Source organism: Niveispirillum sp. KHB5.9, from assembly GCF_048066115.1.
In the GTDB taxonomy this organism is placed as follows: Bacteria; Pseudomonadota; Alphaproteobacteria; order Azospirillales; family Azospirillaceae; genus Niveispirillum.
Map to the genome: position 1 here is coordinate 1 of NZ_JBLTYX010000022.1, position 55,732 is coordinate 55,732.

Annotated in this window: 56 protein-coding genes (1 of these 56 cut by a window edge); 16 read left to right on the plus strand and 40 right to left on the minus strand. The window is 65.9% G+C overall.

Annotated elements, in window-relative coordinates:
- Positions 1–189: 189 nt before the first annotated feature.
- From ACM9HJ_RS25550 to ACM9HJ_RS25560, 3 genes are read right to left on the minus strand one after another with little or no spacing between them, the layout of a single operon-like run.
- Positions 190–738: a gamma carbonic anhydrase family protein gene (locus ACM9HJ_RS25550; RefSeq protein ID WP_416574615.1), complete on the minus strand. Its 549-nt coding sequence runs from the start codon at positions 736–738 to the stop codon at positions 190–192.
- Entirely contained in the window at positions 735–1,796 is a 1,062-nt protein-coding gene (gene argC / locus ACM9HJ_RS25555) for an N-acetyl-gamma-glutamyl-phosphate reductase (protein WP_416574616.1), read from the minus strand. Before argC ends, ACM9HJ_RS25550 begins: the two co-directional genes overlap by 4 nt.
- A 51-nt stretch (positions 1,797–1,847) precedes the next feature.
- Positions 1,848–2,309 carry a GNAT family N-acetyltransferase gene (locus tag ACM9HJ_RS25560; protein WP_416574617.1) on the minus strand — a complete coding sequence of 154 codons (462 nt, stop codon included), beginning with the start codon at positions 2,307–2,309 and terminating at the stop codon, positions 1,848–1,850.
- Positions 2,310–2,493: 184 nt separating this feature from the next.
- Here ACM9HJ_RS25560 and ACM9HJ_RS25565 point away from each other — a divergent pair, with 184 nt between their 5' ends.
- Complete coding sequence (locus ACM9HJ_RS25565) at positions 2,494–2,700, plus strand: (2Fe-2S)-binding protein (protein WP_416574618.1); 207 nt, start codon at positions 2,494–2,496, stop codon at positions 2,698–2,700.
- Between the two features lie 3 nt (positions 2,701–2,703).
- Here ACM9HJ_RS25565 and ACM9HJ_RS25570 read toward each other — a convergent pair whose 3' ends face one another.
- The gene (locus ACM9HJ_RS25570; RefSeq protein ID WP_416574619.1) at positions 2,704–3,285 is read right to left on the minus strand and encodes a tetratricopeptide repeat protein; all 582 of its coding nucleotides are present in this window, start codon (positions 3,283–3,285) and stop codon (positions 2,704–2,706) included.
- 129 nt (positions 3,286–3,414) lie between these two features.
- Between ACM9HJ_RS25570 and ACM9HJ_RS25575 the strand changes: the two genes are divergently transcribed.
- Entirely contained in the window at positions 3,415–3,987 is a 573-nt protein-coding gene (locus tag ACM9HJ_RS25575; RefSeq protein WP_416574620.1) for a PAS domain-containing protein, read from the plus strand.
- Here ACM9HJ_RS25575 and ACM9HJ_RS25580 read toward each other — a convergent pair whose 3' ends face one another.
- Positions 3,988–5,994, minus strand: coding sequence for a cache domain-containing protein (locus tag ACM9HJ_RS25580; RefSeq protein WP_416574621.1), 2,007 nt, complete (start codon positions 5,992–5,994; stop codon positions 3,988–3,990).
- A 279-nt stretch (positions 5,995–6,273) separates the two neighbouring features.
- On the opposite strand from ACM9HJ_RS25580, the gene ACM9HJ_RS25585 reads away from it, so the two are divergent.
- Positions 6,274–6,684 carry a VOC family protein gene (locus tag ACM9HJ_RS25585; protein WP_416574622.1) on the plus strand — a complete coding sequence of 137 codons (411 nt, stop codon included), beginning with the start codon at positions 6,274–6,276 and terminating at the stop codon, positions 6,682–6,684.
- Between the two features lie 3 nt (positions 6,685–6,687).
- Here the strand turns inward: ACM9HJ_RS25585 and thiL are convergent, their stop codons facing one another.
- The 9 genes from thiL to rpiB form a co-directional block, all read right to left on the minus strand.
- The gene (gene thiL / locus ACM9HJ_RS25590) at positions 6,688–7,695 is read right to left on the minus strand and encodes a thiamine-phosphate kinase (protein WP_416574623.1); all 1,008 of its coding nucleotides are present in this window, start codon (positions 7,693–7,695) and stop codon (positions 6,688–6,690) included.
- Between the two features lie 6 nt (positions 7,696–7,701).
- On the minus strand, positions 7,702–8,241 hold the full coding sequence (gene nusB / locus ACM9HJ_RS25595; protein ID WP_416574624.1) for a transcription antitermination factor NusB: 540 nt from the start codon (positions 8,239–8,241) through the stop codon (positions 7,702–7,704).
- A gap of 16 nt (positions 8,242–8,257) precedes the next feature.
- On the minus strand, positions 8,258–8,722 hold the full coding sequence (locus ACM9HJ_RS25600) for a 6,7-dimethyl-8-ribityllumazine synthase (RefSeq protein WP_416574625.1): 465 nt from the start codon (positions 8,720–8,722) through the stop codon (positions 8,258–8,260).
- A gap of 31 nt (positions 8,723–8,753) precedes the next feature.
- Positions 8,754–9,896 (minus strand): 3,4-dihydroxy-2-butanone-4-phosphate synthase, encoded by a 1,143-nt coding sequence (gene ribB / locus ACM9HJ_RS25605; protein WP_416574626.1) that lies wholly within the window; start codon positions 9,894–9,896, stop codon positions 8,754–8,756.
- Between the two features lie 3 nt (positions 9,897–9,899).
- On the minus strand, positions 9,900–10,490 hold the full coding sequence (locus tag ACM9HJ_RS25610; RefSeq protein ID WP_416574627.1) for a riboflavin synthase: 591 nt from the start codon (positions 10,488–10,490) through the stop codon (positions 9,900–9,902).
- Between the two features lie 78 nt (positions 10,491–10,568).
- Entirely contained in the window at positions 10,569–11,672 is a 1,104-nt protein-coding gene (gene ribD, locus ACM9HJ_RS25615) for a bifunctional diaminohydroxyphosphoribosylaminopyrimidine deaminase/5-amino-6-(5-phosphoribosylamino)uracil reductase RibD (protein ID WP_416574628.1), read from the minus strand.
- A 13-nt stretch (positions 11,673–11,685) separates the two neighbouring features.
- A complete protein-coding gene (gene nrdR / locus ACM9HJ_RS25620) occupies positions 11,686–12,147 on the minus strand; it encodes a transcriptional regulator NrdR (protein WP_416574629.1) in 462 nt (153 codons plus the stop codon).
- 223 nt (positions 12,148–12,370) lie between these two features.
- Positions 12,371–13,651 (minus strand): serine hydroxymethyltransferase, encoded by a 1,281-nt coding sequence (glyA, locus tag ACM9HJ_RS25625; protein ID WP_416574630.1) that lies wholly within the window; start codon positions 13,649–13,651, stop codon positions 12,371–12,373.
- Positions 13,652–13,685: 34 nt separating this feature from the next.
- Positions 13,686–14,120: a ribose 5-phosphate isomerase B gene (rpiB, locus tag ACM9HJ_RS25630; protein ID WP_416574631.1), complete on the minus strand. Its 435-nt coding sequence runs from the start codon at positions 14,118–14,120 to the stop codon at positions 13,686–13,688.
- 543 nt (positions 14,121–14,663) lie between these two features.
- Between rpiB and ACM9HJ_RS25635 the strand changes: the two genes are divergently transcribed.
- On the plus strand, positions 14,664–15,101 hold the full coding sequence (locus ACM9HJ_RS25635; protein ID WP_416574711.1) for a MucR family transcriptional regulator: 438 nt from the start codon (positions 14,664–14,666) through the stop codon (positions 15,099–15,101).
- A gap of 49 nt (positions 15,102–15,150) precedes the next feature.
- On the opposite strand, the gene ACM9HJ_RS25640 is transcribed toward ACM9HJ_RS25635, so the two are convergent.
- The 4 genes from ACM9HJ_RS25640 to ACM9HJ_RS25655 form a co-directional block, all read right to left on the minus strand.
- Complete coding sequence (locus ACM9HJ_RS25640; RefSeq protein ID WP_416574632.1) at positions 15,151–15,348, minus strand: DUF6898 family protein; 198 nt, start codon at positions 15,346–15,348, stop codon at positions 15,151–15,153.
- An 18-nt stretch (positions 15,349–15,366) separates the two neighbouring features.
- Positions 15,367–15,840: a MarR family winged helix-turn-helix transcriptional regulator gene (locus tag ACM9HJ_RS25645; RefSeq protein WP_416574712.1), complete on the minus strand. Its 474-nt coding sequence runs from the start codon at positions 15,838–15,840 to the stop codon at positions 15,367–15,369.
- A gap of 177 nt (positions 15,841–16,017) precedes the next feature.
- Positions 16,018–16,518: a hypothetical protein gene (locus tag ACM9HJ_RS25650; RefSeq protein ID WP_416574633.1), complete on the minus strand. Its 501-nt coding sequence runs from the start codon at positions 16,516–16,518 to the stop codon at positions 16,018–16,020.
- 26 nt (positions 16,519–16,544) lie between these two features.
- Positions 16,545–17,222 (minus strand): response regulator, encoded by a 678-nt coding sequence (locus ACM9HJ_RS25655; RefSeq protein ID WP_416574634.1) that lies wholly within the window; start codon positions 17,220–17,222, stop codon positions 16,545–16,547.
- A 249-nt stretch (positions 17,223–17,471) separates the two neighbouring features.
- On the opposite strand from ACM9HJ_RS25655, the gene ACM9HJ_RS25660 reads away from it, so the two are divergent.
- Positions 17,472–18,302, plus strand: a complete 831-nt coding sequence (locus ACM9HJ_RS25660) for a class I SAM-dependent methyltransferase (RefSeq protein WP_416574635.1) — start codon at positions 17,472–17,474, stop codon at positions 18,300–18,302.
- 88 nt (positions 18,303–18,390) lie between these two features.
- Positions 18,391–18,933: a PadR family transcriptional regulator gene (locus tag ACM9HJ_RS25665; RefSeq protein ID WP_416574636.1), complete on the plus strand. Its 543-nt coding sequence runs from the start codon at positions 18,391–18,393 to the stop codon at positions 18,931–18,933.
- A gap of 172 nt (positions 18,934–19,105) precedes the next feature.
- On the opposite strand, the gene ACM9HJ_RS25670 is transcribed toward ACM9HJ_RS25665, so the two are convergent.
- The 13 genes from ACM9HJ_RS25670 to ACM9HJ_RS25730 all read right to left on the minus strand — a co-directional run bounded on the left by ACM9HJ_RS25670 (position 19,106) and on the right by ACM9HJ_RS25730 (position 32,209).
- Positions 19,106–19,348, minus strand: a complete 243-nt coding sequence (locus ACM9HJ_RS25670; protein ID WP_416574637.1) for a hypothetical protein — start codon at positions 19,346–19,348, stop codon at positions 19,106–19,108.
- On the minus strand, positions 19,348–19,746 hold the full coding sequence (locus ACM9HJ_RS25675) for a hypothetical protein (protein WP_416574638.1): 399 nt from the start codon (positions 19,744–19,746) through the stop codon (positions 19,348–19,350). The genes ACM9HJ_RS25670 and ACM9HJ_RS25675 overlap by 1 nt, the downstream gene beginning before the upstream one ends.
- A gap of 75 nt (positions 19,747–19,821) precedes the next feature.
- Positions 19,822–20,736 carry a ribokinase gene (locus tag ACM9HJ_RS25680; protein ID WP_416574639.1) on the minus strand — a complete coding sequence of 305 codons (915 nt, stop codon included), beginning with the start codon at positions 20,734–20,736 and terminating at the stop codon, positions 19,822–19,824.
- 61 nt (positions 20,737–20,797) lie between these two features.
- On the minus strand, positions 20,798–21,382 hold the full coding sequence (locus tag ACM9HJ_RS25685) for a hypothetical protein (RefSeq protein WP_416574640.1): 585 nt from the start codon (positions 21,380–21,382) through the stop codon (positions 20,798–20,800).
- 98 nt (positions 21,383–21,480) lie between these two features.
- On the minus strand, positions 21,481–22,668 hold the full coding sequence (locus ACM9HJ_RS25690; protein WP_416574641.1) for an acetyl-CoA C-acyltransferase family protein: 1,188 nt from the start codon (positions 22,666–22,668) through the stop codon (positions 21,481–21,483).
- Positions 22,669–22,793: 125 nt separating this feature from the next.
- On the minus strand, positions 22,794–23,576 hold the full coding sequence (locus tag ACM9HJ_RS25695; protein WP_416574642.1) for an enoyl-CoA hydratase: 783 nt from the start codon (positions 23,574–23,576) through the stop codon (positions 22,794–22,796).
- A gap of 121 nt (positions 23,577–23,697) precedes the next feature.
- A complete protein-coding gene (locus ACM9HJ_RS25700) occupies positions 23,698–24,840 on the minus strand; it encodes an isobutyryl-CoA dehydrogenase (RefSeq protein ID WP_416574643.1) in 1,143 nt (380 codons plus the stop codon).
- A gap of 153 nt (positions 24,841–24,993) precedes the next feature.
- Positions 24,994–26,493, minus strand: a complete 1,500-nt coding sequence (locus ACM9HJ_RS25705; RefSeq protein WP_416574644.1) for a CoA-acylating methylmalonate-semialdehyde dehydrogenase — start codon at positions 26,491–26,493, stop codon at positions 24,994–24,996.
- A gap of 170 nt (positions 26,494–26,663) precedes the next feature.
- A complete protein-coding gene (locus ACM9HJ_RS25710) occupies positions 26,664–27,740 on the minus strand; it encodes a TylF/MycF/NovP-related O-methyltransferase (protein ID WP_416574645.1) in 1,077 nt (358 codons plus the stop codon).
- A 44-nt stretch (positions 27,741–27,784) separates the two neighbouring features.
- A complete protein-coding gene (locus tag ACM9HJ_RS25715; protein ID WP_416574646.1) occupies positions 27,785–28,726 on the minus strand; it encodes a glycosyltransferase family 25 protein in 942 nt (313 codons plus the stop codon).
- A 31-nt stretch (positions 28,727–28,757) separates the two neighbouring features.
- Positions 28,758–29,906 carry a class I SAM-dependent methyltransferase gene (locus tag ACM9HJ_RS25720; protein ID WP_416574647.1) on the minus strand — a complete coding sequence of 383 codons (1,149 nt, stop codon included), beginning with the start codon at positions 29,904–29,906 and terminating at the stop codon, positions 28,758–28,760.
- 56 nt (positions 29,907–29,962) lie between these two features.
- On the minus strand, positions 29,963–30,619 hold the full coding sequence (locus tag ACM9HJ_RS25725; protein ID WP_416574648.1) for an SAM-dependent methyltransferase: 657 nt from the start codon (positions 30,617–30,619) through the stop codon (positions 29,963–29,965).
- 42 nt (positions 30,620–30,661) lie between these two features.
- The gene (locus ACM9HJ_RS25730) at positions 30,662–32,209 is read right to left on the minus strand and encodes a hypothetical protein (RefSeq protein WP_416574649.1); all 1,548 of its coding nucleotides are present in this window, start codon (positions 32,207–32,209) and stop codon (positions 30,662–30,664) included.
- Between the two features lie 225 nt (positions 32,210–32,434).
- Here ACM9HJ_RS25730 and ACM9HJ_RS25735 point away from each other — a divergent pair, with 225 nt between their 5' ends.
- The 4 genes from ACM9HJ_RS25735 (at position 32,435) to ACM9HJ_RS25750 (ending at position 37,731) form a co-directional block, all read left to right on the plus strand.
- The gene (locus ACM9HJ_RS25735) at positions 32,435–33,040 is read left to right on the plus strand and encodes a helix-turn-helix domain-containing protein (RefSeq protein WP_416574650.1); all 606 of its coding nucleotides are present in this window, start codon (positions 32,435–32,437) and stop codon (positions 33,038–33,040) included.
- A gap of 188 nt (positions 33,041–33,228) precedes the next feature.
- A complete protein-coding gene (locus ACM9HJ_RS25740; protein ID WP_416574651.1) occupies positions 33,229–34,608 on the plus strand; it encodes an aspartate aminotransferase family protein in 1,380 nt (459 codons plus the stop codon).
- A complete protein-coding gene (locus tag ACM9HJ_RS25745) occupies positions 34,605–35,993 on the plus strand; it encodes a glutamine synthetase family protein (protein ID WP_416574652.1) in 1,389 nt (462 codons plus the stop codon). Before ACM9HJ_RS25740 ends, ACM9HJ_RS25745 begins: the two co-directional genes overlap by 4 nt.
- A gap of 52 nt (positions 35,994–36,045) precedes the next feature.
- Positions 36,046–37,731 (plus strand): YjbH domain-containing protein, encoded by a 1,686-nt coding sequence (locus ACM9HJ_RS25750; RefSeq protein WP_416574653.1) that lies wholly within the window; start codon positions 36,046–36,048, stop codon positions 37,729–37,731.
- 3 nt (positions 37,732–37,734) lie between these two features.
- Here ACM9HJ_RS25750 and ACM9HJ_RS25755 read toward each other — a convergent pair whose 3' ends face one another.
- A complete protein-coding gene (locus tag ACM9HJ_RS25755; RefSeq protein ID WP_416574654.1) occupies positions 37,735–39,159 on the minus strand; it encodes an ATP-binding protein in 1,425 nt (474 codons plus the stop codon).
- Positions 39,156–39,887 carry a response regulator gene (locus tag ACM9HJ_RS25760; protein ID WP_416574655.1) on the minus strand — a complete coding sequence of 244 codons (732 nt, stop codon included), beginning with the start codon at positions 39,885–39,887 and terminating at the stop codon, positions 39,156–39,158. The genes ACM9HJ_RS25755 and ACM9HJ_RS25760 overlap by 4 nt, the downstream gene beginning before the upstream one ends.
- Before the next feature lie 217 nt (positions 39,888–40,104).
- On the opposite strand from ACM9HJ_RS25760, the gene ybaK reads away from it, so the two are divergent.
- Positions 40,105–40,593 carry a Cys-tRNA(Pro) deacylase gene (gene ybaK, locus ACM9HJ_RS25765; RefSeq protein WP_416574656.1) on the plus strand — a complete coding sequence of 163 codons (489 nt, stop codon included), beginning with the start codon at positions 40,105–40,107 and terminating at the stop codon, positions 40,591–40,593.
- 163 nt (positions 40,594–40,756) lie between these two features.
- Positions 40,757–41,782: a diguanylate cyclase gene (locus ACM9HJ_RS25770; RefSeq protein WP_416574657.1), complete on the plus strand. Its 1,026-nt coding sequence runs from the start codon at positions 40,757–40,759 to the stop codon at positions 41,780–41,782.
- Positions 41,783–41,833: 51 nt separating this feature from the next.
- Here ACM9HJ_RS25770 and ACM9HJ_RS25775 read toward each other — a convergent pair whose 3' ends face one another.
- From ACM9HJ_RS25775 to ACM9HJ_RS25785, 3 genes are read right to left on the minus strand one after another with little or no spacing between them, the layout of a single operon-like run.
- A complete protein-coding gene (locus ACM9HJ_RS25775; RefSeq protein WP_416574658.1) occupies positions 41,834–43,237 on the minus strand; it encodes an efflux transporter outer membrane subunit in 1,404 nt (467 codons plus the stop codon).
- A gap of 19 nt (positions 43,238–43,256) precedes the next feature.
- Positions 43,257–45,239, minus strand: coding sequence for a MacB family efflux pump subunit (locus ACM9HJ_RS25780; protein WP_416574659.1), 1,983 nt, complete (start codon positions 45,237–45,239; stop codon positions 43,257–43,259).
- Positions 45,236–46,660 (minus strand): efflux RND transporter periplasmic adaptor subunit, encoded by a 1,425-nt coding sequence (locus tag ACM9HJ_RS25785; RefSeq protein ID WP_416574660.1) that lies wholly within the window; start codon positions 46,658–46,660, stop codon positions 45,236–45,238. The genes ACM9HJ_RS25780 and ACM9HJ_RS25785 overlap by 4 nt, the downstream gene beginning before the upstream one ends.
- A 324-nt stretch (positions 46,661–46,984) precedes the next feature.
- On the opposite strand from ACM9HJ_RS25785, the gene ACM9HJ_RS25790 reads away from it, so the two are divergent.
- Both ACM9HJ_RS25790 and ACM9HJ_RS25795 read left to right on the plus strand, forming a co-directional pair.
- Positions 46,985–48,160, plus strand: a complete 1,176-nt coding sequence (locus ACM9HJ_RS25790) for a glycosyltransferase (protein ID WP_416574661.1) — start codon at positions 46,985–46,987, stop codon at positions 48,158–48,160.
- Positions 48,157–49,629, plus strand: a complete 1,473-nt coding sequence (locus tag ACM9HJ_RS25795) for a hypothetical protein (protein ID WP_416574662.1) — start codon at positions 48,157–48,159, stop codon at positions 49,627–49,629. Before ACM9HJ_RS25790 ends, ACM9HJ_RS25795 begins: the two co-directional genes overlap by 4 nt.
- Here the strand turns inward: ACM9HJ_RS25795 and hrpB are convergent.
- A complete protein-coding gene (gene hrpB / locus ACM9HJ_RS25800; protein ID WP_416574663.1) occupies positions 49,626–52,121 on the minus strand; it encodes an ATP-dependent helicase HrpB in 2,496 nt (831 codons plus the stop codon). The two genes, ACM9HJ_RS25795 and hrpB, sit on opposite strands and share 4 nt — an antisense overlap.
- 147 nt (positions 52,122–52,268) lie before the next feature.
- Between hrpB and ACM9HJ_RS25805 the strand changes: the two genes are divergently transcribed.
- Together ACM9HJ_RS25805 and pssA are read left to right on the plus strand one after the other, a co-directional pair.
- Entirely contained in the window at positions 52,269–52,961 is a 693-nt protein-coding gene (locus ACM9HJ_RS25805) for a phosphatidylserine decarboxylase (RefSeq protein WP_416574664.1), read from the plus strand.
- Complete coding sequence (gene pssA / locus ACM9HJ_RS25810; protein WP_416574665.1) at positions 52,961–53,833, plus strand: CDP-diacylglycerol--serine O-phosphatidyltransferase; 873 nt, start codon at positions 52,961–52,963, stop codon at positions 53,831–53,833. Before ACM9HJ_RS25805 ends, pssA begins: the two co-directional genes overlap by 1 nt.
- Here the strand turns inward: pssA and ACM9HJ_RS25815 are convergent.
- The 3 genes in view from ACM9HJ_RS25815 to wrbA are tightly spaced (at most 24 nt apart) and all read right to left on the minus strand, a layout consistent with a single transcriptional unit that may run on beyond the window.
- A complete protein-coding gene (locus tag ACM9HJ_RS25815; RefSeq protein WP_416574666.1) occupies positions 53,826–54,605 on the minus strand; it encodes an alpha/beta fold hydrolase in 780 nt (259 codons plus the stop codon). The genes pssA and ACM9HJ_RS25815 overlap by 8 nt on opposite strands.
- 2 nt (positions 54,606–54,607) lie before the next feature.
- Positions 54,608–55,141 carry a VOC family protein gene (locus tag ACM9HJ_RS25820; RefSeq protein ID WP_416574667.1) on the minus strand — a complete coding sequence of 178 codons (534 nt, stop codon included), beginning with the start codon at positions 55,139–55,141 and terminating at the stop codon, positions 54,608–54,610.
- Between the two features lie 24 nt (positions 55,142–55,165).
- Positions 55,166–55,732: the 3' portion of an NAD(P)H:quinone oxidoreductase gene (gene wrbA, locus ACM9HJ_RS25825; RefSeq protein ID WP_416574668.1), read on the minus strand. The gene runs 36 nt beyond the window's last position; the window shows 567 of its 603 coding nt (coding positions 37–603); the start codon falls outside the window, past its right edge; it ends in the stop codon at positions 55,166–55,168.

Genomic DNA, 55,732 nt, shown 5'->3' on the forward strand with positions numbered 1-55,732 from the left:
GAGCGAAGCGAGCCCTGACACCTCAAAGGCACCGTCGCTTGTCAGGGCTCGCTTTGCTCGACCTGACCTACGGGTTCACTTCAGCAGCATCCACCGTCACCCCGGCGAAGGCCGGGGTGACGGTGGAAGGGGCTTCTAAGTTAGCGCCTATGGGCGCACGCCGGGATGACGGGAGGGGGGCTGGCCGCCTCACACCGGCCCGCCACCCACCTCTTCCAGATAAACCTTGGCCATTTCCGCGTAATGCGGAGCGATGGACATCTGGGATTTGATGTCATCCTCGGTCAGCAGGCGCAGGAATTTCGCCGGGCTTCCGCCCCAAAGCTCGCCGGCCTTCACCCGCTTGCCCGGTGTGACCAGGGCGCCGGCCGCCACCATGGCACCGGCCTCCACCACCACCCCATCCATGATGCAGGCCTTCATGCCGATGAAGGCCCCATCCTCCACCACGCAGCCATGCAGCAGGGCCAGATGGCCGACGGTGACATTGTCGCCGATGGTCGTGCTGAAACGGTTGCGGGTGCAGTGGACGACGCTGCCATCCTGGATGTTGGAGTTCCTGCCGATGCGGATGGAATGCACATCGCCGCGGATGGTGACACCGAACCAGATATTGCTGCCCGCCCCGATCTCCACATCGCCGATGATCGTGGCATTGGCCAGGAACACCGTGGGGTCGATCACGGGCAGCTTGCCCTTGAAGGGCAGGATGGTGGGGATGGGGCGGCTATGGATCATGGGAACACCGGCACCACGTCCAGGCCCAGCGTTTCGGCAAAGCCGTACATGATGTTGAAATTCTGCACGGCCTGGCCCGAGGCGCCCTTCATCAGATTGTCGATGACGGAAACCAGGATGGCGCGGCCGGGGATGCGGTCGGCGAAAACATTGATCAGCGCCAAGTTGGAGCCGGCGACATGCCGCGTCTGCGGGCCGACACCGGGCGCCAGCAGCTTCACGAACGCCTCACCCGCATAGGCCTTTTCCAGGCTGGCGCGCAGGTCGGCGGCGGTGACGCCGTCCTTCAGGCGGACATAGGTCGTGGCCATCATGCCCCGGTTCATCGGGATCAGATGCGGGGTGAAGGCGATGCGGACATCATCGCGGCCGGCGGCCCAGCCCAGGCTCTGTTCGATCTCCGGCGCGTGGCGGTGGGATGCGACGCCATAGGCATGCATGCCTTCCGCCACCTCGCAATAAAGGCTGCCCTGCTTGGCATCGCGGCCGGCACCGGACACGCCGGACTTGGCATCGATGATGATGTCATCGGCCTGGATCAGCCCGTCGCGCAGCAGCGGCAGCAGCGGCAGCAGCGAGGCGGTGGGATAGCAGCCGGGATTGGCCACCAGCCGGGCCGCGGCCACCTGTTCACGCGCCACTTCCGCCAGGCCGTACACGGCGGTTGCCTGCAGGTCGGTGGCCTTGTGGGCGTGGCCATACCATTCGGCGTAGGTATCGACATTGAACAGGCGGAAATCGGCCGACAGGTCGCATATGCGGACATGGGCGGGCAGACCGGCAATCACCTCCTGCGTCGTGCCGTGCGGCAGGCCGCAGAAGACGAAATCGACCTCGTCCCAGTTCACGTCGGCGATCTTGGTCAGGACCGGCAGATCATAGGGGGCCAGGTGCGGGAACACTTCCGACACCGGTTTGCCGGCGGCACGCTCCCCCGTCAGGGCGGTGATGCGGACATTGGGATGGCGCAGCAGCAATCGCATCAGTTCCGCGCCCGTATAGCCGGAAGCGCCCAGAATGGCGACGCGGACGGGGTTGGCGGCGGAAAAGGCGGTCATGTGCTGCAAGCTCCTGATCAACGAAAGGGGCGATACCATCGCACCCGTTCGTTACAAATACAGCTTCATGCCCTCATGCGAAGCATCAAAGCCAAGGCGCTGGTAGAACCTGTGCGCATCGGTCCGCCCCTTGTCGGTGGTCAATTGCACCAGTCCGCAGCCGCGCGCCCGCACCATGTCCAGGCAATTCTCGATCAGGATGGCGCCCAGGCCCTTGTTGCGCAGATTGGACGCCACGCGCACCGCCTCGATCGTGCAGCGGCGCATGCCCTTGCGGCCCAGGCCGCGCGCATAATTCAGCTGGGCCATGCCGACGACGCGGCCATCCAGGTCCAGGACCAGGATCTCCGCACTGGGGTCCAGCATGATCTCGTCCCAGGCCTCGTAATAGGGTTCCAGGTCGGTGGTATCCTCCCGCCCCTGCCCCAGCATGTCATCCACCAGCAGCGCCACCATCTCCGGCACGTCCCGGCGCTGGGCCATGCGCACCACGATATCGTCCTTGATCGTCATCCGGTCCCCCTCGTGATCCCTGCCCCCGGTTATAACAGGGATCGGGGATCGACAGGGGGCCGATATATCGCCCCATCGATACCGCATAGGGCCCTTGCGATGGATTCGCATTTTCACTCTGGCGTATGCGAGTGATTTGCAGTATCCAGACATTCCCAACGCTGACCGGGGTCGCTGTCCGATCATGTATGTCTGCATCTGTAACGCCATCAACTGCAAGACGGTTCGCAAGAGCGTTAATGACGGTGCGGGCAGCGTTGCCAGCGTTTTCAAGTCCTGCGGGAAGACCCCGCAATGCGGTCGTTGCTTCACCACCATCCGTGACATGGTGGGCGAAAGCCGTGCCGCCAACAGCGACGTGTGCATGACGCACGCCATCGCCGCCGAATAAGCGTCAGCAACCCTTCAGATTGGTGGGATTGCAGGGGCCCTTCTTCAGCTCTCCCCGCATGGCCTTGCGCGCCTCGTCCTTGGCCGCTTCCTCGGCCTTGTCGGCTTCGGCTTCCGCCTTCAGCTTGGCTTTCGCCTCCTCGATCTTGCGGGCACGGTCCTCCTTGATCACCCGCAGGTCCGGGTCGTTCTTGGCCAGACGGGCGCCCAGCAGGTTCAGGTTGCGGTCGGCGGCGGCATAAAGCGGTTCGTCACTGATCGACCCGTCGGCCCGCGGCGCGCCCTCCTCGCTGGCCGAGACATAGACGACACGGTAATGACCATAGGCCTCGTCATAGCGGCCCAGTTCCTGGTTGATCAGGGCCAGCTGATAGCGGGCCTGCATGTTTTCCGGGTCCTTGGCGGCCAGCCGGCCGTAGAATTCCAAGGCCATGACATAATCCTTGGCCGCCAGCGCCGCCTTGCCCCGGTCATTGTCGTCATTCATGAAGGGATTGACCGGTTGGGCCCAGCGCGGCGTCAGGCAACCCGGCAATGCGACCAGCAAGGACAGGGCCAGGCAGACGGACGGCAGGCGGCGGATCATGAGGGCCTCGGGCTTCGATGTATCGTCCGCATCCTATCACGGTGGCGGCGGCCGTCACTTGCTACGCGAAAGATAGTTCACCATCCTCACCCCCTCGCTTATGGTGTCAGCAACCATACAGGGGTGGGTATGCAGGCGGAAGAAAGCGGCTGGGCGACGGACCGGATGATCCTGGTGCAGGATCGCGGCATGCTGGCGCTGCTGCTGTTTTGGTGGCGCCTGAAACAGGCCAATGGCGGCACCGTCCTGCCCACCCGCCGGCAGATGGATCCCTGCGCCTTTCCCCGGTCCATCCTGCCCAACATGTTCATCTATGAACGCGACGGCGACCGCCGCCTGCGCTGCCGCCTGTCGGGCACCAGGATGCGCGAGCTGTTCGGGGTGGATGGCACGGGGCTTTATCTGGATCAGATGATGGTGCCGGCCTCCGTACCCGGCCGCAACGCCCTGTTCCATGACAGCCTGGATAACAGAATGCCGATGTTCTATCGCGGCTATCTGGTGCCGGCGGGCCGCGGCTGGCGCGGGTTCAACCGGCTGCTGCTGCCGGTATCGGTGGAACCGGGGGCGCCACCGGCACAGGTGATGGGCATGGTCCGCGTGTTCGATCCCCCGCCCGGCAACCGCGACGCCGCCGATGCCGACGGGCTGGTCAGCGCCCGGCTGCTGGGCGACGGGGAATGCGGGGAGCTGGCGGAGTAGTCACGCCGCCGCCAGCACCGCCTCCACCTGCCGCGTCGTGGCCAGATCCAGGCGGAACTGCAGGCGCAGCACGCCGTCTGTGCAGCTGACGGTGCGGCCGCGCAAGGGGCCGCCGGGCAATCCTGCCAGTTCCACCTCGTCCCCCGGACGCACCGTCAGGCCGGTGCGGATGGCGGCACCGGCGGCGGACAGGTCGATGACCCGGCCGGCCTGCGGGCTGCCGCTGACGCCCCTGGCGCCCTTGACGGACAGTTCCACGGCCATATCCACCTCGCGCCGTTCGAAGGCACGGCGCTCACCGGCATGGTCCATGGCGGTCAGGAAATCCTCCACCTCCTGGCGCAGCTGCTCGGCCTGTTCGGACAGCTCGCCGGCCGCGGCGTGCAGCTGGGCGGATGCCGACATGGTGAACTGGGCGCCCTCGCGCACCGACACGATGCTTTCCGATACCTCGCCGGTGCGATGGGCGGCCTCATGCACGTTGCGGCTGATTTCCGCGGTGGCGGCACCCTGCTGGTTCACCGCACTGGCGATGGTGCTGGAATTCTGGCCGATGCTGTCGATGATGTCGGTGATGGCACCGATCATGCCGGCCGCGTCCTCGGCCGCGTCCTTCACGGCGCGGGCCTGATGGGCGATATCCTCCGTGGCACGCGCGGTCTGGCCGGACAGGTTCTTCACCTCCCCGGCCACCACGGCGAAGCCCTTGCCGGCCTCCCCCGCCCGAGCCGCCTCGATCGTGGCGTTCAGGGCCAGCAGGTTGGTCTGGCTGGCAATGTCGCTGATCAGGCCGACGACGCCCTGGACATTGGCGACCACGCTCGACAGCTCGTCCATGATGCGCCGTGCATTGTGGGCCTTGTCGACGGCATCGGCGGTGATCTGGGCGGTGATGGAGACCTGACGGCCGATCTCCGCACTGGACGCCGACAGTTCCTCCGTCGCGGCAGCCACGGTCTGGGCATTGTCGCGGGCGACCTGGGCGCTGTCGGCGACACTGTCGGACTGGCGGCCGGTCATTTCCGCCTGTTGCTGCAGGCCGCCGGAGGTGGCTTCCAGCTCCGTCGCGGCGGCAGCCACGGTCTTCAGCTTGCCGGCGACGGCCAGCTTGAAGTCGCGGGTCAGCACCTCCAGGGCGGCGCGGCGGCGCTCCTTGGCCTCCTCCTCCTGGGCCTTTTCGGCCTCCAGGGCGCGGGCCCGCAGGGCATTGTCGCGGAAGATGGCAACGGCGCGGGCCATGGCCCCCACCTCGTTGGCAGCCGTCGCCTCCGGCACCTCCACCTCCAGCCTGCCCTGGGCCAGATCGCGCATGGTGGCGGTCAGGGCCGACAGGGGCCGCGCCAGGGTGCGGGCCACCGCGCTGGAGCAGAGCGCCGACAGGCCGCCCAGCACGACCATGGCGATCACCTGGATCAGCAGCATCTGGCGGTGCTTGCGGCCGACATCATCGGTATAGACGCCGGAGCCCACCACCCAGCCCCATTCGGGCACCAGTTCCACATAGGAGATCTTGCTCACCGGCTCGTCATAACCGGCTTTGGGCCATTGATAGGGCACATAGCCGGCCTTGTCCGGCCCCGTGGCCACGCGCACCATGTCGCGGAACATCAGGGTACCGATCGGATCCTTGAAATTGGACATGTCCTGTCCGTCCAGCTCCGGCTTGATCGGATGCATGACCATGCGGTGGCTGGTGTCGTTCACCCAGACATATTCACCGGAGAAGCGCATGGCCTTGATGGCGGCCAGGGCGCGTGCCTGGGCTTCGCCCTTTGTCAGAGTGCCGGCCTTCTCCTGGGCGGCATAGGCATGGGCGACACCGGCCGCCCCCTCCACCGCCGAGCGGGCGCTGGCGCGATAGCGTTCCTGCAACTGGGCATATTGCTGCTCGCTGGTCAGGACCGCGAAGCAGACCAGACCCAGCAGCGAGATCAGCACGATCAGGCCCAGCCGTTTCGAGATAGAACTATTGTGGAACCATTCTGAAATATTCGCCAACCGCATCATTTCGCCACCGTCCTGTTTTTCTCTATTATTGAACGACCATTCAGAACATTTACTGGCGCTTGTATCCGCAAAGCCGGACCGGGCGGCAACCGGCAATTTGGCGAAATCCGGGATCAATCGGTTAAGCTGTCATTGACCGTGCCGCCAAAGCCTTGATCTGCGGTCGTTTCCCGTCCAACTGTATCGGGTTGGAACGGGTATCCGGGCCTTGTTCCGCGTCAAACTGCGGCAATCAGCCACACATCCGGATTACCCCGAGAGAGGGATTGGGAGGGAAAGATGGCCGTTCCGTTCACCCTGCTGGGCCTGGACCATATCGTGCTGCGAGTGCGCGATATCGGGCGGATGATGGGCTTCTATCAAGAGGTCCTGGGTTGCTCTTTGCAAAAAATCCAGGCGGAGATCGGGCTCTACCAGTTGCGCGCCGGGCGCCAGCTGATCGATCTGGTGCCGTTGGATGGCAAGCTGGGTCGGATGGGCGGGGCCGGGCCGGGGGCGGAGGGGCGCAACCTGGAGCATTTCTGCCTGGAGGTGTCGCCGTTCGATGATGCGGCGATCCGTGCGCATCTGGCGGCGCATAGGGTGGAGGTCGGCACCACGGGGATGCGTAATGGCGCGCGTGGTGAGGGGCTGTCGATCTATCTGACCGACCCGGAGGGGAACAATGTGGAGCTGAAGGCGGTGTTGTAGGTTTTAGAAATGCCGCCAGCCGCCGGTGCCCAGGTCGGCCTCGGCCCCCTCCAGACCCAGCACATCCAGGCCGGGTTCGCCTTCGATCACCTTGCCGATGCGGGTGACCTTGATGCCGGCATTGATGCCGGCGGCGGCGATGTCTTCGGCCTTGTCGGCCGGGGCGGTGAAGGCGATTTCGTAATCGTCGCCACCGGTCAGCACCGCCTTGCGCAGGGACGGCGTGTTCAGCAGCAGGCGCAGGGCGGCACCGGACATGGGTACGGCCTGCGCATCCAGCTGCAAGCGCACCTTGCTCGCCAGCGCCAGATGGCGCAGATCGGCGACCAGCCCGTCGGACACGTCCAACGCCGCCGTACCGAACACGCGCAGCGAGGCGACAAGGTCCAGGCGCGGGGTGGGCCGGCGCAGACGGGAGAGCAGATAGGCGCGGTCGGTGTCGCTGACGGGCTGGGTCGGCGCCCCCAGGGCCAGCTTCAGCCCCAGCGCGGCATCGCCGATGGAGCCGGTAACGAACAGGGCGTCGCCCAGCTTGGCGCCCTTGCGGCGGATCATGCGGTTGCGCGGCACCAGGCCGAGCGCGGTGATGGTCAGCGACAGGGGGCCGGAGGTGGAGACGCTGTCACCGCCGGCCAGATTGACCTTGAATTCGCGCTGCGCCTCGCCCAACCCCTTGGCGAACGCTTCAACCCAATCATCGCCGATGCTCTTGGGCAAGGACGTGGTCAGGGAATAGGCCAGCGGTTCGGCACCCTTGGCCGCCAGATCCGACATGTTGACGGCCAGGATCTTGTGGCCCAGGTCGGCGGGATTGTCCTGGGGCAGGAAATGCACGCCGCTGACCATGGCGTCGGTGGTGACCACCAGCTGCTGATCATACGGCACGTCCAGCACGGCGGCATCGTCGGTCAGGTCGAAGGCACCGGGCACGCCCACGGCCAGGGGCCGGAAGAAACGTTCGATCCGGCCGAATTCACCCAAACCAGCGATTGCCACCACAGGCGATGTCACGACGCGTTACCCCTTGGCCTTCGCGTCCATCTCGGCCGCGCGCAGGATGCGGGCCAGCTTGTCCAGCACACCATTGACCATGCCGGGTTCACGGCCGGCGAAGAAGGCGTGGGTGACGTCGATATAATCGTTGATGATGATGTAGGGGGGCACGGAATTGTTGGCCAGCAGTTCCCAGGACCCGGCGCGCAGGATGGCGCGCAGCAGCAGTTCCATGCGCTCCAGCGACCATTGCCGGTCCAGAAGCCCGCCCAGATGCTGGTCCACCTCCGCCAGGCGCCCCTGCACGCCGCGCACGATGTCGGCGAACAGGGTCGGGTCGGCGGTCACGAATTCCTCGCCATCCTGCTCCTGACCGATGCGGTGGCGGGCAAATTCATGGATGACGGTATCGCTGGACGCACCGGCCAGATCGATCTGGTACAGGCCCTGGACGGCGGCCAGACGGGCGGCCGAACGGCGGGCCTTGGCGGACCCGGTGGGCTTGATCTTGGGCGCCGGCTCATTGGCGGCGACCGGGGCGGTGGTCTTCTTGCGGGGGGGCATATTGGAACCTGGAAACTCAGCGGGAATAGAGACGGAACTGCTTCTTCAGCTCGATCATCTGAAGGCAGGCATTGGCGGCGAAACCGCCCTTGTTCTTCTGATCGACAGCGGCCCGGGCCCAGGCCTGCTTGAAATCCTCGGTCGTCAGGATGCCATTGCCGATGGCCAGCGTGTGCTGCAAAGACAGCTGGGCCAGACCATGGGCGCTTTCCTGGCAGACATAGTCGTAATGGGTGGTCTCACCCCGGATCACGCAGCCCAGCGCCACATAGCCGTCGAAACGGCGGCGGCCGGAATAGAAATCCATCGACTTGACGGAGAACTGGATGGCGGCGGGGATTTCCAGGGCGCCAGGCACCTGGAATATCTCGTAGGTGGCACCGACCGCCTCCAGTGCCGCCACTGCACCCTTCACCAGCTCGTCCGCGAGGTCGTCATAGAAACGGGCCTCGACGATCATGATATGGGGTGCGTCAGCCATTTGGGTCATCCAGCCGGTCATGTTGAAAGGATCAGAAGGGGGTGGGTATGGCCCTTTGGCCGACAATGGTCAACCCATAGCCTTCGAGGCCCACCACCGTCTTTTTGGTATTGCTCAACAGCACCATGCGCTTCACGCCCAGGTCGTTCAGGATCTGGGCGCCGATGCCATAGTCGCGCAGCTCGCCATGCGGGTCGGTGGTGCCGTCATCGATGGCGCGCAGCCGGTCGGCCAGCGAGAAGGGCTGGGCATCGCGCATCAGGACGATGACGCCGCGCCCTTCCTCCCCCACCGCCTTCATGGCGACGTCCAGGCCGCCGGCGGGGCCATGGCGGTTGTCGGCCAGCAGGTCCTTGACGATGTTCAGCGAATGCATGCGCACCGGCACCGGCACGCCATCATGGATGTCGCCCTTGACCAGCGCGATATGCTCCGCACCGCTGATGCGGTTGCGATAGACGATCATTTCGAACCGGCCGCCGAAATGGCTGTCCAGCACGGTGCGGTAGGAACGCTCGATGATGGTCTCCGTGCGGCGGCGATAGGCGATCAGGTCGGCGATGGTGCCGATCTTCAGCCCGTGCAGCTGCGCGAACTTCACTAGGTCCGGCATGCGGGCCATGGTGCCGTCATCATTCATGATCTCGCAGATCACGCCCGCTGCCGGCAGACCGGCCAGACGGGAGAAATCCACCGATGCCTCGGTATGGCCCGCGCGGACCAGGGTGCCACCATCGCGCGCCAGCAGCGGGAAGACATGGCCGGGCGTGACGATGTCGCGGCTGTCGACATTCTCGTCGATGGCGACCTGGATGGTGCGCGAGCGATCGGCGGCGGAGATGCCGGTGGTGACGCCGGTGCGGGCCTCAATGGAGACGGTAAAGGCGGTCTGGTGCCGGGTGCCGTTCTGCTGCGCCATCAGCGGCAGGCGCAGACGCTCATTATGCTGGCTGTCGATGGCCAGACAGATCAGGCCACGGCCGAAGCGGGCCATGAAATTGATGGCTTCCGGCGTGGCGGCGGAAGCGGGGATCACCAGATCGCCCTCATTCTCCCGGTCCTCGTCATCGACCAGGATGAACATGCGGCCCTGGCGCGCCTCTTCGATCAATTCCTCGGTGCTCGACAGCACGGGACGATCTTCCTCCGTCAGGCGGGTTTCGGTGATCGACATGGTTTAAGCGTCCTTCCCCACCAGCCGCGCGACATAGCGCGCCAGCATATCCACTTCCAGATTGATCTTCGCTCCCGGCCCGATCAGGCCGAAGGTGGTCTGTTCCGCCGTATGCGGGATGATGTTGACGCCGAACACGTCGTCATCGACCTCGTTCACCGTCAGCGACACGCCATTCAGCGCGACGGAGCCCTTGGCGGCGATGAAGTTCTTCAGCTTCTGCGGCACGCGGAAGCGCCAGCGATGGCTGTCGCCGTCCGGCGTGACGGACACGACCTCCGCCACGGCATCGACATGGCCATAGACCAGATGGCCGCCCAGCTCGTCCCCCAGCTTCAGCGAGCGTTCGAGGTTCAGCGGCGTGCCGACCACCCAGTCGCCGACCGTGGTCTTGGCGATGGTTTCGGCGGACACATCGACCTTGTAGGCATTGGCCAGTTTCTCCACCACGGTCAGGCAGACCCCGTTGGAAGCAATGGACGCGCCCATGGCAACGGTCGACAGGTCGAACCGTGTCTCGATGGTCAGTCTCAGGTCGCCACGGCGCTCGATCTCCACGACGCGGCCGACATCGGTGATGATTCCGGTAAACATGGGCCATAACCTAGGGCTTGGCGCGGATTTGCGCGAGAGGGCGATGGATGCGCGGGGCGCATGGCGGGGGACCGGAGATCAGCCGGATCGGCGGTGATGCTCGGCACTGTCGCGACCGGGGGACAGCCGCAGCGCCCGGTCCAGCACGTCCACCCCCAGCCCACCCACGGCCGGCAGCCCGTCGCCGCCGATCAGCATCGGTGCGCGGAACCATTCCACCCGGTCGACCAACCCGGCTTTCAGGAAGGCTGTGGCCACCGTCGGCCCACCCTCGATCAGCAGGCGGGTGATCCCCTGCCCGGCGATGGCGGTCAGGCTGGCCGCCACGGGCAGGCGGCCAGCCTCGTCGGCATCGACGCGCAGGATGCGGACGCCGTGTGCTTCCAGTGCCGCGGCACGCTCCGGGTCGGCCCCGGCCAAGGTCACGACCCAGGTCGGCGCCACGCTTGCCGCCCCCTGGGCCAGTTTCGATGTGACGGGCAGCCGCAACGCACTGTCCAGGACGATGCGCACCGGGTTGGCGCCTTCCAGGCCGGGCAGCCGGCAGGTCAGTTCCGGGTCGTCGGCCAGAGCCGTGCCGATGCCGACCAGGATGGCGTCGTGGTTGGCACGCAGCAGGTGGCCACGTGCACGGCTTTCCGGGCCGGTGATCCATTGGCTGTGGCCGGTGGAGGTGGCGACCCGCGCATCCAGGCTGGTGGCCAGTTTCAGGGTGACACCGGGGCGGCCGTGCAGGATGCGGGTGATGAAGCCGAAATTGACGTCCAGCGCGTCATCGGCACACAGGCCGACATCGACCCGGATGCCCGCCTCGCGCAGTCGCCTTATGCCGCCGCCGGAGACGCGGGGGTCCGGATCCTCGCACGCGACCACGATGCGATTGAGGCCGGCATCGATCAGCGCCTCTGAACAGGGCGGCGTCTTGCCATGGTGGTTGCAGGGTTCCAGGCTGACATAGGCGGTGGCACCGCGCGCGCCATCGCCGGCCTGGGCCAGGGCCTGGGGTTCGCCATGCGGGCGGCCGCCAGGCGCGGTGACGCCACGACCCAGCACGATCCCGTCCTTGACCACGATGCAGCCCACCGACGGGTTGGGCCAGACACGGCCCAGGTTGCGCCGGGCCAAGCCCAGTGCCGCCTGCATATGGCCGTGATCCGTGTCGCTGAAAACGGGGTCGGTCAAGCCGGGCCCTCCGTCAGTCCTCGGCCTCGGGCCGCAGCTTCTCGACAAATTCGTTGAAATCGGCGGCCTCGCGGAAGTCGCGATAGACCGACGCGTAGCGGATGTACGCCACCTTGTCGATGCCGGCCAACTGGTTCATCACCATCTCGCCGATCTGGGTGGAGGGGATTTCGGTTTCCCCGCTGCTTTCCAGCTGGCGCACGATGGAGTTCACGACGCGGTCCACCCGGTCGGCATCCACGGGCCGCTTGCGCAGCGAGATGCGCATGGAGCGCAGCAGTTTCTCCCGGTCGAAGGGTTCCTTCTGGCCGGACGATTTCACCACATAGAGTTCACGCAGCTGCACCCGTTCGAAGGTGGTGAAGCGGGCACCGCAGGCCGGGCAGAAACGACGGCGGCGGATGGCGGACCCATCGTCGGTGGGGCGACTGTCCTTCACCTGGGTATCGTCATTCCCGCAAAACGGACAGCGCATGAAACCCCTCCGTGATTTGTTTCGTTAATGGTCCCTGATCTGACGATCAGGAACCTCCTCAAACGCCGGGCGCCGCCATCCGGCGGCTTGGCTCACGCGACCATGTGGTCGCGGGCCGGCGGTCGCCGGCCTCCGGGCACATGAGGCATTGCCTCATGTGCCCGGCTTTGCCAAAGCAGAAACCCCGATTCCGGGATGGCCGGAACCGGGGTTCTTGTCAAGCTTACAGCGTCGGGTAGATCGGGAAGCGGCGGCACAGTTCCTGTACCCGCGCCCGCACCCGGCTTTCCGCAGCACTATTGTCACCATTGCTGACCGCCAGCGCGTCCAGCACTTCCACGATCATGTCGCCGACCTGGGCGAATTCGGCGGTGCCGAAGCCGCGGGTGGTGGCGGCAGGCGTGCCCAGGCGGACGCCCGAGGTCACGAACGGCTTTTCCGGGTCGAACGGCACGCCGTTCTTGTTGCAGGTCATGCCGGCATTTTCCAAGGCATGCTCGGCGGCCTTGCCGGTCAGCTTCTTGGGACGCAGGTCGACCAGCACGATATGGCTGTCGGTACCGCCGGACACGATGTCCAGGCCGCCGGCGATCAGGCGCTCGGCCAGGACCTTGGCATTGGCGACGACGTTGGTGGCATAGGTCTTGAACTCCGGCTTCAGCGCCTCGCCGAAGGACACGGCCTTGGCGGCGATGACATGCATCAGCGGGCCGCCCTGCAGGCCGGGGAACACGGCGGAGTTGATCTTCTTGCCCAGGTCCGGGTCGTTGGACAGGATCATGCCGCCACGCGGGCCGCGCAGGGTCTTGTGCGTCGTCGTCGTGGTGATATGGGCGTGCGGGATGGGCGACGGATAGACGCCGGCCGCGACCAGACCCGCGTAATGGGCCATGTCGACCATCAGGTACGCGCCGATCTCGTCCGCGATCTTGCGGAAGCGGGCGAAGTCGATCTGGCGCGGATAGGCGGAACCACCGGCGATGATCAGCTTCGGCTTATGCTCGCGCGCCTTGGCCTCGACATCGTCATAGTCGATCAGGTTGGTGTCGCGGGTCACGCCATAGGACACGACCTTGAACCACTTGCCCGACTGGTTGGCGGGGGAGCCATGGGTCAGGTGGCCGCCGGCGGCCAGGTCCATACCCATGAAGGTGTCGCCGGGCTGAAGCAGCGCCATGAACACGGCCTGGTTGGCCTGCGCGCCGGAATGCGGCTGGACATTCACATACTCACAGCCGAACAGCTTCTTGGCGCGCTCGATGGCCAGCGTCTCGGCCACGTCGACATATTCGCAACCGCCGTAATAGCGCTTGCCTGAGTAACCCTCGGCATACTTGTTGGTCAGGACGGAGCCCTGGGCCTCCAGCACGGCGGTGGAGACGATGTTCTCCGACGCGATCAACTCGATCTGGTCCTGCTGCCGGCCCAGTTCCTGGCGGATGGCGGCGTACAGGTCGGGATCGGCATCGGCCAGGTTATCGGAAAAGAAACCCTGAATGCTCATGTGCGTCTGGTCCTCTGGTACTGTTTTGGGCTGATCAGCCCAACAGGGCGACACGGCGGGCATGACGGCCGCCTTCGAATTCGGTGGAGAAGAAGACGGCCACACAATCCTTGGCCACCTCCACGCCGATGGTGCGCGCACCCAGGCACAGCACGTTGGCGTCATTATGCAGGCGGGTCAGCCGCGCTTCCGTCGGCGTGTGGCACAGGGCGGCGCGGACATGGCGGTGGCGGTTGGCGGCGATGGAGATGCCGATGCCGGTGCCACAGATCAGCACGCCGGACGTGGCGCGGCCATCGGCCAGGGCCGCGGCGACGGCATCGGCGAAGCTGGGATAATCCACCGATTCCGGGCCATTGGTGCCCAGGTCGAGCACGGTATGGCCGGCAGCGCGCAGCTGCTCGGCAAGCACGGCCTTCAGCTCCGGACTGGCATGGTCGCCGGCGATGGCGATGGTCTGGACGCCCATGTTCTCACCCTTTTCCGGGCGAGGCCGCCCGGCACCCTGGAATCCTTATAGACACCCCATCGATAGGGGGTCACCGACGCGGCCGACCCTAGCAGAAGTGTCGTCCCCGCACCAGTTCCCGCCCAGGGCCGTGAAAGCAGCCCCGCCCTGCCGGTGACGCGCGCCTGCCTTCATCGCAAATCTGCAAATAGCGGGAAATAGAAACAATTGAAACATAGCCATGGCAAATTGAAGCACGCCACCTTACGCTATGCCCATGCCCATATTGCGGCCGCGAACGAAGACAATTCGGCAAATATCTAAAATGTTTGTGATAATCGGGCAGAAAGTCGATATCACGCCGCACTATCGTGATTGCGCGGGGATGTCGAACATAGAAGCCATATCAGATAGATGCGCATATTCCGACTGTAACAATTGATATGATGGCATATGGCCAAGTAAAAAAACATACAGATACGTTCCGTTATGCATTGACAGGGAATTGTCCCCGTGCGAAGCGTCCATTCGTTGTTGGTTAACCGTTCAAGAACGTTGAGAGCGATGGAACAGCAGGGCAATGAGGTATTGGCGGGTGATCTGCTGCGAATGACGGCAGAGATTGTTTCCGCTTATGTGGGGCAGAACACGCTTGCGACGCAGCAATTGCCGGACGTGATCAACGCCGTCTACGCGACGCTGACCGGGCTGCAGGGCGCACCCGTGGAAGTGTCGGCCGAGCCGGCCCGTCCGGCCGTGCCGATCAAGAAGTCGGTGACGCCGGAATACATCGTCTGTCTGGAGGACGGCAAGAAGCTGAAGATGCTGAAGCGGCATCTGCGCTCCACCTATGACATGTCGCCCGACGAATACCGCGCGAAGTGGGGCCTGCCGCCGGATTATCCGATGGTTGCACCCAATTACGCGGCACAGCGGTCGGAATTCGCCAAAAAGATCGGCCTGGGCCGCGGCGATACCCGCACCACCCGCCGTCGGGGCTGAAAGGGTTGGTTCATAGAACACGGGGCCGGGGCAGAGCCGGACCCGTGTTCTATGACGATCCCTTGCGCAGCACGTAATTCAGCTTGGCCAGCGCATTTCGGGCCAGCACGGGCTTGCCGGCGCTGGCCGGGCCCTGGATGATGACTTCGGTATTGGTCACCGGGTCGATGGCGCTGACGCGCACGATATTGCCGACCGCGTGGAACTCGATCAGCACGTCGCGTTCATTGAGCGGCGGCCGCGCCATGGTGCCGCTCCCTTCCCCTCAGCCCAGGTTGGACGGCGCATAGGCGCCATAGGACAGCGACGAGGTCCAGAACCGTTCCAGCGTGCGCATCGTCTCGTTGGCGCGGGACAGTTCGTCGGCTGACAGGCCGGACTTGTCCAGCGACTCCACCTGGCGGGCGAACAGCTCCGATATCCGGTCGCGCAGCTTCAGCCCCTTGTCGGAGAGGCGCACGCGCACCGACCGGCGGTCATGCGTGGAACGTTCCTGGGTCAGGTAGCCGTTCTCATGCATCTTTTTCACGTTGTAGGACACGTTGGAGCCCAGATAGTAGCCCCGTGCCGTCAATTCGCCGACCGTCAGCTCGTCATCGCCGATATTGTAGAGGATGAGGCTCTGGACATTGTTGATGTCCTGCATGCCTAAACGGTCGAGTTCGATCTTGAGGACTTCCAGGAAATGACGATGCAGCCGCTCGATGAGCAGAATGCTGTCGTAATAGGGTTGACGCAAGGTCATCTCCATCGATCCCAGGCCGCCGAACGCGTGAAATAGAGCGTCTTTAATGATCGCCTTTTAACACGATCAGGCGTTATGCCTAGACAAAAACCATAACCCGTTCGGAAAGAAACGCCGTAAAAGTGCAAAATTGCACAGAAACAGGGTGTCGAAGCCCGGCGGAGGACCCGCTCAGGCCGGTCGGCGGGCTCCCAGCTTGGCACGCGCCATGTTCAACGACACGGAAAGCGCCTGGCCGATCTGTCCGCCATCACCCTTTATATCGTCGCGGACCAGCACATGCATGGCGTCGATATGCAGGCCGACCACGGCCAGCTGGGCCACCGACGGGTTGGGCAGCGGCACCAGGAAATGGTTCAGCGAGTTGGCAAAGTCCGACAGCAGGTCATAGCCGAAGGTCTTGCCCAGGGTCATGATGCCGTCGCTGATCTTGATCACCCGCTTCAGATGGGCGGGGCGATTCTCCGCATCCGTCATGGCGCGGCGATAGGCTTCCTGCAGATCCGTCAGATCGACGCGGGTCTGGGCGATATGGGCATCCGACATGCGCGAGACATGGGTGCTGGCGCGCGCCAGGGCCGCCGGGTCGATCATGCCCGGCTTGCCATCGGCGGAACCACCGACCTTTTCCCGCAGCTTGTTGGGCCGCTTGATGATTTCAACGCCCGACACTCGGGACTCCGGTTTCAGGTTGTCGTTCATGCGCTCGCTGCCCGCCGCGCGTCGGCTTCCACCGGCGCATCGGCTTGTCCATCGACAGGGTCGGTTTGATTTTCCACCGATCCGGGCTGGCTGTCGATAACCATGTGCGCACCTTCGTCGACGACACGCACATCCTCGGGGCTCATCAGGCGGCGGTCGGAGCCGTCATGCGGCAGGGTCTGGCGGCGACGGTCGGGGCCGAAATAGTTGGGCGCGCGCACAAAGGAACGCGGCTTGTCGATAATCGCCAGCAACCGGCTGGCGACATTGATCACCGACATGGGCTTGGCCAGATATTCGGTGACGCCGCTGTCACGGGCCAGACGCACGGCGGACTCGTCGGCCTCCCCGCTCATCATCACGAAGGGCAGGAAGCGTATCTTGTCGCTTTCATGCTCCCGGACCCATTTCAGCAGGCCGATACCATCCATCGGCTCCATCAGATGGTCGGCGAAGATGATGTCCACGTCGCGGCCGGCGGTGCTGTCCATCTGGGCCGACACGTCCAGGATGGCCATCGCCTCCTCGCCATTGTCGGCCTGCAACACCTTGCCGATTCCCAGCGCCTTCAGGATCGTCACCATGATGGAGCGTACGAAGCGGTTATCGTCCGCGATCAGCACGGACAAGCCATCGAAGCGATAATACTTGTTGTTGTTGGATGGCTTGGACATCGGCGGGAGCAGGTCCGGGCAGCACGGTTCGGGAAGAACCGTTTGTGACAGCTATCGTCATCCGCGCGATGAACGCAAGGTCGGTCAATATCACCCAAAGCATAAGTCGGGGGAAATCCCGCATATCACCATGAAAATCTGTTGATATTTACGCAGGGTTAACATGACCATCCATCCGCACGTAACCACATTGCCCTTTGCCGACGCAACAAAGTAAATAGAGCATTAACGGGGGATAATAGTTCGCACATGATTGGGGCCGGCAACATTGATGAGGCCCGGCGCTGGACCGACAGTGTCCGGGCCTGGGACCTTTGGGCCGAGGGGATGGCCAATCCCGCCGACCGCATCAACCGCCCCCTCCTGGACCTTGCGGCCGCCACCCCCGGCCAGCGCGTGCTGGACCTGGCGGCGGGGGTGGGGGAGCCGGCGCTGAGCCAGGCCAGGCGGTTGGATGGCGACGGGCTGGTGGTGGCCAGCGATCTTGTTCCCGCCATGCTGTCGGGTCTGAGGCGCCGCGCGGCCGGGCTGGCCCATCCGCCTTTGCCGGTCGCCGCCGACATGACCACCCTGCCCTTCGCCACCGCTTGCTTCGACCATGTGCTCTGCCGCTTCGGATTGATGTTCGTGCCGGATGTACCCCTGGCCCTGGCGGAGATGCGGCGGGTGCTGCGTCCCGGCGGAGCGGCGGCGCTGGCCGTGTGGGGTCCGCGCGCGGACAACAACCTGTTCGACCGGCTGGGCCGGTTGCTGGAGCCTGTGCGGGGTGCGGAGGTGGCTGCATTGCTGGCCCCGCTGTTCCGCTTCGCCGACCCGGCGGGGCTTAAGGCCATGGCGCAGGATGCCGGCTTTGCCACAGTGCAGCACGAGGCTTTGAAATTGCGCACGCCGGCCCGGGTGGACCAGCCCTTCTGGCTGCCCACCCTGGAGATGGCCTTCAGCCCGCTGGTGACGTCCCTGTCCCAGGCGGAAAGGGCGGTACTGCATGAGCGGATCGCCACGGATTTCCAGAATGACGCGGATGCCGAACGGCGGTTTTCCGTAACCCTGTCCGTGCATCTGCTGCGCCTTGGAACATGATTAACGAAACGACATATATCGACTCGATGCATCGCTTGACTATGTCACGGCAAGCTCTATCGTGCCGGAATTGTCAGACAGGTGTGTGATGATTGACGTAAAGACCTTGTGCCTGGGTGTGTTGAGTCGGGGCGATGCCTCCGGCTATGAAATTCGCAAGGAATTCGAAGAAGGGCCGCTCAGCCATTTCAGCGATGCCGGCTTCGGTTCCATCTATCCGGCGCTGAAGCGGCTGCTGGATGATGGCCAGATCACCATGCTGCCGCACAATGGCGACGGCCGGCCGGACAAGAAGCTGTATCGGATCACGCCCTCGGGCCGGCACGCGCTGTACCAGTCGCTGACCAAGACTCCGTCGGCAGACAAGCTGCGCTCCGACCTGATGTTCATCCTGAGCTTCGGCCATCTGCTGCCGCCCCGTCATCTGGATCGCATCATCGGTGACCGGATCAGCGATTACCGCCACATGATCGCCACCCTGGAACTGGAGGGCAGCACGGCCCACCGGACACCGGGCGAGCGATTCGTGGAGGGCATGGGCCTGGCCATCTACCGCGCCGTGGCGACGTATCTGGAGGATCACCGGCATGAGCTGGTGGCTGCGGCCTTGATGGAAAGCCAGGTGGCGTAATACCAGCGGCATGAAATCTTGACCTTCGGTCAATCTTTCCTGCCCCTCAGGCGCCGGCGCCCACATCCGTGGGCTTGGGCTTACGCGGCCATGGGGTCACGGGCGCTCAACGCGCCAACCAGCCTACGGCTGGTAAGGGTCCGGCGGAAGGGCGCCAACGCCCCTTCCCCACTCACCGCATCACGGTGCAGGTGCGGTCGCGGCATTGGACCACGACGAAGCCATCCTTCAGGTTGCCACAGCTGATCTTGTAGAGAATCTCGGCCATGCGGCCACTGACCTGCTTCAGCACTTCCAGCTTGGTCGGTTTGCAATTGGCTGCCAGCGCGGTCGCCTTGGCTTCGGCCTGCTGGGCGGCGGCCGGCATCAGGGGCAGCAGCGCCAGGGCCGCCGCCAGGGCCAGGGCCCGTAACATCACGGCTTCTTGCGCTGGGTGAAGGCGGCGGCCAAGGCCTTCAGGTTGTCGGCCTGCTCATGCCCATCGTCGGGCGCCGCCCCGCCACCGCCGGTACCCATGCGGGAAATGATGGCGTCCAGCATCTGTGGCGACAGCTTCTTCGGCCCCGTGCTGGGCCGGGCGGATTTGACCACGCCCTGCCCGGGCGCCGGGGCGGCCGTGGTGATGGACCCGCCGCGGGCGACACGATCCACGGCACTGCCGGCAATGGCCTTCAGGAAGGGCTTGCATAGGCCGCGCAGCAATTGCTCGTCATCCAGCGCCCAGGCGATCAGTACGCGCTGTGCCTGGCTGCGGCTGCCCTGTGCTGCCTTCAATGCCTCACGGATCTTGAGCGTGACATAGGTGTCGCTCATGGCCCCGAGCCCTCCCGGATGGATCAAGACGGATAGATTAGCGAGGCGGACGCTTGTTTCCCAAGCGATTTCGTATCAAAGCGCCGCCCGTACCTCTTCCGCGACGGGCATCGCCGTGCTGGTGCCGACACGCATGCAGGCGATGGACGCGGCGACATTGGCATAGCGCATGGCCGCAGCCAGATCGTCGCCGGCCGCCAGCCGGGCCGACAGGCTGCCCGCGAAACAGTCGCCCGCCCCCGTCGTGTCCACGGCCGTCACCTTGCGGCCGGGCACCAGCGTTTCGGCCTCCGCCGTCACGGCCAGCGCGCCGCGCACGCCCAGGGTGGCGATCAGGGTCTGACCCGGGCGGCGCAGCAGGCGGCGGGCGGCGGCGGCAATGTCCGGTGCCGCGGCGTCGGCGGCCAGATCCACGCCGGCGAAATGCGCCAGTTCCGTCTCGTTCACCACGATGATGTCGGTATCCGCCCACAGGCTTTCGGGCGCATCATCCAGCGCCGGGGCGGCGATCAGCAGGGTACGCGCGCCGGCGGCGCGGCCCTTGGCGAACAGCGCGGCGATGGTGGTACGCGGCACCTCGAACTGGCTGACCAGCAGATCGCCGGCCGCGATCGCCAGCCCGTCGGCATCGGCCGGCCGTATCTCCTTGTTGGCGGCGGGGATGACGACGATGCGGTTCTCGCCCGTGGCTTCCACCAGGATCAGGGCCGATCCCGTCGCCTCGGTATCCGACCGCCCGACATGGGTGGCATCGATGCCCTTCTCGTCGAAGAAAGCCAGGATACGGTCGCCGAACATGTCGCGCCCGACCTTGCCCACGAAGCGTACGGGCACGCCCTGCTGCACGGCGGCGACGGCCAGGTTGAGGCCCTTGCCGCCGGGCATCAGTTGCACCGTTTCCCCGTTCAGCGTCTCCCCGGCCCTGGGCGCACGCTCCATGGTGGACAGGATGTCGTAATTGATGCTGCCGATGACGATGACGCTGGCCATGGAGGGGTACTCTTCTTGTTGGATGGCCCTTCCTAGCGTTTCCGTCATCGGCTGCAAAGCCCTACTGGTGGCCCCACGGCGCCGGCGGCGGGGTCACCGGCCTGTTCAGGTCGAAGCTGACGCGGAACAGCCGGTCGGGACGCGACAGTTCATAGACGAATTCATCGCCCGATCTCACCTCCATGGCCCAGACATTCTGCTGCGCACCAGGGGGCAGCTTCTGTTGGGTGAACATCGCCTTGGAGAAGGCATCGACGGGAAACTCCTGGCGCTCCGCCGTGCCCGGCGTGGCGGTGTCGCCGCCATACTGGGTCACCGCATCCTCCGACCCGTCCTTGTGGCGATGGTCATGTTTCAGGCGCAGCCCGTCGGCCGTGCGGGTGACCACCCAGGTACGCGAGCGGTCGTCGCCGACATGGAAGGGGATTTTCACCTGATCCTTGCCGCATTCGCGCACATGCATGGTCAGTACCTTGCCGGCGAACGGGTCGTTGGCGGCATTGGGGGCGGTATTGTCGACGATCCTGCCCTCGAACGCCTTGCCGCACAGCGCGTTGAGCCGGGCCAGAAAGTCATCGGCGGGGGCGGCACCAGCCGGCAGGGCGGTGATGACGGCCAGGACCGCCGGAATGTTACGCATGCGCATGGACCCAACCTTTATATTGATTATTGGTTGGCCGAAATGAAATGGCCCGCCTCACCATTGCGGTGGGCGGGCCGATCCTAATCGGAAATGGCCGCTGGTTACAGCCGCTCGATGACCATGGCGATGCCCTGGCCGCCGCCGATGCACATGGTGATCAGGCCATAGCGGCCGCCCACACGCTCCAGCTCATACAGCGCCTTCACAGTGATGATGGCGCCGGTGGCCCCCACCGGATGGCCCAGCGAGACGCCGGAACCGTTGGGGTTCACCTTGTCGGCGGGGAAGCCCAGTTCCTTGGCCACGGCGCAGGCCTGGGCGGCGAAGGCCTCGTTGCTTTCGATCACGTCCATGTCGGCGACGGTCAGGCCGGCGCGCGCCAGGGCGATGGGCACGGCATGGATGGGGCCCAGGCCCATCACCTCCGGCTCCAGCCCGGCATGGCCCCAGCTGACGATGCGGGCCAGCGGCTTGGTGCCGCGCTTGGCGGCCTCATCCGCCGACATCAGGACCACGGCAGCGGCACCGTCATTGACGCCCGAGGCGTTGCCGGCGGTGACGGAACCGTCCTTCTTGAACACCGGCTTCAGCTTGGAGAAGTCGGCTTCGGTCGCATCGGGACGGAAATGCTCGTCGGTGTCGAACAGCTTGGTGCCGCCCTTGACCTTCACTTCCACCGGCAGGATCTGCGACTTGAAGCGGCCCTCCGCCGTGGCGCGGGCGGCGCGGCGGTGGCTTTCCAGGGCCAGGGCATCCTGGGTGGCGCGGTCGATGCTGTGGCGTTCAGCGATATTTTCCGCGGTGATGCCCATATGGATCTTGTGGAACGGGTCGGTCAGGGCGGTGACCAGGGCGTCGACCACCGCGGCATCGCCCATGCGCTGGCCCCAGCGCACCGACGGCATGATGTGGGGCGAGCGGCTCATGCTCTCCGCCCCACCGGCCACGGCCACGTCGCATTCGCCCAGCTTGATCATCTGCGCGGCCGACACGATGGCCTGCACGCCCGACCCGCACAGGCGGTTCAGCGTCAGGGCCGGGGTCGCCACGGGAATGCCGGCCTCCACCGCCGCCACGCGCGCCAGATAGGCGTCGTGCGGGCCGCTGGGGATCACCTGACCCAGCACGACATGCTGCACATCGGCGGGCGCGATGCCGGCGCGGCTGACGGCTTCCTTGATGACCAGGGTGCCCAGCTCGGCGGGCGAGAGGTCCTTCAGGCTGCCACCGAAGCCGCCGATGGCGGTGCGGGTGCCGGCGACGATGACGACTTCATTCAAGGCGCTCACGGGCGTGGTCCTCCAGTTTCATTTATTTTGCGTCGCAATAAATAATCGGTCGGTAGCGCCCTGGCAACCGTTACAAAAACAATGGGGCGGGGAAGCCATCGCCTCCCCGCCCCTCGATTCACGGATCACTTGCCCGTGAAATTCGGCGGCCGCTTTTCCGCAAACGCCGCCATGCCTTCCTTCTGGTCGGCCAGGGCGAAGGTGCTGTGGAACACCCGGCGTTCGAACAGCAGCCCCTCGGTCAGGGTCGCCTCGAAGGAACGGTTCACCGCTTCCTTGGCCATCATGGTGGCGGGGCGGGAGAAGCCGGCGATCTTTTCAGCGGTCTTCAGCACCTCGTCCATCAGGTCGGCCAGGGGCACGATACGGGCGACCAGACCGGAACGCTCGGCCTCGGCGGCGTCCATCATCCGGCCGGTCAGGCACATTTCCATGGCCTTGGCCTTGCCGATGGCGCGGGTCAGGCGCTGGGTGCCGCCCGCACCGGGGATGGTGCCGATGGTGATTTCCGGCTGGCCGAACTTGGCATTGTCGGCGGCGATGATGAAGTCGGCCATCATCGCCAGCTCGCACCCGCCACCCAGCGCATAGCCGGCAACGGCGGCGATGGTCGGCTTGCGGCAGGTGGCCAGCCGGCCCCATTTCTTGGTGATGAAGTCGTTCAGATAGGCATCCATATAGGTGAAGCCCATCATCTCCTTGATGTCGGCACCCGCCGCGAAGGCCTTTTCCGAACCGGTGACGACGATGACGCTGATCGCGGTATCATCCTCGAACACGTTCAGCGCCTTTTCCATGTCGGTCACCAGACCGTCGGAGAGCGCGTTCAGCGCCTTGGGCCTGTTCAGCCGGATGATCCCGACGGCGCCCTTGGTCTCCACCAGGATGTTCTCATAGGTCTCGGTCATTTCACTCACCTCTTTTCATGTTCCCTCAGGCGCCGGGCGCCGCCATCCGGCGGCTTGGCTCACGCCGCATGTGCGGCTGGCCGGCAGTCGCCGGCCTCCAACGGTCATTGCTGATCGTCGGTTAAGCTTCAGTCAGCAGCCGGCGGGCGATGATCACGCGCATGATCTCGTTGGTGCCCTCCAATATCTGATGGACGCGCAGGTCCCGCAGGATGCGTTCCACCGGATATTCGCGGATGTAACCATAACCGCCATGAAGTTGCAGTGCATCATTGGCGACATTGAAACCGGCATCGGTGGCAAAGCGCTTGGCCATGGCGCAATAGAGCGTGGCGTCCGGGTCCTTGGCGTCCAGCTTGGATGCTGCGCGATGCACCATCAGGCGAGCGGCCTCCAGCTCCGTCGCCATGTCGGCGAACTTGAACTGCAAAGCCTGGAAATCGGCCAGTTTCCGGCCGAATTGCTGGCGCACATCCATGTGGGATCGCGCCGCCTCCAGACAGGCCCGCGCACCGCCGAGCGAGCAGGACGCGATGTTGAGGCGCCCCCCATCCAGGCCCTTCATGGCGATCTTGAACCCGTCGCCCTCTTCACCCAGGCGGTTGGCGACGGGCACGCGGCAATCCTCGAAGATCACCTGGGCGGTGGGCTGGCTGTTCCAGCCCATCTTCTTTTCCTGCTTGCCGAAGGACAGGCCGGGCGTGCCCTTCTCCACCACCAGGCAGGAGATGCCCTTGGGGCCGGGACCGCCGGTACGCACCATGACAACATAGATGTCCGACGCCCCGCCGCCGGAAATGAAGGCCTTGGACCCGTTCAGGATATAGTGGTCGCCATCCCGTTCCGCCTTGGTCCGAAGCGACGCGGCGTCGGAGCCGGCGCCCGGCTCGGTCAGGCAATAGCTGGCGAATTTCGCCATGGAGAACAGGTCGGGCAGGAAACGCGCCTTCTGGGCATCATCACCGAACGTGTCGATCATCCACGCGGCCATGTTGTGGATGGAGATATAGGCCGCCGTGGAGGGACAGGCGGCCGACAGTTCCTCGAACAGGATCGACGCGTCCAGGCGGCCCAGGCCGGTGCCGCCTTGGGCTTCCGAACAATAGATGCCGGCAAAGCCCAGCGCCGCCGCCTTGCGCAGCGTGTCGACGGGGAAGATGTGGTGCTCGTCCCAATCGCCTGCAAAGGGCGCCATATGTTCGGCCGCGAAACCGCGGGCCAGATCCTGGATGGCGCGCTGATCCTCGGAAAGATCGAAATCCATGGGAGCCTCATACAATTGGCATGGAAGACTGACCAGCAGTCAGTCTTCCATGCCCCTCAATCGCCGGCGCCCACATCCGTGGGCTTGGCTACGCGGCACGTGCCGCGCGGCGGCGGTCGCCGCCGTATCATCGGTCAATTTTGACCGATGATATCACCCCATGGTCGGGATGACGAAGCTGGCGCCCGAGCGGATGCCCGACGGCCAGCGCGACGTCACCGTCTTGGTCTTGGTGTAGAAGCGGATGCTGTCCGGTCCATGCTGGTTCAGGTCCCCGAAGCCCGAGCGCTTCCAGCCGCCGAACGTGTAATAGGCCAGCGGCACCGGAATCGGCACATTGATGCCGACCATGCCGACATCGACGCGCGCCGCGAAATCGCGGGCCGTGTCGCCGTCGCGGGTGAAGATGGCCACACCATTGCCGTACTCGTGGTCGGTGGGCAGGGACAGCGCCGTCTCATAATCCGGTGCGCGGACGATCGACAGGACGGGCCCGAAAATCTCTTCCTTGTAGATGCGCATGTCCGGCGTCACGCGGTCGAACAGCACCCCGCCCATGTAATAGCCGCCCTCATAGCCCTGCAGCTTCATCTCCCGGCCATCGACGACCAGTTCCGCACCTTCCTTGATGCCGATATCGACGTAGCTCTTCACCTTCTCCAGGTGCTGCCTGGTCACCACCGGGCCGAAATCCGCCTTCTCATCGGTGGATGGGCCGACCTTCAGCGACCGCACGCGCGGGGCCAGGCGTTCGACCAGGGCGTTGGCCGTCTGCTCACCCACCGGGACGGCGACGGAGATGGCCATGCAGCGCTCACCGGCCGAGCCATAGCCGGCACCGATCAGCGCGTCGGCCACCATGTCCAGGTCGGCGTCGGGCATGATCAGCGCATGGTTCTTGGCGCCGCCGAAGGCCTGAACGCGCTTACCGTTGGCCGTGCCGCGGGTATAGATATATTCGCCGATGGGGGTGGAGCCGACGAAGCCGATGGCCTTGATGTCGGGATGATCCAGGATAGCGTCAACCACTTCCTTGTCGCCATTGACGACGTTCAGGATACCCTTGGGCAGGCCCGCCTCATACATCAGCTCGGCCAGCATCAACGGCACCGACGGGTCACGCTCCGACGGTTTCAGGATGAAGGCGTTGCCGCAGGCGATGGCCGGCGCGAACTTCCACATCGGGATCATGGCCGGGAAGTTGAACGGCGTGATGCCGGCAACCACACCCAGCGGCTGGCGCATCGAATACATGTCGATGCCGGGACCGGCCCCTTCCGTGTACTCGCCCTTCAGCAGGTGCGGAATACCGATGGCGAATTCCACCACCTCCAGCCCGCGCTGGATGTCGCCGCGCGCGTCGGGCAGGGTCTTGCCATGTTCCAGGGCCAGCTTCAGGGCGATCTTCTCAAAATCGCGGGCCAGCAGTTCCAGGAACTTCATCAGCACGCGGGCACGCTTCTGCGGGTTGGTGGCGGCCCAGCCGCGCTGGGCTTCCTTGGCATTGGCGACGGCTTCGGCCAGTTCCACGGTGCTGGCCAGCGGCACTTCGGCCGAAATCTCGCCCGTCATGGGGGTGAAGACGGGGGCGTAACGGCCGGACTTGCCCTCGACACGGGCGCCGCCGATGAAATGGTACAGCTTCTCGACCAATGGATCCTCCCTCGGGTTATTGGTCAGGAAGGTGGCACGGGGCCGTGTGCACGACAAGGCGAGGATTCTCGCAGTGCAGGGTGCGCTTTCCCCCATACCACCCACCGCACGCTCTGGGTCTTTCGCTTTCCTCAGGCGCCGGCGCGGTTTCCAGGCACAAGGAAACCGCTCTAGATTTTCACGCCGGCCCTGACCGACACGGTCACCCGGTTCAGCAGCAGGGGCCTATCCGCGTCGGCGAAATACTCGTCCACCGCCAGGCGCGCGCCGGGCATATAGCCGTAATCATCGATGACCAATCCCCCGCCGCGCGACAGGCGGGGATAGAATTCCTGCAGGACATGCCTGATGGAGCTATAGAAATCCGTGTCGAGGCGCAGGATGGCGATCTGCCCGGGACCGGTGGCGGGGATCGTATCCTCGACCATTCCCTTCACCAGATGAATCCGATCCGCCGGATAGCCGCTGTCGAGCATGGTCCGGCGCACCGCCTCGATACCCCATTTCGCCCATGGCTGGCCATCCTTGGTGTTGTGTTCATAGGCCGCCATCATCTGTTCCCCGTCCTCCGGGGTCGGTGCCGGCATGCCCTCATACGTGTCATAGAGATAGAGATGGCGATCGGTGTCGCCGCATTCGATCAGCGTCAGCGCCGCCAGCAGCGACATGCCGCCCGCATAGACCCCGCATTCCACGAAATCACCGGGAATCCTGTAGCGGCTGACATATTTCACCATGGAATAGAGCGAATGGAACGCCTCGATCATGCCATAGGTGGCATTCATCGAATTGGGCCAGGCACGGGCGACGATGCGGTCGAACATGTCGTCCTGTTCCTCCGGCAGCGGAGGTGGCGCCTTCGGTGCGGGCAGGCTGCCCTGCTGGGCAACCATCAGCCGCAGATGCTGTTCCAATGGCGCCCGGCCACGGTAGCCATGGACCTGGGCACCGGCATTCAGCACGTCCTGCGCCTCATGCAGGCGACCGGCGGTCGTCAGGCTCTGGATCAGGTTGCGGCGGATCTCGGCATCGTCGGGCGCCAGTTCCAGGCCGCGGCGCATGCCGGCAAGGCCCTGTTCGGTATCGCCACGGGCCAGCCTTAACAGCCCCAGGTAATAATGGCTCCAGGGAATATCGGACTTGGCCTCGATCAGCCGCGTATAGACGCTTTCCGCCTCTTCCAGCCGCCCTTCCTGGTGCAGGGCGACGGCGCGGTTGAATTCTTCGACCAGGGTGGCGAGATCCACGGCAAATTCCCCGACTTGGATTTCAGGTTACAGGCCGGCCGGCATCAATCCCGATCCGTTGCCGAGGGCGGCAGGTCCAACCCAAAATCCACAACGGGAACATGCAGGAACTCCTTGTAATAGGATTTCTGCTGCATGAGCTGCATCCAATAGATGACGTTGCGAGCCACCTTTTCCTCTTGATCGTACTCGTACTGCTCGCAGGCCGCCAGGATCTGCGGGCTGATCGCATTGGCCGGGTCATAGTGGATCGACAGCATGCGGCGGCTGCAGTTCATCGCCTCCATATGGAACTGGTGCACGGCTTGCGCGCTGCCGGTCAGGCTGAGGAAAGGGGCCTGGGTGAAGTCAGCATGGCGGGACGGGGCCGTGATGAACGGGAAGACCAGAAGGCCCTGCAACTGCTCATGATAAACCGCTGCCCGCAGACAGATGTCGAAGGGAAAGTCGATGACCGCCCGCTGATCAGCGAACACTTCCATGACCTTGTGTCGCGACGCCTTGTTCACGATATAGGATGTCGATCCCGTGAAGGCGTATTCCAACTGCCCAAGCTTGATCAGGTGCAGACGTTTCTTACATTCCTGCTCCTTCATTTTCAGGAATACAGGCAGTTCAAAGGCACTGAGGAAGGTGACCTCGGTCAGCAGGATATCCCATTTGTCGGGGGGCAGATTATCGATCATTTGTTCGATATAATCACCGCATCCCGGTGCGAAATCACAATCATCCTCGCAGATCATGGTGTGGGCGTCGCTGTTCAACTGGCTCTTCAGACAGTCATAATGGCTGGCGAAGTTGCCCTTGTAGGGGCCGTTCTGCTTGCCCGCGTTGGACAGCACTTCCGGGCTGTCCTTGCTATAGGCGGCGAAGCGGTTCAGCGTCCAATTATCCGAGAAGCCGGCCTTGGCATAACTGGCCTCCAACGTCTCACGCCGTTCCGGGGCGCTGTCGAGATTGATGTAGAACAGCTCGAACTTGGCCATCAAATAAACCCCTTGAAACAAAGACTGCCGGTCATTTGCGTGCAAAAGCCCAAACCATGATCGGCACGTCGGGCTCGTTCTCCAGTGAATGAATGGCGGTATCATAGGCTTCCGCCCGATAGACGGAGCCGACGAAATTGGCGTTCACGCAGGCGCGGTTGCCCCAGGAGCCGGTGATGATGTTCTCCGGCGCGAAGCCGGCATATTCGAACAGGTTGCGCAGACCCGATTCCGTCCAGCGCGTGTAATCATGCGGATGGGCATGGATGCGGATGAAGAAGGGCGTGGTCACCAGCAGGTGGCCGCCGGGGCTGAGCCCTTCGCGCATGGTGGAGATGCCGACCCAGGGTGTGGGCACATGTTCCAGCACCTGTTCGGCGATGATCACGTCGAAGCCCTGGTTGTTCGGCCCCCGGGCCACATGCTTGGTGATGTCGAATTCCGGGAAGACGGCGACCGAATATTCCTTGAACCCGAATTTGTGCCAGGCGTTGCCCGATATCTCCAGACAGCTGAGATTGGTATAATCCAGCGTCCGCATCAGCCGCTTGGTTTCCTCGTTCATCACGATGCGGCACCAATGCACCTCCTGCGGGGAGAAGCCGTGCTGGCCGCGGTTCGTCCACATGCCCAGCAGATGCTCATTCTCCCGGGTGACGGCGTCCACCTTCGCTTCGGCCTGGCGGAACATGTGCGGATGCACCAGGTCGAAATGGGTGGGGGCCGCGAAGCTGGGTGTGCCGCCGCGCGTGAACAGCAGCAGGTTCTGCCGGCACCAGATGGGGAACCGCTCATCGTCCCAGACGCTGCGGCGCAGGACGTCATTGGCCGCGAACCCGTGGGCGGCAAAGCCCTGCACCCAATAGGACGGCCATTGGCTGTTCACCAGCCCGTCGCCATCCTGGCCGGGGGCGGTGGCGGCGAAGACGACATGGGTCGCCCCATCGCACAAATGGTGCAGCAGCTGGGCCACCTGTTCGGGCGTCACGCGCTCCGCCAGACCCAGGGCCAGCACGACGCGGCCCCCGGTTTCCGTTGACGGCAGAAGGCCGGCCACGGCACCGGCATTGCCACCGGCATCCACGACGGCGGACCGGTCGGGCACGGCGGCGGCAATGACATCCGCCAGAACCTGCGCCGCATTGCCCAGGGCCAGGCCCCTCGCATTCCCTTCAAACATCCGTCGTTCCTTATAAGCAGGACAAGAACACCAGCAGCCGGCGCGCGCCTTGCGGCTCAGCGGGCCTTGAGGGTGAAGAAGCCGTTGCCGTCCGGCCAGTAGCGCGTCCAGTTTTCCTTGATGCCATGGCAGGTATATGAGCCTTCCTCGATCGTCCAGCCGCAATCGATGAACAGGTCACGCCACCAGTCGAAGGTCTTGGCCGTGATATGCGTAATGTCCTTGTTATATTCCGGCACGATGAAGCTGCCGGAATGATTGTCGGCCGCCAGCGGAATGGCGGCGAAGACACGGGCGCAGCGCCCCTTGGCCTGCGCCAGCAGGGTGCGGACCTGCGCCTCGGTCAGATGCTCGAACACATCCTTGGCGATCATCATCTCATATCGCCCGACAAAGCAGCGGTCGTCATCGACATCACGGACCAGCCGGCAATGGCCGCGCAATTCCGTGTCCACCATGCTGATCGCATATTCGGAAACGTCGATGCCCTCGGCATCGATGTCCAGCAGACGCAGGGCCTTCACCAGGAAGCCCTTGGCGCAGCCGAAATCCAGCACCCGCTGCCCCGATTTCAGATCCAGATTCCGGATCATGAAATGCGCCATGCGGATCGTCATTTCCGGCATCCAGCGATAATTCATATATCCCGATTTGCCGACGACGACGCCGCGTTCAAAATAATCCTCGTCGTATGCACCCGTGGTATCAGCCATTTTCCCGTAATTATTATCAGGCTTGTGCATGGTGCCCATCTTTCAAGGGAAGTTCTGATGCTGCAGGTCCTGCGGCACCCGGATCGCGCTGTAATCGCTGGTGTTCTTCAAAGCCTTCACCGTGGCATTATTGCGCATGAAAAGGCAGGCATGGCAAATCTCCCGCGGGTCGAAATAGGGCCGCAGCGGTTCACGATAGAGTTTTTCGACCTGATCGTTGCGCACCGTGCCCCATTTCGAGGCGTTGAAGCGCCGTTCGGAACTGTTGGCGGCGTCCTTGGGCCCCTCCTCCGTCAGGACGGTGACAGAATCGCAGGGATAGCAATAGGAATAGCCGTTATCGTCGTGGCCCGTCGTATCCCAGAAGACGTTGTAGGATTGCAGGAAGCATTGCCCCTCGCTCCACAGGTCCAGCGCCTCACCTTCCGTGCCGTGATATTTCAGCTGCTGGAAGGTGCGGGAGGTGGCGATGCCCTTCTCATCCACCAGGCCGGCATTGAACAGCTTCTCCGCCAGATGATGGTGGGCCAGCAACTGCGCCGAGCGGCCCAGGTTGCAATCCGTCAGCACACGCACATATTCGAACCCGTTCTCCACCGCGGCACGGTCCAGGCGCCCCAGGATATCCTCGCCCGACCAGGGTCCGTCGACATAGGACAGGCCGACCGTGACCGCCGGATTATGCTTCAGCACATCGGGGATGTACTGCTTCTCAAACAGGCCGCCGGGATAGAAGGCCGACGCCTCGGGCGGGGTGACCGAAATGCGCACCCATTTGAAATGGGTGTAGATCTCCTCGGGAATCGATTGCGGAAAGCCGTTGGTGATCAACCCCAGGTCGATTTCCCGTTCGGCCAGCCAGCGCACGAATTCCACGAAGTGCGGCCACAGGTTCGGCTGTCCCCCGCCCGACAGGATCAGGCCGCGCAGCCGGATGTCACAGCCGTGCAGGCGGCGGTATTCCTCGTTGAAGGTGGGGAAATGCTCCCGGTTGAAGGCGGCCTGGTCCTCATAGAGGGTGGTGACGAAGCGCTTGGCCTCGTCCAGGGTGATGCTGTCCTTCTTGTTGCGGGCGATGGTCGAACAGAAATGGCAGCGCGAGGCGCAGACCTGGCTGTTCGTCATGGTGGCGCGGATGATCGACGAAAAACCCGTGTCGCGCAGCTTGTTGAAAACCGGCCAGTGGGCCGCCAGCTTGGCCCCGGTCGCCGTGAAGCTTTTTTCCGTCGTGCCCAGCTGGTGGCGCACATCCTCCGGCTTTGGTGCCGCCAGCGCGACGGAAGCCTGGCCGCTTGCCAAGTCGCGGGCATGGATGGTGAACGACTCCGTATGGCCGCGCTGGTCGAAATTCTGGAAGATGAAGGCCGCGACCTCGGGCGTGATCGACGGGTGGCCGGCCACGGCGCCCCCGTCATCCAGCTCGATATAATTGCTGTGGACGGCCCGATGGCCGGCACCGACGCTGGAGATCAGCGTCAGCTCTGGCTTGCCGGCACGGCGGTTGAGCCCGTAGGACAGCTTGTAGCCGCTGGTTTCCAGCTCGACCGCCGGTCCCTCGCCCTTCGCCGCCTGGATGAATGAATACGCCATCTGGGTCAAATCACACCTTCCTGCCTTGGCATTCCGAATATAGGGGTATTTCGGGAATGTTGGGAGAGGTTCATGAGCCGAATGCCGCCGTTTGCTTGAGATTAACTCGCATTATTGACATTTTCCTAAAAACCAACCTATCCGTTTGGACTAGTCCCGCGACCTTTCCGGGAAACGGCGCTGATGTATGTTTCCTTGGAAGTCTGTCAGGGGAGACATCAACAAGTGCAACATCATGACGGCGTGCATCTGCGCATGATGCGCACCTCGCGGGGCATGAGTCTGGCGGCGCTGGCCAATTCCGCCGGCCTGTCCAAAAGCGAGATATCCAAGCTGGAAAACGGCGTCCGGCCCTTCCGGCCCGACCATGTGATCCGGCTTGCCAAGATTTTCGGTGTCGGCCCGACCGAGATGCTGTCGCCCGCCAGCCCGCTGCGCTCCATGCTGAGCGAGAGCAAGGCCGAAGCGGAGCTGCCGGTCTATGAAGGCCGCGATCTGGCACGCGACGGGCTGGAGGCCAAGTCTGCCGGCACCATCGCCCGCCCGCCGCAGATGCGCGGCGTCCAGGGTGCCTATGCCGTCACCGTGCATGACCTGTCGAACATGCCGGCCATCGGCATCGGCGCCACCTTGCTGATCAACCCCAATGCGCCGGCCAATGTCGGCGACCTGGTGGTCAACCGGCTGAACTTCGCTCCGCTGGCCCTCTATCTGCGCCAGGATGACGAGGGCGTCATCTATGGCCTGACCCTGTCGAAGAAGCGGGTGGAATTGTCCATGGACGACCTGGACAAGTTGCACCGCGTGGTCGGCATCTGGTTCGGGCATTGATTTTTGTTCCCTCAGGCGCCGGGCGCCGCCATCCGGCGGCTTGGCTCACGCCGCACGTGCGGCGGGCCGGCCGTCGCCGGCCTGGGGGTGTTCCCTTCGGTGACCGGTGCAATTGACCCTGCCCCCTTGACGCGTCCCCCGCGACGCCCCGACAGTTGGCGGACTGTCGGGGTTTCGGGAGCGTTTGAATGGGTGAGGGTTCCGGTGGCATAGCGGCCGCCACCATCCAGTCCATGATGGACCTGGAGACACAGCGCTTCATCACCGCCCATCCCGATGCCGCCGCCCGCGTGGGCGGCGGACTGCCCGGTTATTACCAGGGCGTTCCCATGCATTGGATGCGGGATTGGCCCATGCCCTTCCCCCTGCTGGTCACGTCGGCCGAGGGCGCCACGCTGACCGACAGCGACGGGCATGTGCTGGCCGATTTCTGCCTGGGCGATACCGGTTCGATGTTCGGCCATTCCCCGGCCCCCGTGCGCGACGCGCTGGTGGCGCAGGCGGGCAAGGGCCTGACCTATATGCTGCCCACAGATGATGCGCTGGTGGTGGGAAGGCTGCTGGCCGAACGGTTCGGGCTGCCGCACTGGCAGGTGGCGACGACGGCCACCGATGCCAACCGTTTCGCACTCCGCGTGGCGAGGGCGGTGACGGGGCGGGCCAAGATCCTGGTGTTCAATGGCTGCTACCATGGTACGGTGGATGAGACCTTCGTGCGGCTGGTCGATGGGGTGCCCGCCAACCGGCCGGGCCTGCTGGGCCAGTTCACCGACCTGACGGCGGATACGCGCGTCGTCGAATTCAACGACGTCCCCGCCCTGGCGGCGGCGCTGGCCGATGGGCAGGTGGCCTGCGTCATCACCGAGCCGGTGCTGACCAATTGCTGCATGGTGCTGCCCGATCCCGGTTTCCACGATGCCTTGCGCCGCTTGACCAGGGAAACCGGCACGCTGCTGCTGATCGATGAGACGCATACGATCTCCACCGGGCCGGGTGGCCATACCTGTGCCCACGGGCTGGAGCCCGACCTGTTCGTGCTGGGCAAGCCGGTGGCGGGCGGGGTGGCGGCCAGCGTCTGGGGTTTTACCGACGATGTGGCGCGACGGCTGGATGCGGTGCGTGCCGCCACCCCGCCCGGCCATTCCGGCATGGGCACGACCCTGTCGGCCAACGCCCTGGCCCTGGCCTGCATGCGGGCGACGCTGGAGCGGGTGATGACCGAAACCGCCTATGCGCATATGGAGGCGCTGGCCGGAAGGCTCGCGACCGGGCTGGACGACGCCATCAGGGCCCATGGCCTGGACTGGCATGTGGTGCGGGTGGGCGCCAGGGTGGAATTCATCTGCGCGCCCGGTCCCTTGCGCAACGGGACCGAAGCCGAGGCGGCGCATGCCGGGCCGCTGGAACAGGCCATCCATCTGGCTCTGCTGAACCGCGGTATCCTGATCGCCCCCTTCCACAATATGATGCTGGTCTGTCCGGCCACGACAGCGGCACAGGTCGATGCGCTGGTGGCGGCGTTCGCCGAGGTGGCAGGGATATTGGCCGAAGGGAAGGTCGCGGCATGAAGGCGCAGATTGCCCCATGGGCGGAGGCCGAGGCTTTTCTGGCAGCGCATCCGGAGATCGAGGCCGTCGATATCGTCCTGACCGACGCCAACGGCATCGGGCGCGGCAAGATCATCCGCCGGCATGAGGTTGAAGGGCTCTACAAACAGGGCCGCCACCTTCCCTCCTCCATCCTGGGACTGGATGTGACGGGGGAGGATGTGGAGGAGACGGGGCTGGTCTGGTCGGTGGGCGATGCCGACCTGCGGGCTTGGCCTGTGCCCGGCACCCTGGTCGCCCTGCCCTGGACCAGCCCGGCCCGCGCCCAGGTGCTGGTCAGCCTGTACCATCTGGACGGCACGCCGCATGGCGCCGACCCGCGCCACGCGCTGGCCGCACAGTTGGCGGCGATGGCAGCCGATGGGCGGTATCCGGCGGGGGCGTTCGAGCTGGAATTCTATCTGCTGGACGCGCAACCCGGTCCCGATGGCAAGCCGAGGCCGGCTTCCATGGCGCTGGACGGGCGGCGGCATGGGCAGGTGCAGGTCTATGGGCTGGACGATCTGGACGGGATGCAGCCGTTTTTCGGGCCGGTCTATGAAGCGGCCAGGGTGCAGGGACTGCCGCTGGAAACCCTGATTTCCGAATATGCACCGGGCCAGTATGAGTTGACCCTGCATTACCGCACCGACCTGCTGCGTGCGGCGGACGACATGGTGATGCTGAAGCGGCTGGTGCGGGCATTGGCGCGGCGGCATGGGATGGTGGCCTGCTTCATGGCCAAGCCGCTGGCCGGACAGGCCGGATCGGGGATGCATCTGCATGTCTCGCTGAATGATGGGCAGGGGCGGAACCTGTTCGCGGAGGCCGAGGGGGAGGCGGTGCCCAACACGCTGCTGCGCCATGCCATCGGCGGGTTGGCGGCGACCATGGGCGACGGGATGCTGGCCTTCGCACCCCATGCGAACTCGTGGCGGCGGTTCGTGGCGAAGCTTTATGCGCCGGTGCAACCGACCTGGGGCGTCAATGACCGGTCGGTGGCGCTGCGCGTGCCGGCAGGGCCGGTTCCGGCGCGGCGGCTGGAACACCGCCCGGCCGGCGTGGATGCCAATCCCTATCTGGTGGGAGCGACGGTGCTGGCCGGCATCCGCCACGGCATTGCCCAGGGAATCGATCCGGGGCCGGCGGCCGAATATCAGGGCTTCACCCAGGAAACGCCCTTCGCCCGCACCATGCCCGCCGACTGGCGTGCCGCCATCACCCAGGCGGAAACGTCCGATTTCCTGAAAGGGGCGCTGGGGCCCGACCTGCATCGCGCGTTTCTGGCGATCAAGCGGACGGAAATGCTTCGCCTTGCGGAGATGATTCCGGACACGGACTACCAATTATATCTTCATCAGGTGTGAATATCGCCTGAGGATTGATTTTTCCGGCAATCGCGATGAATAGTGCAGGCGCATGCGCCTGCACCCTTCCCTGTTCCTGCTGTTGTCACTGGCCCTGCCCTGCCGGGCTGACGGGCCGCCATCCGACCAGCCCGGCGCCTGGCTGCCGGCGGCGGGATCGGCCTGGATCGCCACACGGACGCCCGGCGACGGCGTGCCCGGCCTGACATTCGGCATGCGTCCCATCCGGCCGCTGGTCGCCGCCATCCGCCAGGGGGATGCGGGGGCGGAGGCGGATTTCGCCGTGGAACTGGCGGATGGGCGCGGTGCCCTTCCCCTGCTGGTGCTGGACAGTCGCGGGCATGGCGGCAGCCGGACGGAGCGGCTGGACAGTCTGCTGCTGGGCGCCAGGCTGGGCGAGGTGGAGGCCAGCAGTGGTCTGGCACGGGCGGGGGATGGCGGTTTGCACCCGCTGCTGCATCTGCGCTTGGCCGTACAGGTGATGGGTGTGCGGGGCTGGCTGTCGGGCGGCCTGGGTGGTCCGGACGGGGCGATGGTGGAGGCGGCCTGGCCGTTGGAGCCGGGAACCATGGTTTCGCTGGGCTGGCGGCGGGATCGCGGGCTGGTGGCGGGTGCGGTCTTCCAACTGGCGGGGGCAGCGTATGCGGAACCGCTGTTCGGCCTGTCACGGCGGGCGGATGGCGGGCGCTTCACCGATATCGGACCGTTCCAGTCGGCGGGAGCGGCCTTCCATGCTGGGTTGCCCCAGGACGCGGTGGTGCCGCCGCGCGTCATGCTGTCCAGTCACCGTTTGGGGCTGCCGGGTGTGGCCGTGGGGCTGCTGGGACCGGATTTGGAGGCGCTGCGGCGTCACCGGCTGAGTGCCGCCGAACTGCGCCGCAATGCGCGGTTCAGCCGGGCGGACACGCCGGACGATCTGGTGCGGCACTGGGAGTTGCAGCTGGATGCGACCTCGGAACTGGAGCCGGGCGCGCGCGGTGATGTCTGGGCCAGCCGGTTATCGGCGGGGGCGCGATTGCATCTGCTGCCCTTTGCCGAGCTGATCCTGACGGGTGAGGGGCGGGTGGCCACAGCCGCCTATGTCCCCTGGCCGCGATGGGAACCGCCATCGGCGGGGCGGGATGATGCGGCCCTGTATCTGCACCGGCGGTTCAGCCTGGATCGGGCGCAGATGGCGTATGTCCGGGCGCTGTCACCGTCGCTGGACCTGCTGGTGGAGGGCGGGCATCTGGATCCGATATATGGGGGTGGCGGGGCGGAGCTGCGCTACCAGCCGCTGAAGGCCCGCTGGTCGCTGGGGGCGGTGGCGCACCATGTGTGGAAACGGCCGCCGACGGTGCAGACCATTTACCGGGGTACGGGGCGGACGACGGGATTCGTGACGGCCGGGTGGGAGGGGCGCGACGGCGGGACGCGCACGGAACTGGCGCTGGGGCGGTATCTGGCCGGGGACTGGGGCGGCAGCTTTACCCTGTCGCGGCAATTCGGGTCGGGTTTGGAACTGGGACTGGATGGAACGGCGACGGTGAAGACCACGCGGCTGGGGTTGAGCTTGACCATGCCATTGGCGGGGCTGGGCGGACATGTCGAGACGCTGGCCCGGCTGCGGGTGCGCCCGATGGCGCGTGAGCATGCAGAGCGTCTGGACCGGGCGGTCAGCCTGTCGGACCTGCGTTTCGCCGCCGGCTACGGTCGCGTCAGCCATGATTGGGATCAGGGTCTGCGACGGGGATGGTGAGGATCACGCGGCCTTGCGATAGACCAGCCCGTCCACATGCGGGCCGGTGACGATGGGCAGGGTGATGACGGCGTTCAGGCCGCCATCGGGGCGGTTGGACAGGCGGATATCACCACCATGGCCGCGCACCACGGACCGGGCGATGGACAGGCCCAGGCCGACCCCGCCGGTGCGGCGGTTGCGCGACGCCTCCAGCCGCACGAAAGGTTCGAACACCCGCTCCATGTCGGTCACCGGGATGCCGGGGCCATCATCGGCAATGATGATCTCCGCCCCCGCCCCGTCGCTGCGGATCGACACCCGCGCCGTGCCGCCATAGGCGAGCGCGTTTTCGATCAGGTTGCGTACCGCGCGGCGCATCGAGCTGGTGCGGCAGATCAGCGGCAGCCGGTCGGCGGCGGTGAAGCTGACCGGATGGCCAGTATCGGCGAAATCGTCGCACACGCTTTCCACCAGGGTGGAGAGATCGGCGCGCACCGCCTCCTCCCCCAGTTCCTCACGCGTGAAGGACAGCGTGGCCTCCACGGTGGCCCGCAGCTCATCCAGGGTTTCCAGCATGCGGACCTTGGCCTCGCCTTCCTCCAGCAGCTCCACCCGCAGGCGCAGGTTGGTGATGGGGGTGCGCAGATCGTGGGAAATGGCGGCCAGGATGCGGGTGCGATCGTCCACGAAGCGGCGGATGCGGGCACTCATGGCATTGAAGGCATGCGCGGCGCGGCGGGCCTCGTCCGGCCCGCGTTCCGTTTCCAGCGCCGGCACGCTTTCACCCCGGCCCAGCCGGTCGGCACCGTCGGCCAGGTCGCGCAAGGGGCGCGACAGGCGGCGGGAGATGTAGAAGGTGGCCAGCGCCACCATCAGGATGGAGGTCAGCAGGGTCCAGGTCGATGTGCTGCTCCACACCGTCGGCTGGATCATGCGGCGGTTGACAGCGTTCAGCCATTGTCCGTCCGGCAGGCGGATGGAGAATTTCATCCCCATCTCCACCGGATCGATGGCGGCCCAGGGATTGTGGAACCAGGCGGGATCGGCCGTTTCCGACCGGTTCCACATCTTGAACAGCACGGCACTGCGCGGCAGGTCCAGCAGGTCCATCAGCCTATCGCGCGCAGCGATGGCCTGCGGGTCCCTCAATTCGTAATCGGGGCGGATGATGGGCTGGTCATCCACGGTATAGCGGGTTTCGCGGGCATGGATGGCGCCCAGCGTGTCGTCGCGCAGTTCGCGCGGCAGGGTGCCCATGATACGGCTGGTATTGGCGATGCGGGGCAGCATCTCCTCCAGATGGGTACGGCGCACCGTGGCGGCCTTGTCGTCCAGCGACGCGGTCCAGCTGCCGAACTTGGCCACCAGCATGGCCCCGACCAGCAGCGCCACCATGTGGGTGAACAGGCTGCGCGGCTGGCGCAGGAAGGCCGCCAGCCGCCTCATGCCGCCTTCACCTCCGTCGCCAGGCAATAGCCACCGCCCCAGACGGTCTTGATCAGGGTGGGGTTGCGGGGATCGGGTTCGATCTTGCGGCGCAGGCGGCTGACCTGGTTGTCGATGGAGCGGTCGAACACGTCCGCTTCCCGCCCCTTGGTCAGGTCCAGCAGCTGTTCGCGGGTCAGCACCATGTTGGGATGGCGCACGAACGCCTCCAGCAGCGAGAATTCCGCTGTGGACAGCGAGACGACGACACCGTCGGAGCCCAGCAGTTCGCGCCGGTTGAGGTCCAAGAGCCAGCCATCGAAGGTCAGGCGGCTCTCCTCCCCCTTCTTGCGTCCGCCGCCGACCGGCAGGCTGTGGCTGCGGCGCAGGACGGCGCGGATGCGGGCCAGCAGCTCGCGCGGTTCGAACGGCTTGGTGACGTAATCATCGGCCCCCATCTCCAGCCCGACGATGCGGTCGGTGGGCTCGCCGATGGCGGTCAGGAAGATGACGGGCGTGTCCATCGTCTCGCGGATATGGCGGAACAGGCTCAACCCGTCCTCCCCCGGCATCATCACGTCCAGCACGATCAGGTCGGCGGCGCAGGCGCGCAGCCGCCGCCGGGCGGCGGCCGCATCCTCTGCCGCCGTCACGCGCATCCCGTGCTTTTCCAGGAAACGGGTCAGGGTTTCGCGGATGTCGCGGTGGTCATCGACCAGAAGGATATGGGGATTCTCTGTCGCCTGCATCGGGTTCGGGGGGTCATGGATCGCCAGTGGACGACCATGGCACGGCCGGCGCGCCACGGGAAGGCGTGACCGCGTACCAAATTGTATCGGTTTATGACAGTGCGAACGCACTCACGTGTATGTCGGGCACTTCCGGCAGGTCGGCCATAAGTCTTGACCGGCCAGGCCCCGCCCGGAAAAGATGGCACCCCTTTCCCTTTTGGAAGACGCGATCCCCATGTCCGCCAAGGCCACGCCCGCCGTGAATGCCCTGAAATCCGCCGGCGTGGCGCATCGGCTGCTGGAATATGATTACGACCCGGATGCCGATGCCATCGGCATGGCCGCCGCCGCGGCCCTGGGTGTTGATCCGGCCATGCTGTTCAAGACGCTGGTGTCGGACGTGGAAGGGGTGGGGCTGGTCTGCGCCGTCATCCCGTCGCCCGCCCGGCTGGACCTGAAGGCCCTGGCCGGTGCGGCCGGGGGCAAGCGTGCGGCCCTGGCCGATCCCAAGATGGCGGAACGGGTATCCGGCTATGTCATCGGCGGCATCAGCCCGCTGGGCATGCGCAAGCGCCTGCCCACAATGATCGACGCCAGCGCCGGTGAGTTGGCGGAGATGATCATGAATGGCGGCCGCCGGGGCTTGCAGATCGCGGCGGCTCCGGCCGACATCGTGCGCGTTCTGGGTGCCAAACTGGTGCCGATCACGGTCGTCAGGGCCTAACCCATTGTTTATAGGTCGGTCGCAGCCCGACCGCACCCCATCCGGCCGATGGATGCGGGCCGCATCATAGCGAATGGATAGGTATCTCGCCTGTCTCAAAAGGATATACATTTGGTTCAGTCGGCGAACCGTACCGCCGCACACAGGGTAATAGGGGACGACGATGGCGACCTTGGAGACCCTTCCCGGCGGCGAAAGCTGTGAGATACGGTTTGACGAAGCGTTGCGCCTGCATGCGCTTGAGCGCTTCCAGATCGTGGACAGCCAGCCCGAGCTGCCGTTCGATCGTATCGTCACCATGGCGAAACGGGTATTGCGTGCGCCGATCGCGCTGATTTCCCTGATCGATCAGGACCGGCAATGGTTCAAGGCGCGCGTGGGGCTGGACGTGGCGCAAACCCCGCGTTCCCTGGCCTTCTGCGACCATGCCATCCGCCAGCGCGCCGTGATGGTGGTGGAGGATGCCACGCGTGATCCGCGTTTTGCCGGCAATCTCCTGGTGACCGGCGATCCCGGCATCCGGTTCTATGCCGGGGCGCCCCTGATCACCCGCGACGGTCAGCCGCTTGGCACCGTGTGCATCATCGACCTGCAGCCACGCGCGATGACGCCGGGGGAACAGGAGACCCTGGCCGACCTCGCCGCCATCGTGATGGATGAGATGGAGTTGCGCCTGGCCAACCACCACCTTGCCGTACTGGCCCAGACCGACCCGCTGACAGGTGCCTTGAACCGCCGGACCTTCTTCTCCCTCACCGAGCGGGAGATCGGGCGGCGATCCCGCACGGGCTGCGATCTTGCCGTGCTGCTGATGGATATCGACCATTTCAAGAAGATCAATGACACCCACGGCCACGCGGCGGGTGACAAGGTGCTGACCGGTTTCACGCACCGCATCAGCCAGGTTATCCGCGTTCAGGATGTCTTTGCCCGCCTGGGGGGAGAGGAATTCGCCCTGGTGCTGCCGGACAGCACGCTGGCCCAGGCCGTGGAAACAGGGGAGCGTCTGCGCCGCATCGTGGAGCATACGCCGATCCCGACCGAAAACGGCCCGATCAAGGTGACCGTCAGCATGGGGGGCGCCGTCGTCCATCCCGGCGAGGTCAGCATCGACCCGGCCCTGGCGCGCGCCGACGAAGCGCTCTATCGCGCCAAGCATGAAGGGCGCAACCGGGTTCTGGCGGCGTAGCGCCCGCCGCCGCCTCACTTCCTTCCCTTGGCGCGAAGGAGGGGATGTTCTTCACGTCGCCGTCCAACCCCCGCCCAGCGCGCGGTAGAGCGACACGGCGGCCTGCATTTCCGCCAGGCGCACCTGGGTCAGCTGGTCCTGGGCCGACAGCAGGGATCGCTGCGCGTCCAGCAGGGTCAGCAGGTCGGTCGCACCCTCCCGATAACGCGTCTCGGCCAGTCGGAACAGTTCGCGCGACAGGCGCACGGTTTCTTCCTGGTACTGGCGCTGGCGTTCGGCGTTGCGGGCGGCGGCGAGTGCCGTCTCAACGTCGGAGAAGCCGGTCAGGATGGCCTTGCGGTAGCTCTCCACCAGTTCCACGCGCCTTGCCTGGGCGGCGTCGACGCTGGCCGACCGGCGGCCGCCGTCGAAGATGCTCTGGGCCAGCGACAGGCCGGCATTGGCCACGGCCGACGGGGCGTTGACCAGGCTGGAGAGGCCGGCGCCCGACAGGGTGCCAGACAGGCTGATGCTGGCGGCGGGATAGAGGGCGGCCTTGGCGATGACGATGTCGGCCCCCGCCGCCTCCAGTTGCCGCGCGGCGGCCTTCAGGTCGGGACGGCGCTCCAGCAGGTCGGACGGCACGCCCACGCCGGTGGCCGGCAGGCCCAGCCCGCCCAGGCCAGTGGCCACGACCGGCAGGTCGCCGGGGCTGCGGCCCAGCAGCACGGCCAGACTGTTTGCCGCCGCCAGTTCCTGCTGGCGCAACGCCGGCAGCGAGGCGCGCTGGCTGGTCAGCGACGTGCGCTGCTGCGCCACCTCCAGCGCCGTGGCGGCACCGTTGCGGTAGCGGGCATCGACCACCTTCATCACCCGCTCGGCCAGTTCCAGGTTCTCTTCGGCACTGCGGATGCGGTCGCGCAGGGACAGGACCTGGAAATAGGTGTTGGCGACGGTGGAGGTGACGGTCAGGGCAACCGTCTCTTGGTCCAGCCGGCTGATGGAAGCACTGATGGCGGCACTGTCGGCGGATGCCTTGTTGGCACCCCAGAAATCCAGCTCATAGCTGGCGGACAGGCCGACATTGGTGCCGGTGCGGCCCGACCGGCCGCCGGGGCCGGACGCGTCGCTTTCCTGACGGCTGATCCCGGCCGACCCATTGACGCTGGGCAGCAGGTCGGCACCGGCCGCTCGGGCACGGGCGTCGGCCTGCAGCAGCCTTGCGGCGGATGCGGCCAGGTCGGGATTGGCCCGGCGCGCATCGGCCAGCAGCGACACCAGTTCCGCCGAACCGAACCCGCCCCACCAGTCGGCGGCGGGCCAGGCATTGGCGGCACTGGCCGCATCGGCCTGCTTCCAGGCCTGGGGCGGGGCGACGGGGCTGGCGGTGGAACCGTAATCCCCATGGGCGCAGGCCGACAGGATGGTTCCGGACAGCAGCAGGGGCAGGATCAGGCGGGACGTACGGGCGATCATTCGGATCATCCAGATTGGGTTAGTCAGACGCCAGGGCCACGACGGGATCCAGCAATGCCGCCCGGCGGGCAGGCGTGTAGCCGAAGATCAGACCGGTGGCGAAGGCGCAGGAAAAGGCCAGCAGCATGGGCGGCAGGGTCAGCTGGATATCGACCTTGAACAGGGTCAGGAACAGCGAGATGCCGATACCCAGCGCCACGCCGATCACCCCGCCCAGCGCCGAGACCAGCAGCGCCTCCAGCAGGAATTGCTGCATGACATGGCGGGCGCGGGCACCGGTGGCCATGCGGATGCCGATCTCCCGCGTCCGTTCCGTCACATTGACCAGCATGATGTTCATCACCCCGATACCCCCCACCAGCAGGGAGATCGCGGCGATGGAGCCCAGCAGGATGGTCATCGTCTCCCGCATCGCCGACAAGGTGTCGATGAAGGAGGCGGTGTTGCGGATCTGGAAATCCTCCGCCTGATGACGCGCGGTCAGCAGGCTGGTGATCATGGCCTGCGTCTCGTCGATCTGCGCCAGGTCATCGACCAGCACGGTGATGGTGCGCAGATCGCGCCGGCCGAACAGGCGGTAGGAACCGGTGGTCAGCGGCACGAACACCACGTCATCCTGGTCCTGGCCGCCGGGATTGGCGCCCTTGGGCGACATCACCCCGATCACCTGGAACGGCACGTTGCGCAGCAGGATGTAGCGGCCGACCGGGTCCTGGCCGGGGAACAGGTTGTTGGCCACCGTCAGGCCGATCACGGCCACGGGGGCATAGCTGTCCATGGCCGACTGGTCGAAGAAGGTGCCGCTGGACGGTTCCCACGACCGGGCCTGCTGCACATCCGGGCTCGTCGCCGTGATCTGGGTCTGATAGTCCAGATTGCCGGCACGCGCCGTCATGCCGCCCGTATATTCGGGCACGGCGACCACGACATTGGGCACCTTGGCCAAGGCGGTGGCATCGTCGGCCACCAGCGTGGCCACACCATTGGCGTTGCGCTGGCCGGGCGCACCGGGGCGCACCACCAGCAGGTTGGTGCCCATGGCGCTGATCCGTTCGACCATGGCCTTTTGCGAGCCGTTGCCCACGGCCAGCATGGTGACCACCGAGGCCACGCCGATGACGATGCCCAGCAGGGTCAGGATGGTGCGGTAGAGGTTGGCCGACAAAGCGCGCCGGGCCATCATGAAGGCTTCAAACACCTCCTTGGCGGTCCAGTCGCTGTCCTGCCCTTCCTCCGGCACCTGGATGGTGCGGGCGGGAACCGGCGGCGGGGCGGCACTCCCGGCGGCATGGTCGGTCGGATGGTCGGCGACGATCTGGCCGTCCTTGATCTCCACCAGGCGCCGGGCATTGTTGGCCACGTCGCGGTCATGGGTGATCAGGATGACGGTATGGCCGCGCGAGGCGAGGTCGGAGAGCAGGCGCATCACCTCCTCACCGCTGCGGCTGTCCAAGGCGCCCGTCGGTTCGTCCGCCAGGATCACCTGGCCGCCATTGACCAGGGCCCGGGCGATGGAGACGCGCTGCTGCTGACCACCGGAAAGCTGGCTGGGCCGGTGGTCCATGCGTTCGGCCAGACCCAGTGTGGACAGCAGTTCCGATGCCCGCTCATGGCGCGCATCCTTGCCCATGCCGGCATAGATGGCCGGAACCTCGACATTCTCCACGGCCGTGGACATGGGGATCAGGTTGTAGGACTGGAACACGAAACCGAACGCCTCGCGCCGCAGCATGGCCAGCATGTCGCGGTCGAAGGTCGACACGTCGCGCCCGTCGAACAGGTAATTGCCCGTCGTCGGCCGGTCCAGACAGCCCAGGATGTTCATCAGGGTGGATTTGCCCGACCCCGACTGACCCATGATGGCGACGAATTCACCCGGATAGATCTTCAGCGAGATGCCTTTCAGCACCTGCACTGCCATCTCCCCGTTGGAATAGGTCTTGGTGATGTCCACCAGTTCGATCAAGGGCGTGGCATGGCCCGGATTGTGCGGCGTGCTCATAGCATCCCCGGCGGGCGCATGCGCTGCATGTTCTGCTGCTGCTGTTGCTGCTGGGCCTTCAGCTGACCCGACGACGGCTTGCGGCCCACCACCACTTGGTCACCCTCGTTCAGGCCGGACACGATTTCGGCATTCACCCGGTCGGCGACACCGACCATGACGCGGCGTTCCTCCAACGTGCCGTCGGCCTTCAGCACCTGCACCATGCGGGGACGCTCACGCTGGCCGCCTTCACCCGGCGGGGCACCGGCGGGGGCATTGCCGTCGCGGCGGCGCTGGCGCTGTTCACCATTGGCACCGGCCGGGGGCTGGCCGCCCTGCGGCGGGGCACCCGCCTGGGGACCGGCCTGCTGCGGACCACCCTGGGGGCCACCGGCGGAACCGGGGGCCCGGGGCTGGCGCTGCTGGAAGGCGGCGACGGGCACGCGCAGGACATTGTCGGCCGAGGCGACAACGAAGAAGGTCTGCGCCGTCATCTGGGTCATCAACTCGCCGCCCGGATTCTCCACATCATAGAGCGCGTTGTAGAGAACCACGTTGTTCACCACTTCCGGCGTCGGGTTGATCTTGGCCAGGGTGCCGCGCCAACGGCGTTCCGGCCGGCCCAGCGTGGTGAAATAGGCATGCATGCCGATCTTCAGGCGGGAGACGTCGGCCTCCGACACCTGGGTGGTCACGGTCATCACCGACAGGTCGGCGATGCGCAGCACGATCGGGGCCGACTGGTTGGCGTTCAGCGTCTGGCCCTGCTTGGCATTCTGCGACACCACCGTGCCCGACATCGGGGCGTAGATCTTGGTATAACCCAGGTTCGCCTCGTCACCCCGCAGGGTGGAGGTGGTCTGCCGGATCTGGGCGTTCACCGCCTTCACCGCGGCGTCGGCGGCGCGCAGCGTCTTCTGCGCGCTCTGGAACGCATCCTCGCTGGTGGCGTTTTCGGCCATCAGGTTCTTCTGCCGCGTATGCTGCTGTTCGGCCAGCGCCAGTTCGGCCTGACGCTGCGTCAGCTGCGCCTGCAAATTCTCCAGCTGGGCGCGGTCGGCCTCCACACGGGTCTGATAGACGGTGGGGTCGATCTCCGCCAGAAGGTCGCCCTGGTTGACCTGCTGCCCGATCTCCACATGCACCTTGCGCAGCTGGCCCGACACCTGCGTACCGACATCCACGTAATCGCGCGGCTGAAGATTGCCGACGGCGGTGACGCTGTCCTCGATATTGCCGCGATCGACGGCGGCCGTCATATAGTCGCCGGTCCCGTCACCATTGGCCGCACTGCCCGCCTGCCACCAGTAGACACCGGTGGCAATGGCCAGCACCCCAAGCCCCAGCAGGATGTTGCGGCGGCGGAACAGGGAACGTTTGGGGCGCCGGCCTTGTGGCTTGGCATGGGCCTTGGTCGTGACTTGGGGCGCAGGCTGCATCATCGCTTCTTTGGCAAACGGGTTGGTGCGTACGACCCTTATACGCCGCGCCTGCGAAGACCCTGCGGCGAAATTTCTTTAAATTTTTGTCATGTGCTTCGCTTCGTGCGCCCTCAAGCGCCGGGCGCCCACATCCGTGGGCTTGGCTTGCGCGCCACGTGGCGCGGGCCGGCGGTCGCCGGCCTCACCGGCCTCACCGGCATGAGTTCATGCCGGTGGTAACCGTCCTGCACGGCAATCATCACGCAAGCAACGTCCAACGGTCAGAAAACTGTCAGGAAGCACCGATAGGGTGACGGATCGAACGGTCATCGAAGCCGACCCATGCATATCGCCCTGTTCCTGCATTCGCTCAGCACCGGCGGCGCCCAGCGGCGCTCCATCATGCTGGCCAACGGCCTGGCCGCGCGCGGCCACTGCGTCGATCTGGTCACGGCCGTGGATGGCGGGCCGCAGGTGGCATTGGTGGCCGGAAATGTCTCGCGCCTGCCCCTGGCCGGCGGCAATGCCAAGGCGGTGGCCAGCGGCGGGGCGCGGACGGGGGAATTGCTGGGGGCGTTGAAGCCGCTGTCGCGCTATCTGCGCCACCGGGGGCCCGATATGCTGGTGGGCATGGCCAACCATGCGGTGATCCCCGCGATCCTGGCCCATGCGATGGCCGGACGGCGCGACACGGGTCTGGTGCTGCGCGCCAGCAACCATCTGTCGCGCCGGCGCGGCGGCGGGCTCAGCCTGCGCCGCCTGCCGGAAGCCGCCTTGTGGCGCCGGGCCGACGGGGTGCTGGCCGTGTCCGACGATGTGGCCCGCGACGTCACCCGCGTGACGGGAATGGACGGCAACCGCGTCATCTCCGTCACCAGCCCGATCCTGCCCGACCGGTTGCCGCTTGCGCAGCGGGTACAGCGCGACGGGCGGGAGCCGGCGCAGCTGCTGGCCATGGGCCGGTTCGTCAAGCAGAAGGGGTTCGACACGCTGCTGCGCGCCTTCGCCCGGCTGATCGCGCGCCGGCCGGCGCACCTGACCCTGGCCGGCGACGGGCCGGACCGGGCGGCGCTGTTCGCATTGGCGGGGGAACTGGGCATCACCGCCCATGTCAGCTTTCCCGGTCTGGTCGATGATCCGTTCGCGCGCATGGCGGCGGCGGACCTGTTCGTGCTGTCCTCGCGCTGGGAAGGCATGCCGGGGGTTCTGGTGGAGGCGATGGCCATGGGCTGCCCGGTGATATCCACCGACTGTCCCGGCGGATCGCGTGAGCTGCTGCGCCAGGGGGCGTTGGGGCCGCTGGTGCCGGTTGATGATGTGGCAGCATTGGCCGATGGCATGGATGCGGCTCTGGCCCATCCGGTGGCCGACGCCGTGCTGCGCCACCGGGCGTCGGCCTTCACCGTGGCCAATGCCACGGCGTCGTACGAGCAGGCCTTGCTGTTCCTGGCAGGCCAGTCGCCCACCGCCGACAGCCGGCCGGCACAGGCGGGCGGCCTGGCCTGGCACCTGGATTGAGGGCGTATCTCCCCTCCCCCGCCGTCGCCCTTTACTGGCTGGCACTGGTCCTGCTGCTGGCGGCCTTCGCGGTCGGGCGCGGCTATAATCATGATGAGGAACAGTTCGTGGCGGCGGCTGTGCTGGCCATGGACGGGGTGCCCTATCGTGACTTCGTCTATTTGCAGCCGCCCGCCTATCTGGCGCTGCTGTCGGGACTTTACCGGCTGCTGGGGCTGGATGGCGGGTATTTCCTGGCGGGGCGGCTGCTCAACCTGGGCTTTACGCTGCTGGCGCTGGCGGCACTGTGGTGGCAGGCGCGGGCTTGCACGGATGACCGGCGGGTGGCGGTGGCGGTGACCCTGCTGTTCTCGGCATCGACCGCCGTGCAGCCGGCCATCGACAGCATGCGCAACGATATGGCGCCCTGTGCGCTGGCCTTGTGGGCCGCGGTGCTGGTGATGGGGGAGCGGGATCGCAGGCGCGTGCGTCATGGGGTGGTGGCGCTGGCCGGGTTGCTGCTGGCGGGTGCGGTGGGGATGAAGCTGTCCTATGGGTTCGCGCCACTGGTGATGGGGCTGTGGCTGTTGTGGCGGCGGGTCGGGATGCTGCCGGGTTTTGTCGCGGGCGGAGTGCTGGGGGCTTTGTGCCTGCTGCCCTGGCCACTGATGGGCTGGGCCGGGTTCGTGGAGGGGGTGTTCACCTATCACCGCATCACCCCGGCGCTGTGGCATGAAGAGGCGGGGCTGTCCGCCTATTTCGGGCTGGAATATCTGGCGGAGTTCCTGAACCGGCGGGTGTTCACCGATGCGGTGCTGGCCGGCTTGCTGTTCCTGGCGACAGCCACATTCCTGGCGCATCGGCGTGTGGGTCTGTCGGGCCTGCTGATGCTGGGGGCGCTGGCTTTTGGGCTGCTGCCGCGCCCGCCCTATATCCAGTATTTCATGCCGTTCGCCGCCTTCACCCTGCTGGCCCTGCCGGCGGCCTGGGTGGCGATGGAGAATGCGGGGAGTGTGCGGGGCGCCTTACTGGCGGCGGTTATGCTGCTGGGGACATTGCCCGGCACCTTGGTCATGCTGGCCAATGCGCCGCGTCTGGTGCAGCCGGGCAAATGGATGCTCGCCCGTGTGGCGGCGGCTGGTGAGGCCATCCGGGACGAGGTGCGGGCGGCAGGGCTGGACGGGCCGGTGGCCACCCTGTCACCCATTCCGGTGTTGGAGGCGGGGCTGGCGATCTATCCGGAACTGTCGGCCGGGCCGTTCTTCTATCGCACCGCCGACCGGCTGACACCGGAGAGGCTGCGGGGGTTGAACGCCGTGGGGCGGCGGGACCTGCCGGGCCTGCTGGCGGCCCGGCCGCCGGCGGCGATCCTGCTGGGGCGGGAGGATACGGTGCTGGAACAACCGCTGCTGGATTACGCACAGGCGCATGGTTTCGTGGAGAGGCCGGTGCCGGGGGTGAAGGGGCTGCGGCTGTTCCTGGCGCGTTAGGTGCCCCGCCGCTTGGCCCTTGCCGTGGGTTCCGCCACCAGCGGGTCGTCGGGCCAGTAATGGCGGGGATAGCGGCCGGCCAGTTCCTTCTTCACGTCCTTGTACGATCCGGACCAGAAACCGGCAAGATCACGCGTCACCTGCACCGGCCGGTGGGCGGGTGACAGAAGATGCAGCAGCACGGGGATGCGCCCGCCGCCCAGGCGCGGGGTTTCCGCCAGCCCGAACAGTTCCTGCAACCGCACCGCCAGCACCGGTTCCTCCCCGCTATAGTCAATGGGGATGCGGTTACCGGTGGGCACGGTCAGATGGGTGGGGATCTCGGTATCCATGGCCTGACGCTGGTTCCAGTCCAGGATGCCGGTCACGGCGGAGTGCAGATCGATCCGGTCCAGATGCGACCGGCGGGTGACGCCCGACAGGTACGGCGCCAGCCAATCCTCCAGAGTCGCCAGCAACCCGTCATCCGACACATCGGGCCAGCGGTCGGGCGATGCGCGGTGCAGGAAGGCGACGCGGCGGCGCCAGCCCTCCAGCTCCTTGCTCCAGGGCAGGCAGGACAGTCCCATCGATCGCACCCCCTCCAGCATGGCGGGCAGCACCAGATCGGCCGGCGGATTGGAAAGCGGCTCGTCCTTCAGCGACAGTTCGAACAGCCGGCGGCGGCGGCGGGCCTGCACGATCTGCTGACGGTCATCCCAGACCACCTCATTTTCCGCCCTTATGTCATCGGCGAAGGCTTCTTCCAATGCCGCCTGGGTGACGGGGGCCGCCAGATAGATGCGGGCGTCGCGCCCCTGCCCGTCCAGATCGGCGACGGCCAGCAGGTCGGATGCGGCCAGCCCGTCGGTCGGATCGAGTGCGGCACCACGCCCGCCCGACAGACGGAACTGCCCGGCCGCGCCCGCCCGGCGCTGGGCGATGCGGTCAGGATAGGCGAGCGCCAGCAGCAGGCCGGTATCATGATGGTCCATGTCGCCGGGCGGGCCGCCCAACTGGCGTTCCAGCTGCTTCGCCTGTTCCAGGGCTTGGTGCAGGGCGCCGCGATCGACATCGCCGCCGCGCCCGCGTTCATCCAGGAATTCAAGCCTCGTGCGCAGATCGGCATCACGCCGGCCGCCGCCGCGCAGGATATCGCGCTCACCGATCAGGGCGGCGATGCGGCAGGCCAGCCGGGTGCGGCCCAGTTCCTTGCCGCGCAGCGCCAAATGCGCCAGACGCGGATGCACGCCCAGCCCGGCCATGGCCTTGCCGTGGGCGGTGATGCGCAGCTTGTCATCGATGGCGCCCAGTTGCTGCAACAGGTTGCGGGCCTGGGCCAGGGTGGATGCTGGCGGGCTGTCCAGCCAGGACAGTTCATCGGCATCGACAATGCCCCATTGCGCCAGTTCCAGGGCCAGGGGGGCCAGATCGGCGCGGGTGATCTCCGCCGGGGTGAAACCGGCCAGCGCCCGGTCGGACGCTTCCGACCAGAGGCGGTAGCAAAGACCGGCCGACAGGCGCCCGGCGCGGCCCCTTCGCTGATCGGCGGATGCCCGCGATGATTTCAGCGTCTCCAGCCGTCCCATGCCGCTGCGCGGATCGAAGCGTGACAGGCGGGACAGGCCGCTGTCGATGACGATGCGGATGCCTTCGATGGTCAGGCTGGTCTCGGCGATGGAGGTGGACAGCACCACCTTGCGCTGGCCCGCCGGGGCCGGGCGGATGGCAGTATCCTGGGCTTCCAGGCTCATATCGCCATAAAGCGGGGTCAGCAGGACATTGGCGGGCAGGCGCCCCTCGGCCAGCAGCCGTTCCACCCGCCTTATCTCCCCGCTGCCGGGCAGGAAGGCCAGGATGGAGCCCTCATCCTCTGCCAAAGCCCGGCGGATGGTGCGTGCCATATGGTCATCGGCGCGATCGGTGGGACCGGGTTCGGCCCAGCGCGTCTCCACGGGGAAGGCGCGGCCTTCCGACGTGATCAGCGGTGCCCCGCCCAGCAGGTCGGCGACCGGCCCGCCATCCAGCGTGGCCGACATCACCACCAGCCGCAGATCGTCACGCAACAGCGCGCGGGCCTGCAGGCAGAAGGCCAGCGCCAGATCGGCATCCAGGCTGCGTTCATGGAACTCATCGAACAGAACCGCCGACACGCCCTCCAGCGACGGATCGGATTGCAGGCGGCGCAGGAAGATACCCTCCGTCACCACCTCGATCCTGGTGGCCGCCGACACGCGGCTGTCCATGCGCACACGATAGCCGACTGTCTGCCCCACCTCCTCACCCAGCATTTGCGCCATGCGCCGCGCGGCACCGCGGGCGGCCAGACGGCGCGGTTCCAGCATGATGATGCGCCCCGATGCGGCCCATTGCTGGTCCAGCAGGGCCAGCGGCACGCGCGTGGTCTTGCCGGCACCCGGCGGGGCCTGGAGGACGGCCGTGGTGCCGACGGCAAGCGCCGACAGCAGGGCCGGCAGGGCATCATCAATGGGAAGGGCGGGAAAGTCGGGCATGGGGCGATGCTATAGCCGCTGATGGGCAGGCTGAACAGGGGGCCCAAACCGGCCCCGGACGTGATGGCGACCATGGTGCTTCAAATCCCGGTCCCGACTGTCTAGTATGGCCGCCTGATCCACCAATAGCGGGTAGCCGCGAAAGACATGTCCGCGCTGAAAACCGTCATCGTCCCGATCAACAAGGCCGGCTGGCCTTTCATCGCCCTGTTCGCCGTGGTGTCCGCCCTGCTGGCCACCTGGTCCCCGGCGCTGGGCTGGATCGGGCTGGTCCTGACCGCCTGGTGCGTCTATTTCTTCCGCGACCCCGATCGCGTGACGCCCACCAAGCCGGGCCTGGTCATCAGCCCGGCCGATGGCCGCGTCACCCTGATCACCAAGGCCGCCCCGCCGCCCGAACTGGGCATGGGCGAGGAGAAGCTGACCCGGATCAGCGTGTTCCTGAACGTGTTCGACGTGCATGTGAACCGCTGCCCCACCGACGGCGTGGTCAAGGCCGCCGAGTACAAGCCCGGCAAGTTCCTGAACGCCGACTTGGACAAGGCCAGCGACGAGAATGAGCGCATGTCCATCCGTCTGGGCCTGCCCGACGGGCGCGAGATGGCGTTTGTGCAGATCGCCGGTCTGGTGGCGCGCCGCATCATCTGGTGGGTGGCGCCGGCGCAGGCGCTGAAGGCCGGCGAACGCTATGGCCTGATCCGTTTCGGCAGCCGCTGCGACGTCTATCTGCCCGACGGCGTGCATCCGCTGGTCGTCGTGGGCCAGAAGATGATCGCCGGCGAGACCATCCTGGCCGATCTGAACAGTGCCGAGGAACAGCGCGAGGGCGAGGTCCGCTGATGCCGGTCGAGGAGAACCCGCAGGCCAGCCGCGCGGGTCACCGGCACCGGGTGCGGCGGCGGCTTCGGCCGCCCCGCCTGAAGGGCCTGTCGCTGAACAACATGCTGCCCAACATGCTGACGATGCTGAATCTGGCATCGGGCATGACCGGTATTCGATTCGCCATGGAGGGCAAGTACCAGGAGGCGGTGATCGCCATCGCGGTCGGCGCCCTGTTCGACATGCTGGACGGGCGCATCGCCCGCATGCTGAACGCCCAGTCGAAATTCGGCGAGGAACTGGACAGCCTGTCCGACGTGGTCAGCTTCGGCGTGGCCCCGGCGATGATCCTCTATCTCTGGTCGCTGGATGATGCCCGCACCATCGGCTGGATCGCAGCATTGTTGATGGGTGTGTGCGCGGCGCTGCGCTTGGCACGCTTCAACACCATGCTGGGGGCCGCGGCGGAAAAGCCACCCTTTGCCTATAACTACTTCACCGGGGTGCCTGCCCCGGCCGGGGCCTTCCTGGCGCTGCTACCCCTGATCGCGACGCTGGAGGTCGGGCCGGGCTGGTTCGACAGTCCGTGGATCGTCGTGCCCTGGACCGTGGGCGTGGCCGGCCTGATGATCAGCGCCATCCCCACCTTCTCCATGAAGGGGCTGCGCATTCCGCAGCGCTATGTGGTGTTCGTGCTGCTGGGTGTGGGCGCCACGGCGGCGGCCCTGGTCAGCGCGCCTTGGGCGACGCTGTCGGTGGTGGGGCTGGCCTATATCGCCAGCATCCCCTTCTCCGCCCGGCGCTACAATGTGCTGGCGGAGGAAGCGGCGAAGCTGCAGGAGGCGTTGGCGGCAGGGGTGGAGGACAAGGAAGGCAATCCGCCCGTCACATAAGGACGAAGCGGTGGATGGTGTCGTTGCAGGCACTGGCATGGCTGATATTGGCCATATGTCCGGCGCCTGGAAGGATCAGACTTGTGGCCTGCGCCAGGCCGTCCGCCAGCCTTGCGGCGGATTGCACCCGCGACCAGGCATCACCATCGCCGACCATGACCAGGGCGGGACAGGTGATCGCGGCCAGCAGGCCATCATCCACCGGCAACGGTTCCGGCGGGGCCAGCAGGTCGCGGCCCTCATAATCACCCAGCATCTCGTCCAGCAGGCGGGCCGTCGCGGTGTCTGTGACTTGCAGCATCGGATGTGAACGCCAGAGGCGGTGGGCGGCCGCCACCTCCCCTGCCCGCACCAGTTCCACCAGTCGGGCCATGGGCAAGGCCGGTTCACGGGTGGGATCAGGCGAAACCGCATCATGAGGGGCGGCCAGCAGGATCAGCCCGGCGACACGGGCCGGATGGCGGGCGGCGGCGGACAAGGCCACGCGGCCTGCCTGCGAATGGCCGACCAGCACGGCGCGGTCGATCCCGAAATAATCCAGCAGCGCCGGCACATCGTCCGGTTCCCGCGCCAGGCCGGGCGGGGCGGGCGACCGGCCGAAACCGCGCCGGTCGGGCAGCAGCAGGGTGAAATGGCCGCCCAGACCCTCCACCTGCGGCCGCCACATGCGCCGGTCCAAGGTCCATCCATGCAGCAGCAGCAGGGCCGGCGCACCGGACCCCACCCGTTCCACGGACAGGGTCCCGCCGGCCACGGGCACGTTGAAGGCCATGGTCAGTGGCGGAATGTATTGTTGATGTCGTGGTTGCCGGCCAGCCAGCGCACCAGCTCATCCCGCGCCGTCGCCTGCTTGCCCTCGGCCAGGGCCGCCGCCTCCGGCGCGTCATAGGTGAATTCCAGGATCATGCCGTTGGGGTCCTTGATATAGACCGACCGGCAATAGCCATGTTCCAGCGTATAGGTCTCCGGCTCGGTGAAGCCCGCCGCACGGATGCGGGTTTCCAGCTGCGCCTGGGTGTCGGCATCGACATGCAGGGCGATATGGTGGAAGGGCGATTCCGGCATTTCCGGCCCGAACAGCTTCTGGTCGTCGGGATCGGCAAACTGGAAGAAGGCCAGCGCGCTGCCGTCGCCCAGGCCGAAGAAACAGTGGCAGTAGGTGCGCTCCGCCCCGAACAGCATGTCCTTCTCGCACCAGGTGGCGATCAGCGGGATGCCCAGCACATCCTCATAGAAATGCCGGGTCGCCTCCAGGTCGCGGGTGACATAGGCGGTGTGGTGCAGGCGGTTGGGAAGCTTGGCTTTCATTGTCGTTGTCCTCTCCCTGATGGTTCAGCCGAACAGCCTTGTGGCGATTTCCGTGACATGGCGGCCCTGGAAACGGGCGCCTTCCAATTCATTGGCGCTGGGCTGGCGCGACCCGTCGGCACCGGCAAGCGTGCTGGCGCCATAGGGGGTGCCGCCGCTGACCTCGTCCATCCTCACCGCCCCCGTCCAGCTATAGGGCAGGCCGACGATCACCATGCCGTGATGCAGCAGGGTGGTGTGGAACGAAGTGATCGTGGTTTCCTGTCCGCCATGCTGGCTGGCGGTGGACACGAAGACGCTGCCCACCTTGCCAACTAAAGCGCCCTTGGCCCACAGCCCGCCCGTCTGGTCCAGGAAGTTGCGCATCTGGGCGGCCATATTGCCGAACCGGGTGGGCGTGCCGAAGATCACGGCGTCGTAATCGCCCAGCTCACCGGGGCTGGCGATGGGGGCGGCCTGGTCCAGGCGGATGCCGGATGCCTTGGCGACCTCATCGGGAACCAGTTCCGGCACGCGCTTCACCGTGACGTCGGCCCCCGGAACGGACCGCGCGCCTTCAGCGATGGCCGCCGCCATGGTCTCCACGTGGCC

Excerpts from the sequence above, each read along its gene's own strand:
- ACM9HJ_RS25550 (WP_416574615.1), bottom strand. The coding sequence starts at position 738 with ATGATCCATAGCCGCCCCATCCCCACCATCCTGCCCTTCAAGGGCAAG.
- argC (WP_416574616.1), bottom strand. The coding sequence starts at position 1,796 with ATGACCGCCTTTTCCGCCGCCAACCCCGTCCGCGTCGCCATTCTGGGC.
- ACM9HJ_RS25560 (WP_416574617.1), bottom strand. The coding sequence starts at position 2,309 with ATGACGATCAAGGACGATATCGTGGTGCGCATGGCCCAGCGCCGGGAC.
- ACM9HJ_RS25565 (WP_416574618.1), top strand. The coding sequence starts at position 2,494 with ATGTATGTCTGCATCTGTAACGCCATCAACTGCAAGACGGTTCGCAAG.
- ACM9HJ_RS25570 (WP_416574619.1), bottom strand. The coding sequence starts at position 3,285 with ATGATCCGCCGCCTGCCGTCCGTCTGCCTGGCCCTGTCCTTGCTGGTC.
- ACM9HJ_RS25575 (WP_416574620.1), top strand. The coding sequence starts at position 3,415 with ATGCAGGCGGAAGAAAGCGGCTGGGCGACGGACCGGATGATCCTGGTG.
- ACM9HJ_RS25580 (WP_416574621.1), bottom strand. The coding sequence starts at position 5,994 with ATGATGCGGTTGGCGAATATTTCAGAATGGTTCCACAATAGTTCTATC.
- ACM9HJ_RS25585 (WP_416574622.1), top strand. The coding sequence starts at position 6,274 with ATGGCCGTTCCGTTCACCCTGCTGGGCCTGGACCATATCGTGCTGCGA.
- nusB (WP_416574624.1), bottom strand. The coding sequence starts at position 8,241 with ATGCCCCCCCGCAAGAAGACCACCGCCCCGGTCGCCGCCAATGAGCCG.
- ACM9HJ_RS25600 (WP_416574625.1), bottom strand. The coding sequence starts at position 8,722 with ATGGCTGACGCACCCCATATCATGATCGTCGAGGCCCGTTTCTATGAC.
- ribB (WP_416574626.1), bottom strand. The coding sequence starts at position 9,896 with ATGTCGATCACCGAAACCCGCCTGACGGAGGAAGATCGTCCCGTGCTG.
- ACM9HJ_RS25610 (WP_416574627.1), bottom strand. The coding sequence starts at position 10,490 with ATGTTTACCGGAATCATCACCGATGTCGGCCGCGTCGTGGAGATCGAG.
- nrdR (WP_416574629.1), bottom strand. The coding sequence starts at position 12,147 with ATGCGCTGTCCGTTTTGCGGGAATGACGATACCCAGGTGAAGGACAGT.
- glyA (WP_416574630.1), bottom strand. The coding sequence starts at position 13,651 with ATGAGCATTCAGGGTTTCTTTTCCGATAACCTGGCCGATGCCGATCCC.
- rpiB (WP_416574631.1), bottom strand. The coding sequence starts at position 14,120 with ATGGGCGTCCAGACCATCGCCATCGCCGGCGACCATGCCAGTCCGGAG.
- ACM9HJ_RS25635 (WP_416574711.1), top strand. The coding sequence starts at position 14,664 with ATGGAACAGCAGGGCAATGAGGTATTGGCGGGTGATCTGCTGCGAATG.
- ACM9HJ_RS25640 (WP_416574632.1), bottom strand. The coding sequence starts at position 15,348 with ATGGCGCGGCCGCCGCTCAATGAACGCGACGTGCTGATCGAGTTCCAC.
- ACM9HJ_RS25655 (WP_416574634.1), bottom strand. The coding sequence starts at position 17,222 with ATGTCCAAGCCATCCAACAACAACAAGTATTATCGCTTCGATGGCTTG.
- ACM9HJ_RS25660 (WP_416574635.1), top strand. The coding sequence starts at position 17,472 with ATGATTGGGGCCGGCAACATTGATGAGGCCCGGCGCTGGACCGACAGT.
- ACM9HJ_RS25665 (WP_416574636.1), top strand. The coding sequence starts at position 18,391 with ATGATTGACGTAAAGACCTTGTGCCTGGGTGTGTTGAGTCGGGGCGAT.
- ACM9HJ_RS25670 (WP_416574637.1), bottom strand. The coding sequence starts at position 19,348 with ATGTTACGGGCCCTGGCCCTGGCGGCGGCCCTGGCGCTGCTGCCCCTG.
- ACM9HJ_RS25675 (WP_416574638.1), bottom strand. The coding sequence starts at position 19,746 with ATGAGCGACACCTATGTCACGCTCAAGATCCGTGAGGCATTGAAGGCA.
- ACM9HJ_RS25680 (WP_416574639.1), bottom strand. The coding sequence starts at position 20,736 with ATGGCCAGCGTCATCGTCATCGGCAGCATCAATTACGACATCCTGTCC.
- ACM9HJ_RS25685 (WP_416574640.1), bottom strand. The coding sequence starts at position 21,382 with ATGCGCATGCGTAACATTCCGGCGGTCCTGGCCGTCATCACCGCCCTG.
- ACM9HJ_RS25695 (WP_416574642.1), bottom strand. The coding sequence starts at position 23,576 with ATGACCGAGACCTATGAGAACATCCTGGTGGAGACCAAGGGCGCCGTC.
- ACM9HJ_RS25700 (WP_416574643.1), bottom strand. The coding sequence starts at position 24,840 with ATGGATTTCGATCTTTCCGAGGATCAGCGCGCCATCCAGGATCTGGCC.
- ACM9HJ_RS25715 (WP_416574646.1), bottom strand. The coding sequence starts at position 28,726 with ATGGCCAAGTTCGAGCTGTTCTACATCAATCTCGACAGCGCCCCGGAA.
- ACM9HJ_RS25720 (WP_416574647.1), bottom strand. The coding sequence starts at position 29,906 with ATGTTTGAAGGGAATGCGAGGGGCCTGGCCCTGGGCAATGCGGCGCAG.
- ACM9HJ_RS25725 (WP_416574648.1), bottom strand. The coding sequence starts at position 30,619 with ATGGCTGATACCACGGGTGCATACGACGAGGATTATTTTGAACGCGGC.
- ACM9HJ_RS25730 (WP_416574649.1), bottom strand. The coding sequence starts at position 32,209 with ATGGCGTATTCATTCATCCAGGCGGCGAAGGGCGAGGGACCGGCGGTC.
- ACM9HJ_RS25740 (WP_416574651.1), top strand. The coding sequence starts at position 33,229 with ATGGGTGAGGGTTCCGGTGGCATAGCGGCCGCCACCATCCAGTCCATG.
- ACM9HJ_RS25745 (WP_416574652.1), top strand. The coding sequence starts at position 34,605 with ATGAAGGCGCAGATTGCCCCATGGGCGGAGGCCGAGGCTTTTCTGGCA.
- ACM9HJ_RS25750 (WP_416574653.1), top strand. The coding sequence starts at position 36,046 with ATGCGCCTGCACCCTTCCCTGTTCCTGCTGTTGTCACTGGCCCTGCCC.
- ACM9HJ_RS25755 (WP_416574654.1), bottom strand. The coding sequence starts at position 39,159 with ATGAGGCGGCTGGCGGCCTTCCTGCGCCAGCCGCGCAGCCTGTTCACC.
- ACM9HJ_RS25760 (WP_416574655.1), bottom strand. The coding sequence starts at position 39,887 with ATGCAGGCGACAGAGAATCCCCATATCCTTCTGGTCGATGACCACCGC.
- ybaK (WP_416574656.1), top strand. The coding sequence starts at position 40,105 with ATGTCCGCCAAGGCCACGCCCGCCGTGAATGCCCTGAAATCCGCCGGC.
- ACM9HJ_RS25770 (WP_416574657.1), top strand. The coding sequence starts at position 40,757 with ATGGCGACCTTGGAGACCCTTCCCGGCGGCGAAAGCTGTGAGATACGG.
- ACM9HJ_RS25775 (WP_416574658.1), bottom strand. The coding sequence starts at position 43,237 with ATGATCGCCCGTACGTCCCGCCTGATCCTGCCCCTGCTGCTGTCCGGA.
- ACM9HJ_RS25780 (WP_416574659.1), bottom strand. The coding sequence starts at position 45,239 with ATGAGCACGCCGCACAATCCGGGCCATGCCACGCCCTTGATCGAACTG.
- ACM9HJ_RS25785 (WP_416574660.1), bottom strand. The coding sequence starts at position 46,660 with ATGCAGCCTGCGCCCCAAGTCACGACCAAGGCCCATGCCAAGCCACAA.
- ACM9HJ_RS25790 (WP_416574661.1), top strand. The coding sequence starts at position 46,985 with ATGCATATCGCCCTGTTCCTGCATTCGCTCAGCACCGGCGGCGCCCAG.
- hrpB (WP_416574663.1), bottom strand. The coding sequence starts at position 52,121 with ATGCCCGACTTTCCCGCCCTTCCCATTGATGATGCCCTGCCGGCCCTG.
- ACM9HJ_RS25805 (WP_416574664.1), top strand. The coding sequence starts at position 52,269 with ATGTCCGCGCTGAAAACCGTCATCGTCCCGATCAACAAGGCCGGCTGG.
- pssA (WP_416574665.1), top strand. The coding sequence starts at position 52,961 with ATGCCGGTCGAGGAGAACCCGCAGGCCAGCCGCGCGGGTCACCGGCAC.
- ACM9HJ_RS25815 (WP_416574666.1), bottom strand. The coding sequence starts at position 54,605 with ATGGCCTTCAACGTGCCCGTGGCCGGCGGGACCCTGTCCGTGGAACGG.
- ACM9HJ_RS25820 (WP_416574667.1), bottom strand. The coding sequence starts at position 55,141 with ATGAAAGCCAAGCTTCCCAACCGCCTGCACCACACCGCCTATGTCACC.